41 protein-coding genes and 1 tRNA gene (1 of these 42 running past the window's edge) are annotated in these 57,671 nt (G+C 46.2%); 10 read left to right on the plus strand and 32 right to left on the minus strand.

The window, feature by feature from the left end; translation table 11 throughout:
• Positions 1–86 precede the first annotated feature (86 nt).
• The 3 genes from EAI83_RS12525 (at position 87) to EAI83_RS12535 (ending at position 3,192) form a co-directional block, all read left to right on the plus strand.
• A complete protein-coding gene (locus EAI83_RS12525) occupies positions 87–1,295 on the plus strand; it encodes a MalY/PatB family protein (protein ID WP_129975582.1) in 1,209 nt (402 codons plus the stop codon).
• A 104-nt stretch (positions 1,296–1,399) separates the two neighbouring features.
• Positions 1,400–2,758 (plus strand): M20 family metallopeptidase, encoded by a 1,359-nt coding sequence (locus EAI83_RS12530; RefSeq protein ID WP_129975584.1) that lies wholly within the window; start codon positions 1,400–1,402, stop codon positions 2,756–2,758.
• Between the two features lie 20 nt (positions 2,759–2,778).
• The gene (locus EAI83_RS12535) at positions 2,779–3,192 is read left to right on the plus strand and encodes a C-GCAxxG-C-C family protein (protein WP_129975586.1); all 414 of its coding nucleotides are present in this window, start codon (positions 2,779–2,781) and stop codon (positions 3,190–3,192) included.
• A gap of 256 nt (positions 3,193–3,448) precedes the next feature.
• Here EAI83_RS12535 and EAI83_RS12540 read toward each other — a convergent pair whose 3' ends face one another.
• Positions 3,449–5,566 (minus strand): glycoside hydrolase family 36 protein, encoded by a 2,118-nt coding sequence (locus EAI83_RS12540; protein WP_129975588.1) that lies wholly within the window; start codon positions 5,564–5,566, stop codon positions 3,449–3,451.
• Between the two features lie 260 nt (positions 5,567–5,826).
• Here EAI83_RS12540 and EAI83_RS12545 point away from each other — a divergent pair, with 260 nt between their 5' ends.
• Positions 5,827–6,774 (plus strand): AraC family transcriptional regulator, encoded by a 948-nt coding sequence (locus EAI83_RS12545; protein WP_129975590.1) that lies wholly within the window; start codon positions 5,827–5,829, stop codon positions 6,772–6,774.
• Between the two features lie 180 nt (positions 6,775–6,954).
• On the opposite strand, the gene EAI83_RS12550 is transcribed toward EAI83_RS12545, so the two are convergent.
• From EAI83_RS12550 to EAI83_RS12560, 3 genes are all read right to left on the minus strand, one after another.
• A complete protein-coding gene (locus EAI83_RS12550) occupies positions 6,955–9,030 on the minus strand; it encodes a heavy metal translocating P-type ATPase (RefSeq protein WP_129975592.1) in 2,076 nt (691 codons plus the stop codon).
• A 14-nt stretch (positions 9,031–9,044) separates the two neighbouring features.
• On the minus strand, positions 9,045–9,365 hold the full coding sequence (locus EAI83_RS12555) for a DUF6110 family protein (RefSeq protein ID WP_129975594.1): 321 nt from the start codon (positions 9,363–9,365) through the stop codon (positions 9,045–9,047).
• Positions 9,366–9,624: 259 nt separating this feature from the next.
• Positions 9,625–10,083, minus strand: a complete 459-nt coding sequence (locus EAI83_RS12560; protein ID WP_021651932.1) for a transcriptional repressor — start codon at positions 10,081–10,083, stop codon at positions 9,625–9,627.
• Positions 10,084–10,415: 332 nt separating this feature from the next.
• On the opposite strand from EAI83_RS12560, the gene EAI83_RS12565 reads away from it, so the two are divergent.
• Together EAI83_RS12565 and EAI83_RS12570 are read left to right on the plus strand one after the other, a co-directional pair.
• Positions 10,416–11,531 (plus strand): ABC transporter ATP-binding protein, encoded by a 1,116-nt coding sequence (locus EAI83_RS12565; RefSeq protein WP_129975596.1) that lies wholly within the window; start codon positions 10,416–10,418, stop codon positions 11,529–11,531.
• A 104-nt stretch (positions 11,532–11,635) separates the two neighbouring features.
• Complete coding sequence (locus tag EAI83_RS12570) at positions 11,636–12,724, plus strand: PucR family transcriptional regulator (protein ID WP_129975599.1); 1,089 nt, start codon at positions 11,636–11,638, stop codon at positions 12,722–12,724.
• An 84-nt stretch (positions 12,725–12,808) separates the two neighbouring features.
• Here the strand turns inward: EAI83_RS12570 and EAI83_RS12575 are convergent, their stop codons facing one another.
• The 3 genes from EAI83_RS12575 to modA all read right to left on the minus strand — a co-directional run bounded on the left by EAI83_RS12575 (position 12,809) and on the right by modA (position 15,523).
• The gene (locus tag EAI83_RS12575) at positions 12,809–13,858 is read right to left on the minus strand and encodes a sulfate/molybdate ABC transporter ATP-binding protein (RefSeq protein WP_129975601.1); all 1,050 of its coding nucleotides are present in this window, start codon (positions 13,856–13,858) and stop codon (positions 12,809–12,811) included.
• The gene (gene modB / locus EAI83_RS12580) at positions 13,858–14,553 is read right to left on the minus strand and encodes a molybdate ABC transporter permease subunit (RefSeq protein WP_021651929.1); all 696 of its coding nucleotides are present in this window, start codon (positions 14,551–14,553) and stop codon (positions 13,858–13,860) included. The genes EAI83_RS12575 and modB overlap by 1 nt, the downstream gene beginning before the upstream one ends.
• A 67-nt stretch (positions 14,554–14,620) precedes the next feature.
• The gene (modA, locus tag EAI83_RS12585) at positions 14,621–15,523 is read right to left on the minus strand and encodes a molybdate ABC transporter substrate-binding protein (RefSeq protein ID WP_129975603.1); all 903 of its coding nucleotides are present in this window, start codon (positions 15,521–15,523) and stop codon (positions 14,621–14,623) included.
• Positions 15,524–15,830: 307 nt separating this feature from the next.
• Between modA and EAI83_RS12590 the strand changes: the two genes are divergently transcribed.
• Both EAI83_RS12590 and EAI83_RS12595 read left to right on the plus strand, forming a co-directional pair.
• Positions 15,831–16,043 carry a TOBE domain-containing protein gene (locus EAI83_RS12590; RefSeq protein ID WP_015527392.1) on the plus strand — a complete coding sequence of 71 codons (213 nt, stop codon included), beginning with the start codon at positions 15,831–15,833 and terminating at the stop codon, positions 16,041–16,043.
• Complete coding sequence (locus EAI83_RS12595) at positions 16,036–16,956, plus strand: substrate-binding domain-containing protein (protein ID WP_118608662.1); 921 nt, start codon at positions 16,036–16,038, stop codon at positions 16,954–16,956. Before EAI83_RS12590 ends, EAI83_RS12595 begins: the two co-directional genes overlap by 8 nt.
• A 139-nt stretch (positions 16,957–17,095) precedes the next feature.
• Here EAI83_RS12595 and EAI83_RS12600 read toward each other — a convergent pair whose 3' ends face one another.
• From EAI83_RS12600 to EAI83_RS12640, 9 genes are all read right to left on the minus strand, one after another.
• A complete protein-coding gene (locus EAI83_RS12600; RefSeq protein WP_129975605.1) occupies positions 17,096–18,670 on the minus strand; it encodes a serine hydrolase in 1,575 nt (524 codons plus the stop codon).
• Between the two features lie 52 nt (positions 18,671–18,722).
• Positions 18,723–19,799, minus strand: a complete 1,077-nt coding sequence (locus EAI83_RS12605) for an acyltransferase family protein (RefSeq protein WP_059086127.1) — start codon at positions 19,797–19,799, stop codon at positions 18,723–18,725.
• Between the two features lie 15 nt (positions 19,800–19,814).
• A complete protein-coding gene (locus EAI83_RS12610) occupies positions 19,815–22,583 on the minus strand; it encodes a CDP-glycerol glycerophosphotransferase family protein (RefSeq protein ID WP_129975607.1) in 2,769 nt (922 codons plus the stop codon).
• A 23-nt stretch (positions 22,584–22,606) separates the two neighbouring features.
• Positions 22,607–24,271, minus strand: coding sequence for a CDP-glycerol glycerophosphotransferase family protein (locus EAI83_RS12615; RefSeq protein WP_129975609.1), 1,665 nt, complete (start codon positions 24,269–24,271; stop codon positions 22,607–22,609).
• A 14-nt stretch (positions 24,272–24,285) separates the two neighbouring features.
• Positions 24,286–25,482, minus strand: coding sequence for a CDP-glycerol glycerophosphotransferase family protein (locus EAI83_RS12620; RefSeq protein ID WP_129975611.1), 1,197 nt, complete (start codon positions 25,480–25,482; stop codon positions 24,286–24,288).
• A gap of 27 nt (positions 25,483–25,509) precedes the next feature.
• A complete protein-coding gene (locus EAI83_RS12625) occupies positions 25,510–26,433 on the minus strand; it encodes a hypothetical protein (RefSeq protein ID WP_129975613.1) in 924 nt (307 codons plus the stop codon).
• 24 nt (positions 26,434–26,457) lie between these two features.
• The gene (locus EAI83_RS12630) at positions 26,458–27,360 is read right to left on the minus strand and encodes an undecaprenyl-diphosphate phosphatase (RefSeq protein ID WP_015527398.1); all 903 of its coding nucleotides are present in this window, start codon (positions 27,358–27,360) and stop codon (positions 26,458–26,460) included.
• A 130-nt stretch (positions 27,361–27,490) separates the two neighbouring features.
• Complete coding sequence (gene carB / locus EAI83_RS12635; protein WP_129975615.1) at positions 27,491–30,706, minus strand: carbamoyl-phosphate synthase large subunit; 3,216 nt, start codon at positions 30,704–30,706, stop codon at positions 27,491–27,493.
• A complete protein-coding gene (locus EAI83_RS12640) occupies positions 30,706–31,782 on the minus strand; it encodes a carbamoyl phosphate synthase small subunit (RefSeq protein ID WP_015527400.1) in 1,077 nt (358 codons plus the stop codon). The genes carB and EAI83_RS12640 overlap by 1 nt, the downstream gene beginning before the upstream one ends.
• A gap of 237 nt (positions 31,783–32,019) precedes the next feature.
• Between EAI83_RS12640 and EAI83_RS12645 the strand changes: the two genes are divergently transcribed.
• Positions 32,020–32,103, plus strand: a tRNA-Leu gene (locus tag EAI83_RS12645).
• A 67-nt stretch (positions 32,104–32,170) separates the two neighbouring features.
• On the opposite strand, the gene EAI83_RS12650 is transcribed toward EAI83_RS12645, so the two are convergent.
• The 9 genes from EAI83_RS12650 to EAI83_RS12690 all read right to left on the minus strand — a co-directional run bounded on the left by EAI83_RS12650 (position 32,171) and on the right by EAI83_RS12690 (position 43,361).
• The gene (locus EAI83_RS12650; protein WP_129975617.1) at positions 32,171–32,638 is read right to left on the minus strand and encodes a signal peptidase II; all 468 of its coding nucleotides are present in this window, start codon (positions 32,636–32,638) and stop codon (positions 32,171–32,173) included.
• Positions 32,639–32,719: 81 nt separating this feature from the next.
• Positions 32,720–33,376: a zinc ribbon domain-containing protein gene (locus EAI83_RS12655; protein ID WP_129975619.1), complete on the minus strand. Its 657-nt coding sequence runs from the start codon at positions 33,374–33,376 to the stop codon at positions 32,720–32,722.
• 42 nt (positions 33,377–33,418) lie between these two features.
• Positions 33,419–34,804, minus strand: coding sequence for an ATP-dependent Clp protease ATP-binding subunit ClpX (gene clpX, locus EAI83_RS12660; protein ID WP_022426973.1), 1,386 nt, complete (start codon positions 34,802–34,804; stop codon positions 33,419–33,421).
• 136 nt (positions 34,805–34,940) lie between these two features.
• A complete protein-coding gene (locus EAI83_RS12665) occupies positions 34,941–36,506 on the minus strand; it encodes a S1C family serine protease (protein ID WP_129975621.1) in 1,566 nt (521 codons plus the stop codon).
• 150 nt (positions 36,507–36,656) lie between these two features.
• On the minus strand, positions 36,657–37,586 hold the full coding sequence (locus EAI83_RS12670; protein ID WP_129975623.1) for a glycosyltransferase family 2 protein: 930 nt from the start codon (positions 37,584–37,586) through the stop codon (positions 36,657–36,659).
• Positions 37,587–37,657: 71 nt separating this feature from the next.
• Positions 37,658–39,010 carry an LCP family protein gene (locus tag EAI83_RS12675; RefSeq protein ID WP_092072540.1) on the minus strand — a complete coding sequence of 451 codons (1,353 nt, stop codon included), beginning with the start codon at positions 39,008–39,010 and terminating at the stop codon, positions 37,658–37,660.
• A gap of 18 nt (positions 39,011–39,028) precedes the next feature.
• Entirely contained in the window at positions 39,029–40,432 is a 1,404-nt protein-coding gene (locus EAI83_RS12680) for an undecaprenyl-phosphate glucose phosphotransferase (RefSeq protein WP_022426969.1), read from the minus strand.
• A 108-nt stretch (positions 40,433–40,540) separates the two neighbouring features.
• Positions 40,541–41,497 carry a glycosyltransferase family 2 protein gene (locus tag EAI83_RS12685; protein WP_092072543.1) on the minus strand — a complete coding sequence of 319 codons (957 nt, stop codon included), beginning with the start codon at positions 41,495–41,497 and terminating at the stop codon, positions 40,541–40,543.
• Between the two features lie 4 nt (positions 41,498–41,501).
• Positions 41,502–43,361, minus strand: a complete 1,860-nt coding sequence (locus EAI83_RS12690) for a glycosyltransferase family 2 protein (RefSeq protein WP_118368919.1) — start codon at positions 43,359–43,361, stop codon at positions 41,502–41,504.
• Positions 43,362–43,542: 181 nt separating this feature from the next.
• On the opposite strand from EAI83_RS12690, the gene EAI83_RS12695 reads away from it, so the two are divergent.
• Positions 43,543–44,790 (plus strand): D-alanyl-D-alanine carboxypeptidase family protein, encoded by a 1,248-nt coding sequence (locus tag EAI83_RS12695; protein ID WP_059086138.1) that lies wholly within the window; start codon positions 43,543–43,545, stop codon positions 44,788–44,790.
• Positions 44,791–44,899: 109 nt separating this feature from the next.
• Here EAI83_RS12695 and EAI83_RS12700 read toward each other — a convergent pair whose 3' ends face one another.
• The 7 genes from EAI83_RS12700 to EAI83_RS12730 form a co-directional block, all read right to left on the minus strand.
• Entirely contained in the window at positions 44,900–46,339 is a 1,440-nt protein-coding gene (locus EAI83_RS12700; RefSeq protein ID WP_022426967.1) for an ArnT family glycosyltransferase, read from the minus strand.
• Positions 46,340–46,350: 11 nt separating this feature from the next.
• Positions 46,351–48,798: a glycosyltransferase family 2 protein gene (locus tag EAI83_RS12705; protein ID WP_118368917.1), complete on the minus strand. Its 2,448-nt coding sequence runs from the start codon at positions 48,796–48,798 to the stop codon at positions 46,351–46,353.
• Entirely contained in the window at positions 48,774–54,413 is a 5,640-nt protein-coding gene (locus EAI83_RS12710) for a glycosyltransferase (protein ID WP_129975625.1), read from the minus strand. Before EAI83_RS12710 ends, EAI83_RS12705 begins: the two co-directional genes overlap by 25 nt.
• 14 nt (positions 54,414–54,427) lie before the next feature.
• The gene (locus EAI83_RS12715) at positions 54,428–55,750 is read right to left on the minus strand and encodes an ABC transporter ATP-binding protein (protein WP_118625862.1); all 1,323 of its coding nucleotides are present in this window, start codon (positions 55,748–55,750) and stop codon (positions 54,428–54,430) included.
• A 132-nt stretch (positions 55,751–55,882) separates the two neighbouring features.
• Positions 55,883–56,689, minus strand: coding sequence for an ABC transporter permease (locus EAI83_RS12720; RefSeq protein ID WP_015527413.1), 807 nt, complete (start codon positions 56,687–56,689; stop codon positions 55,883–55,885).
• 11 nt (positions 56,690–56,700) lie between these two features.
• Positions 56,701–57,258 (minus strand): dTDP-4-dehydrorhamnose 3,5-epimerase, encoded by a 558-nt coding sequence (rfbC, locus tag EAI83_RS12725; RefSeq protein WP_015527414.1) that lies wholly within the window; start codon positions 57,256–57,258, stop codon positions 56,701–56,703.
• 27 nt (positions 57,259–57,285) lie between these two features.
• Positions 57,286–57,671, minus strand: the end of a protein-coding gene (locus tag EAI83_RS12730) for a D-alanyl-D-alanine carboxypeptidase family protein (protein WP_129975627.1). Its footprint extends 931 nt past the window's final position; 386 of the gene's 1,317 nt are visible here — the last part of the coding sequence; its start codon lies beyond the right edge, outside the window; it ends in the stop codon at positions 57,286–57,288.

The following is a 57,671-nucleotide window of genomic DNA, read 5'->3' on the forward strand; positions in this document are numbered from 1 at the left end:
ATATCATCAAAAGCATACTCGTTGAAGTAGGAATGAAACATAGAAGTTTATAACTTTTTATAAGTTTTCAGTAACGGAGCATTCATATGAAATACGACTTCACTTCCATCATTGACCGACATGGCAGAGATTCCATCGCAGTAGACGGCCTGAAGGGCGATGGTTTCTCTCCTGCCCCGCCGAAGGAGGGATTCGATGCCATCCCGATGTGGGTAGCAGACATGAACTTTCCTACTGTACCTACCATACAGCAGGCGATCATCGAACGGGCCAGTCACCCGGCCTTCGGTTACTTCGAAGCCCCGCCGGAATATTATAAGGCCATCATCCACTGGCAGGAAACACGCCACGGTATCACCGGTCTGAAGCCCAGACACATTGGCTACGAAAATGGCGTTCTGGGCGGAGTTATCAGTGCACTGAACTGCGTCTGCTCCCGCGGTGATAACGTCCTGGTTCACAGTCCGACATACATAGGCTTCACCAAAAGTCTGAAAAACAACGGCTACGAGGCCGTACACTCTCCTCTGACAAAGGATGAAAACGGCATATGGAGAATGGATTATGCAGACATGGAAAAACAACTCCGTGAAAAAAAGATCCACGCTGCCATTCTCTGCAATCCACACAATCCCTGTGGACGCGTGTGGGAACGCCGGGAGCTGGAAAAAGCCATGGAGCTGTACCGAAAATATGATGTCTATGTCATCTCAGACGAGATCTGGTCTGACCTCATCCTGAATGGCCATAAGCATATCCCCAGCCAGTCCATCAGCGAAGATGCCCGCCAGCGTACAGCGGCCTTCTACGCTCCATCCAAAACCTTTAATCTGGCAGGACTTGTTGGCAGCTATCACATTGTATACAACAGCTGGTGGCGGGATCGTATTTTGAAGGAGTCCAGTCTGAGCCATTATAATATGATGAATGTTCTGTCCATGCACGCTCTGCTTGGCGCTTATCAGCCTGAAGGCTATGAATGGACCGATGAACTATGCGAAGTACTAAGCGGAAATGTAAGCTTTGCCTGTGATTACATTGACCGGCACTTTAAGGGTGTCAACGTTTCCAGACCGGAAGGCACCTACATGCTCTTTGCCGACTGCACCGACTGGTGTACTGCCCATGGCAAAACAATCGAAGATGTGGAAAAAGCCTGCTGGGATGTCGGCGTTGCCGTCCAGGACGGCAGGATGTTTTTCGGTCCCTGTCACCTAAGAATGAATCTGGCCTCACCCCGTTCCCGCATAGAAGAAGCCTTCCGCCGAATGGATCGGTACGTCTTCAACAGGTAAAAATCCACTCTGCCATTCATTACAATCTATGCTATAATAGAGCTCATAACATCAGCGTTCCATCCTGTCACTTTCCGGAACGCTGTAAACAGGAGGAAATCAATATGGATATTAAAGAGGAAATCCACGCATTATCAGAAGAAATGCTCACAAATCTTGGCAGACTGGTTGCCATTGACTCCCAGCTCGGTACCCCTTCCGAGGGAAAGCCATTTGGTGAGGGTCCTGCAAAAGCCCTGGAAGAGGGACTGAAGATTGCCGAAGAGCTTGGCTTTAAAACCGTAAACCTGGATAACTACTGCGGTTATGCCGAAATGGGTGAGGGCGATGAGATCGTCGGCATCGCCGGTCATCTGGATATCGTTCCTGTAGGCGGAGACTGGACCTACGATCCGTTCCGCCTTACCCGTGAAGACGATCATGTATACGGCCGCGGGACCACTGATGACAAAGGCCCTATCCTGGAAGCGCTCTATGCCATGAAGCTTCTCCGCGACCACGGCGTGAAGCTGAACAAAAGAGTCCGCCTGATCATGGGCTGCAACGAGGAAACAGGTTCCAGATGTATGGATCACTACAATCAGGTAGCAGAAGAGCTTTCCTGCGGTTTCACACCGGATGCCAGCTTCCCGTGTATCCACGGTGAAAAAGGTCAGCTTGCCATGATCGCCTGCTCAAAAAACACCCGGATCATCTCCATGAACGGCGGTTTTGTATCCAATGCAATGTGTGACACCTGTACAACCGTTGTTCCCGATGAGGACGGTCTGAAGGAAAAGCTGGAATCCGCACTTTCCCGGACGAAGCTCCAGGAATATAAGGTAACCGAAGAAAATGGTGAGCTCACCATCTACGCCAAAGGTATTCCGGCTCATGCCAGCACTCCCCATCTCGGTGTCAATGCTGCAGGAGTAACTTTTGAATGTCTGGCAAAAGCAGGCTTTGAAGATGACTTTGTGGAATTCTATAACTCCCATATCGGCACTGCATGTGACGGCTCCGGCATTGGTCTGAAATTTGCAGATGAATACGGCGATCTGACGTTATGCAACGGAATCGTAAAAACAGAAAACGGTGTCATTTCCTGTACCATCGATATCCGTGTTCCGGTAACTCTTAATGAGACCGATATCCGCAAAATGTGCCAGGACAGACTGGAAGATAAAAACGGTCGTATTGAGATCATAAAGGTTGTTGCTCCGTTATTCTTCCCAAGAGAATCTCCGCTGGTAAATGCTCTTTACAAAGCTTACACAGATGTGACCGGCGATACCGAACACAAACCAATGGTCATCGGAGGCGGCACTTACGCAAAATCCCTCAAAAACATCATAGCCTTCGGACCTGAAAAAGAGGGAATTGACTACCGTATCCACGGAGCCGATGAATTTATCCTGGTCTCTGGTATGGAAGAAGCGGTACTGATCTATATGGAAGCAATCAAAAATATGCTTGCGATCTGAAATCAGGAGGATAAGAAATCATGAGTACAAAAGCCGAATACGCTACAAAATTACACGAGAATGGCTGTAACTGTGCACAGGCAGTTGCCTGTTCTTTCTGCCGGGAATTTGGCATCGATGAAAACGAGATGTTCCGTATTGCCGAGGGCTTCGGCCTTGGAATGAGTGTTATGGAAATGTGCGGTGCTCTTTCCGGTATGGCTATGATCATCGGACTTTCCAACAGCCGCGGAAATACCGAAGAAGGTTCCGGCTCCAAAGGTGACACTTACAAAAAGCTCCGCACCTATATCCAGAAATTCAAAGAAAAAAACGGTTCCTGTATCTGCCGTGAATTAAAAGGTGTAGAAACAGGCAAGGTTCTCTGCAGCTGCCCGCAGTGTATCACCGATGCGGTTGCTCTTACAGAAGAATATCTTGCGGAAAACAGATAATCTCATAAAATAAAACAGCAGAATTGTATATTCCCTGTAATCCCGGGACATACAGCTCTGCTGTTTTCTGTTTCTATTCGCTTTTCACTGTCAGATCCTTCACCCATCTGTATTTCTTATAATTCAGGTACACAGCCGGGATCTTTACAACTTCATCCAGACTGATGAGCTTTCTGGTAAAAATGCCGGCGCTCTTTTATTTTCCATTTATTTTTGCCCACGCCTCTTCGTCAAACTTACGGTCTTTCCTGATTTTCTATTTCATCTCGATCTTAAACAGTCTGGCCGCTTTTTCCTGTGGCATCTTCACTACAAGATTTCCATTTTCGATCTTATATCCGCACATCTCTTCCTTCGGATAGATCACGGATACTCTGCGGACCTGCTCTGCATTTTCCAGCGGGATCACTGCTTCTGTTGTTCCCGGTGTCCATACCGAAAGATAGGTATTCTTCTCTGCTTTCACTCCGTAAGCAAGAACTTCAGATTTCAGAGTTCCAAAACCAAGCGGGAAGAACGGCACGCCGTCACGGACTTCCTCACGGATCTCCTTATACAGGGAGATTCCCTCCTTCATACGGTTCATGGAATTTTCGCCCAGCTTCCATACCATACCGCTGATATATGGGCGGAGAAGCATACCATTTACTACATTGTAGATCACATGCTCTTCTTCATCCTCATACGGATATACCCACATACCACCCTGCTCCGGAGTTACCGCACTGGCTACATTGGCAGCGATATTGGCATTGTAGAGATAATCTGTCTGATCACTGGTAGACTGCAGGCTTAAGATCTTCAGCATACCATAATCCATACGCTGTCCGCCGGAACCGCAGTTCTCCACAACAAGCTCCGGATGATCCCGGAAGATTTCCTCATACCACTGGTGAAGACATTCATAATGCTCACGGATGGCATCTGCACAGCTGTCACTGTTCAGATCACTTCCATATCCCATGGTTACGTTATAGTCCACTTTAAAGTACTCTACACCGTAATCATTGATCAGCCTGTCTACTACATCACGGCAATATTTCCGTACCTCCGGATTGCGGAAATCCAGCATATAGCGTTTATTGTCAATGTGGCGTTTTCCATGACGGCAGACAAACCAGTCATCCGGAAGCTTGTTTGCCAGTTCGCAGGCAACTCCCATAACCTCGATTTCCAGCCAGAGTCCCATTTTCAGGCCTTTACTGTGTGCATGATCGCAGACTTCTTTCAAACCATTGGGAAATCTTCCGGATGCTTCTTTCCATTCCCCGACACGGTCCCACCAGAATCCGTCGTCATACCAGCCTGCATCCAGGCAGTAATATTCGCATCCGAGCTCTACTGCCTTGTCAATGATGGAAAGCTCCCGCTCCGTTGTAGGGTCTCCCATCAGGCAATTCATGTAATCATTAAATACCACGTTCAGCTTCTCATCGTCCGTATTCGGTCTGCGTACTTTTCTCCGATATCTGGTCAGTGCCGCTGCTGCCGGATTCAGGCCACCTTTTACAACCGCTGCCCCTGCCGGAACGGTTGTAAAGCTTTCTCCCGGTTTCAGATTCTTATACCAGCCATGCTCCTGCTCTGTGGCGCCGCTTAAGGCAAGATACAAATTTCCGCCCTGTGCAGAGCCATATTCTGCCAGCCACTGTCCGGAGCTTTCAATCTGGAAAATATACGTCTCCCCTGTTTCTCTGTCCTCGGCAATTCCCATGGGAAGATACTCACAGGTAGACCAGGTGCCCTTTCCACTGTAACAATAACGGTTCAGGCCATATCCCTGATGATTGAAGCCATCTACGACCATTCCGTTTAAATTCAGCGTTTCTGCATCGTATTTCTGCCACTGTGCCTCACAGCACCAGCTGTTAAACGGCACATAGATATCTGTTTTTTTATAATAAGGCTTCTCGCCGCCTCTGGAAATTCCCTGATACATAAAAGAAGAAACATAGGTCAGCCCCTGATCCTCGCTTCCCTCGTTGATGATCTCTGTCCAAGTCTGTACTGCCGGCACTCCATCAAACAGGCGCATATGATATACTGCCTTCAGCTTTTCCGGGGAAATCATTACGATCTCTAGCTCTTTTCCGCCGGCCTGTGCCTTCAGCTCATGGTTCTCATAAACAAAATCCACAGAGGACTGATTGATGTTGTTTTTGTAGGCATGCATGTTTAAGCTTCCTGTGCCGCTTCTGTGGATCTCAACAGCCGGATAACAGATATCATCCTTCGGCTCCATGACTGCTTTTTTTACTTCCTGTGAAGAAAAATCTGCCAGCTCTACCACGCCGTTTTCCCGGATACGAAACTGGATATCCAGGCCATTCTCATGTAATTCGATCATTTTCATGTTTTCATTTTTATAGCTCATAGAAAATACCCTCCGTTTTTCTGATTCTGATCACAGTATAATATCTGTTTTTTTATAAGGTGACAGGTATCATCCCCTGAATGTAAAAATGCAATATATTGTCGTATTTATTTTTGCGTGATATACTGTTTGCTGACAGTAAAGAGTACAGTCAGTCAGACATGTAGGGCGATTTAATCGAATATCTGCATCTGTCCGACTCGCAATTTACAGCTGAAATATTTACATTCCGCTTCGCAGCATACTCAGGAGGTTTTTTCATGCCAGATATTTTCCAGGACTCTTCCCGATATTTCCATATTTCTGCTTTTTATGCTCTCTCCCTGCCTTATTATCATATGGAGCATCACACACATTCCAGCTATGAGATCATGTATATCACCTCCGGTTCCTGCCGGGTTTTCTGCCTGGATGGCACACAGGACACGGAATTCCCACTGAAATCCGGGCAATTTATCTTTATCCGGCCGGATGTACCTCACAGGCTGGAGATTCCGGATGGTTTTCCCTGCTCGATCCTGAATCTGGAATTTTCCCTTACTCCCGAAAAAAGTCCGGTTGCTCTGGAGCTTCTCCTGAAAAAGGATCCCGGATTTTCCCAGTTCTGGAATTTTATGGAAGCCTCCCAGGGCTTCTGCTCCGGCGCGGATTCCCGCAGCTTCGGATACAGCCTGAAGGATCTGCTCACCTTTTTACAACAAAATTCCGGTCAGATACAAAAGGAAGAATTTCTCTTCTTTCTTCTTTTCAGCCGTATGCTTACAGAGCTTGCATTCTGCGCCCGCTCCAGCCGGAGCACCCAGGGAATCGTCTATCTGAAAAAAGCGCTCCGCTATATTGACGAGCATTATCTGGAAGACATTGATATTCCTGCCATCTCCGCATATGCAGGGATCAACAAATCCTACCTGCAGGCGCTCTTTACAGAAAAAAACGGCTGCACCATCAATACCTATATCAACCGCAAGCGTATGGAACAGGCCTCCTTTCTTCTGTGCAACAGTACTCTGCACATTACGGATATTGCCTTTTCTTCCGGATACAACAGCCGGCAGCATTTTGCACATACCTTCGAAAAATTTTATCATATGAGCCCCTCCAGGTACCGAAGCCTTCATACCCGGCCTCTCCGTTCGGATACCCAAAAGAAACGCTATCATATGACTGACGGACTGATGTTGGAAAGCGAACCCTTTCCTCAGGAATAAAACTTACTTCATACACCTACACCTTCAGGCTGATACCTGCGATCCACGTCTGAGCAGCCAAAAAAAACGGCCAGGTACGAAGCTCTTATCTCTTCGATAACCTGGCCGGCTTTTTATATTTATTGTCAAGCGGATATTCGCAATCCTGCAGAGGACTCACTTGATTCGGTTAAAAATTTTCTATGGAAGCAGATTCTGCATACTCTTCAGGCTGATCGCCAGTGTGGAGGTATTATGCAGAAGTGCGGATGAAGTCGGCTGCAGGATACCTGCAACGCCACAGGCGATAAGACCTGCGTTAAAGGTAATAATAAAACGGTAATTGCGTCTGATACGCTTCATCAGTGCATTGCTGATCTCTTTCAGAACAACAAGCTCCTGAAGATCATCTGCACCTACAGTAATATCTGCGATCTCCCGGGCAATTTCAGCACCATCACTGATGGCGATACCGACATTGGCTGCGGAAAGTGCCGGAGAATCATTGATTCCGTCACCTACCATGATAACCTTTCTTCCGGCTGCCTTTTCTTTTTCGATGAAGTTGGCCTTATCCTCCGGAAGTACCTCGGAATAATATTCGTCCACTCCCACACGTCTGGCAATGGCTGCTGCTGTACGCTCACTGTCCCCTGTCATCATAACGATCTTGGAAATCCCTGCCCCGCGCAGTGCTTCTACAGAAGCTTTCGCCTCCTCACGAAGAGGATCTTCAATACAGATCACGGCTGCAAGGCGTCCGTCAATGGCAAGATACAGGTGGGAATACTCTTCCGGAATATTGTCGAATTTCTCCTTGCCATCCTCCGGGATCAGACATTTCTCATCTTCAAATACAAAGTGATAGCTTCCGATCACGGCCTTATGGTCTTCGATCGTAGTGGAAATTCCATGCGCTACTACATATTCAACCTTTGAATGCATCTCCTCATGGGCCAGATGCTTCTTCCTGGCAGCACTGACAACAGCCTTGGCCATGGAGTGTGGGAAATGCTCTTCCATACATGCGGCGATACGCAGCATCTCCTCCGGATCATTGTTGTCAAAAGGAACCACATCCACAACGGTTGGCTTCGCCTTTGTCAGAGTTCCTGTCTTATCAAATACGATGGTATCTGCCTCAGCCATTGCTTCCAGATATTTACCGCCCTTAACTGTAGCCTTATGGGTACCGGCCTCACGGATTGCAGACAATACAGAGATCGGCATTGCAAGCTTAAGCGCGCAGGAGAAATCCACCATCAGGATCGCAAGGGCCTTGGTGGCATTTCTGGTAAGGAGATATGTAAGTGCTGTTCCTCCAAGAGTATAGGGAACCAGCTTATCTGCCAGATGCTCTGCCTTTCCCTCCAAAGAAGATTTCAGCTTCTCAGACTCCTCGATCATGGTAACGATCTTGTCATAGCGGCTGGAACCACCTACCGTCTTTACGCGGATGGTGATCTCACCTTCCTCCACAACAGTGCCTGCATAGGCAACGCTACCCTCTTTCTTGCATACAGGTACAGACTCACCGGTAAGAGAAGCCTGGTTGACCATAGCCTCTCCATCTGTAACACTTCCGTCAAAAGGAATTACGGTACCCATACGTACAACAACCTCATCTCCCGGCTGGACCTCTCCGGACTCTACCAAGATCTCCTGATCCTCTCTCTTCAGCCATACCCTGCCAACATTCAGGGACATGGTTCTTGCAAGATCACCTACGGATTTCTTATGCGTCCACTCTTCCAAGATCTCTCCGATTCCAAGCAGGAACATGATGGAGCCTGCAGTACCAAAGTCCTGACGTAATACAGACACTCCAATTGCAGTGGCATCCAGGACCGGCACCTCGATCTTACGGTGAAGAAGTGTATCGATTCCCTTCCAGATATATTTCAGGGAAGTAGCTGTTGTATAAATGGCATTCAGCGGATATGGCAGAAAAAGCCTTCTTCCGTAATGGCAGATCACCTTGGAGATCAGCTTCTCCTGATATTCTGCATTCAGTGCTCTCCCTGAGCTCTGCAGCACCTGCGAAGGAACCTCTACATCCTGATAATGAAATTCGCTGATACCACGGATAACCGCAGCTCTGCTGCCCCGATAATTTACAACTGCGTCACAGGTTCTCTCGTATACCTTGGCAGAAGCCACTTCATCAAGATTCTCGAGATAATACAACAGCGTATCTGCCTGCCCGTAGCTCATCCTCTTCTGAGCAAGATGGATACGAAGCCGGCCTCTTGTCTCATGTTTGATATAAAATTTCACGGAAAATCGCCTCTTTACTCAGCTGTCTCTTCTGCTGTTTCTTTGAATGCATCCTCATCTGCAGTTTCCTCTGCTTCTGTCTCAACATCCTCTACAGCCTCTTCAGCTGCTGCTCTTTCCTCATTGATCTCCTTAGCTTCAGCATAAATATCTTCAGCATTCTCCTGAAGATTCGTAGCTATTTTCATGATGCAGTCCTTAGCTCTTAAAACGGCTGCTGTGCATCCTGTGTAAAGCTTCTTCGCATCCTTGCTTGTGAGGATCTTGATTCCTGCTGTACCGAAAAGAACGCCTGCTGCAAAAAGTCCTGATTTCTTGAATTTAAAGTCTGCCATAATAATTTCCTCCTGATATATGATTTTTATTTTTTTCTGATTCCCGGTGAGGATTTTTCATGTCCGCCCCGATATTTTCATTATTATAAAATGTCTGTAAAAAAAAGTCCAGTGTTTTTTGTGTGAATTCAACACAATTCGTTAAATTTTCAGTTATTTTTGCCTAACAGTTAATTTTTACTAATAGTTTAATCTATCTAATTCTTAGTCTGTACAAACCTCTTCTTTCCTATTATATTGTGCCATAGCTTTTCCATACTCACCCGACCTCATGAACAGGCAGCAGCGCCAGGGTACGGATATTCTGTTCACTGATCTCCCCGCAGGCCCGAAGTCCTGCAAGGATCACTTCATTAAGCTTCTGTCCGGACAGATGGCATATCGTATCATCATCCAGTTCTACTGTGCAGACGCCTTTTGTGCTGCATGCCACGCGATACATATTCTTTCGACTGATAGCACCGATGGATTCCAGCGTATTGACCATACGGTATACTGTAGCTACACCGATCTTCGGATCCAGTGCGGAAGCCCTGTAATAGATTTCCTTACAACAGGAGCACTCTCCCTCCAGGATAATGTCCAGAAGAATCTTTCTCTGTCTGGTGATGCGGAGCCCCTTCTCCTTCAGTTTCTCTATAATAAGATCCCTCTGCATCTCTGTATGTCGGTAGCATCCTGTTTTTTTCTCTTCTGTTTCGGCTTCTGCAATATGCATTCTGATCCCTCCTTTATTGAGAAAACTTTTCTTTTATCTAATAAGTTAGTATACTCCAACTTAGGTTAGTTGTAAATAACTCCTTTGAACTTTTTTTTACATATTGAGGATTCTGCCTGAATACCGTATAATGTCTCGTGAACCTGTACATAGGAAACCGTCGTTTTGACAAAATGACGAAAAATCCCCTTTCGTTTTTTCGTCAGAATGACAAGAAACTGCCGGAAACTTTGTAAGATTCAGCTCTAGCCCTTTTCTCTCATTTTCGATATACTGTTAACCAGCAAAGGAAATTACGTAAAACAATATATTAATTTTGGAGGGAAACAACAATGGCAAGTTTATCATTATCTCACATTAATAAAACTTATCCGAACGGCTTCCAGGCAGTTAAAGATTTCAACCTGGAGATCGAAGACAAAGAATTCATCATCTTCGTAGGACCATCCGGATGTGGAAAATCTACAACACTTCGTATGATCGCAGGTCTTGAGGAGATCAGCGGTGGTACACTTAAGATCGGTGACAAAGTCATGAACGATGTTGAGCCTAAGGACCGTGATATCGCAATGGTATTCCAGAACTACGCTCTGTATCCTCATATGACAGTTTATGATAACATGGCATTCGGACTTAAGCTTCGTAAAGTTCCGAAGGACCAGATCGACAAGGCTGTTCGTGAAGCAGCAAGAATCCTTGACCTTGACAAGCTTCTTGATCGTAAACCGAAGGCTCTTTCCGGTGGTCAGAGACAGCGAGTTGCTATGGGACGTGCTATCGTTCGTAATCCTAAGGTATTCCTTATGGATGAGCCTCTTTCCAACCTGGATGCTAAGCTTCGTGTACAGATGCGTATCGAGATCTCCAAGATCCATCAGAGACTTGGTGCTACCATCATCTATGTAACACATGACCAGACAGAGGCTATGACACTTGGTACCAGAATCGTTGTTATGAAAGACGGTGTTGTTCAGCAGGTTGATACACCACAGAACCTGTATCAGAAACCAGGCAACCTCTTCGTTGCAGGATTCATGGGATCTCCGCAGATGAACTTCCTTGATGCTGTTATCTCCGAGAAAGGCGGCAATATAATTGCTACAATCGGTGGTGAGCATGAGGTTATCGTTCCGGCAGCTAAGGCTAAAGTCCTGAAAGACAAAGGCTATGTTGGAAAGAAAGTTGTTCTTGGTATCCGTCCTGAGGATATTCATGATTCTCAGATGTTCCTTGAGACATCTCCAAGCAAACCAATGAACTCCGTAGTTAAAGTTTACGAGCTTCTTGGTGCTGAAGTATTCCTGTACTTCGATGTTGACGGAACTCAGGTTACAGCACGAGTTGATCCTCGTACAACAGCTAAGACCGGTGATCCGATCAGATTTGCATTCGATATGGAGAAAGCTCACTTCTTCGACAAAGAGACAGAGCTTACTATCACAAACTAATTCTCGTCGAATCATAAAAACAGAATGTAACCCCGGGGGATATGATTTCCCGGGGTTTCTTTTTATTTCACTAGTTTTATTTCACATCAGAAAGGACGCTTTTTATGAAAATACAGCAAACAATTCAAAAATGTCTGGATGACTGGACCCGGATCAGCGGTCTTGATTTCTGTATTCTGGATGAAAATGACCAGATATACATTTCCACAGGGGACCGCCGACTTCCTTCTTCTGAAAAGCTTGCTCAGTTCCGGGAGGATCCTGCCTTATGCATCTCCAACCGCAGCTGCAGTCTGTACAAGCTGAACAACACACCTCAGAGCAATATGCTTCTGATCGTATGGGGCTCCGGAGAGCAGGCTTCTACCATCGGAGAGCTTGCTGTCTGCCAGGTAGAAAGTCTCCTCACCGCCTATACGGAAAAAACAGACAAGAACTCCTTTATGCAGAATCTTCTCCTGGACCGCTATTCCCAGGTAGAAGCTTTTAACAAGGCTGCCCGTCTTCATATCACACCTTCTGCCCGCCGTGCGGTATTTCTTGTGGAAACCAAGCAGCACAAGGACGAAAATGCCCTGGCTACCATCCGCAACATCTTTTCTGCCCGTACACGAGATTTTATCACTGCACTGGATGATTCCGGCATCATCGTAGTACGTGAGCTTCAGAGCACCGAAAGCTACGAAGAGCTGGAGGGTATCGCCTGCATGCTGGTGGATATGCTCAATACAGAGGCCATGACCTCTGCCTGGGTTTCCTACAGCAATGTTGCAGATGATATCATGGAGCTTTCCGATGCCTACAAGGAAGCCCGCACTGCTCTGGAGGTCGGCAAGATCTTTTATGCTGACAAAAACGTTTTCGGTTACAACCGTCTGGGCATCGGACGTCTGATCTATCAGCTTCCCACTCAGGTCTGCAACATGTTTGTAGGCGAGATCTTCGGAGAAGAATCCCTGGAATCTATTGACGACGAAACCCTCAATATCATCCGGACCTTCTTTGAAAATAACCTGAACCTTTCTGAAACCTCCAGACAGCTCTATGTGCACCGGAATACTCTGGTGTACCGTTTTGAAAAGCTACAGAAGCGTTTTGGCCTGGATATCCGTACCTTTGAGGATGCACTGGCCTTCAAGCTTGCCATGATGGTGTCCGATTACATTACCTATTCCGGAAATCATGGAAAATAGATTCTGCTCGTAAAAATCCATCAAAAATGCAGGAACACAAAAAATCCCCGGAAACAGCAGATAATGTCTGTTTCTGGGGGTTCTTTATTTCAGCAGCATCAGATGCTCCGGTGGAAGATACAGATATTCCGGAAGATCTTTATCCGGATCCTCCGTAAAGCTGTTTTTGGGACGCATCCACCATAATCCGGCAGCATTCTCTTCCGCTTTGTTTCGGATCATATACTGATGTTCAAATGTAGTTTCTATGTATTGGTCTACCTGCACTGCCATACAGTTCTCACCCGGCTCTGATTCCGGGCGGATCCAGTGGCCGCGGATCCCTACATGGGTAATATCCATATCTACGTTTTCTTCGGTATGGAGCTTCATTTTCCAGTCCGCCGCATAGATCTCGTGAGGTCCCAGCCTCTCCGCTCTGGAAAAATTCTTACAGCCGGTAAGCTTTGCTGCCTCCAGAAGTCCCGGTCTCTCAAACAGCTGCTTTGTCTCCCCGGTCACAAGGATCCTGCCTTCATGTACAATGGAAAGCTCCCTGCAGAATTTATAAGCCTCATCTCTGCTGTGTGTCACAAGGATCATATCTCCCGGATAGTCCTTGAGGAAATCCTGCATCTCCCGCTGGAGCACATCCTTCAGGTAACCGTCCAGTGCGGAAAACGGCTCATCCAGAAGAATAGCTTCCGGCTCTCCGATCATCATTCTGGCCAGTGCCACTCTCTGCTGCTGTCCGCCGGAAAGCTGTGAGGGCAGGCGCTTCTCCAGCCCCTCCAGATGATATCGCCGGATCAGATCTGCCACTTTTTCTCTGGCGGAGGATTTTTCCCCACGATAACCGCAGCGGATGTTCTGTTCCACTGTCATGGTTGGGAACAGCGCATAATTCTGAAACAGATATCCGATCCGTCGCTTCTGCGGTTTCAAATTGATCCCTTTTTCAGAATCAAACACTGTTTTTCCATTGATGACGATCCTTCCTTTATCCGGTGTTTCGATCCCTGCAATACAGCGTAAGGTCATGCTTTTTCCGCTGCCGGAAGCACCAAGAAGCCCAATGGCTGCCGAACTGCCTTCAAAATCTACCTTCAGGGAAAAATCACGGAAGTTTTTTTCGATATTTACTTTGACTGCCATCAGATCCACCTTCTTGTTTTCATTCCTCTTCCGGATACGATATTGATCAGCGCTACGATCACAAAGGAGATCAGCACGATCACAACGACCCAGAATCCTGCAGTTCCGTAATTTCCGGCTGCTGTCTCTGATGCAATGGCAACAGAAACTGTTCTGGTTTTTCCAAGGATATTTCCGGCAAGCATGGAGGTTGCGCCATATTCTCCGATCGCACGTGCAAATGCCAGCACTGTTCCGGATGCGATCCCCGGTCCTGCCGCCGGCATGACTACCCGCCAGAATATCCGGCTGTCGCTCATCCCCAGAGTCTGACCTGCATGGATAAGATTTATATCCACCTGTTCAAAAGCAGCCCGTGCATTGCGGTACATCAGCGGAAATGCGATCACTGCCGCTGCGACCACACAGCCCTTCCAGGTCTGCACGATCTTAATATCAAAATTATCCAAAAGAAAGCTTCCGAAGGGCCTTTTCAGGCTGAAGATCAGTAGCAGAAAAAATCCAGCCACTGTAGGAGGAAGTACTAGCGGAAGAGTAAGGATCCCGTCCAGTACTGCTCTGGCTCCCGGCTTCAGCTTCATGATCTTCCGGGCGCAAAATATTCCCAGAAAAAAAGCGATCACTGTGGCTGCCAGACCTGTTTTTAAGGAAATCCACAGAGGACTCCAGTTTATTTCTCTCAAAAATTCTGTCATATTTCATTCCTGTGCCGGCATTTACTGTGTTTCAGTATTTACTGCCTGCCGGTTTTCTACATCATACTCATTTGGATGTGCTGTCTGCGGAAGCTGTGCTGTCCTCAGCCTCCGTGTTGTCTGCAGAAGCTTCTGTGGCATCCTTGGAATCCTCAGCCTCATATGCTGTAAATCCATAGTCCTCAAATACCTTGATCGCTGCGTCAGACTCTACATAATCAAGAAAAGCCTCTGCAGCCCTGATATCGTCTTCCGATGCTTCCTTGTCCTCGATAAGTCCCACAGGATAAAGAACCGGCGTCTTAAGGCTGTCTGCCGGCGCCTCTGCGATGATATCTACTTTATCAGTAACAGACGCAGCATCTGTCGCATATACAACACCAACCTCATTACTTCCTTCACTGACTGCTGCAAGTACATCCGTTACATTCTTGCACTCGTTGATCTCCATTTTGTTTACATCGTCCATGATCCCAAGATTGCTAAAGATCTCACGGGAGTACTGTCCCACCGGAACATCCTCTCCTGCAAGCGCCATATTTTCAGCGTCTGTGATATTCTCGAATCCTGTTACCTTTGTCTCTCCGTCCTTTGGTCTGATCAGAACGACTTTGTTCTCAAGAAGATCCTTAACGGTGTCTTCCTTTGTCAGTTTTTCCTCTGTGAGGGCATCCATCTGTTTATCTGCTGCTGAAAAGAAAAGATCACAGCGTGCACCTTCCTCGATCTGTGTCTGCAGTGTACCTGAGCTGTCTGCACTGTAATAGATCGTTACATTCGGATAAAGCTCATTGAAATCCTTCTGGATCTCCTCCATGGAATTGCTGAGGCTGGCAGCAATAAATGCATAAACCTCTCCCTTCAGGTTCTCATCACCTTTCACTTCTGTGTCCGCCGCAAAAACAGTTCCGGTCATAAGGCCTGTTGTTAAAATTCCCGCGGTAAGGGCTGCTAAGATTTTTTTCTTCATCTTTTGTTTCTCTCCTTTTCCGTTTCGTTCAGTTTTGTTTAGTTTTGAATGGTTTTGTTTAATTTTACCGAAAGGAAAGTTTCTTGTCAAGCTATAAGGCATTGCTGTTTTTCTCTGCAAGTGCTATCATAAATACATAGTTGACAAGCCAGGCGGATGTTCACGATCCGCTTCGTTTCTTATCATGAGTGGCTTACAGCACTCCTGATACAGACAAATCCCACACAAGGTTCATTGCTCTGCACAACGGAAGCAGAGAACTTGCCTGATCCGGTTCATTCAATATTCAAAAAAAGGAGACTTACTTATGAAACTCAGTGCACGTAATCAGTTAAAAGGAAAAATCATCAACATCAACCAGGGAGCTGTAAATTCCATCGTTTCCATCGATATCGGTGGTGGAAATATCATCACTGCTACCATCTCCTGTGCGGCGGTGGAAGAACTTGGACTGAAAGTAGGCTCTGATGCTTACGCAGTTATTAAGGCAACCAATGTTATGGTAGGTATCGATGAATAAAGTCTACACAGCACAGGAAGTTGCAGATAAACTAAAGATCAAAAAATCCACAGTATATGACCTGATCAAACGCGGAGAGCTTTCCTCCTCCAAAGTCGGCAAACAGCTGCGGGTCAGCGAGGAACAGCTGTCTCAGTATCTTAAGGGTTCGGAATGTTCTGCGTCTTCTGCTCAGTCTTATGATCACCAGCCGGAGAGCTCTCTTTTGAAAAGGGATTATCTTCTGCATTCCAGTGGACTGATCATCAGCGGACAGTGTTCTCCGGCTCTGGATCTTCTCCTGAATCAGCTTCCCACACACCCGGACAATCTGCCGGTTCTGCAGTCTCACATGAACACCTACAACGGACTGTATTCTCTCTATTTTGAAAAAGTCCACATTGCCTGTGCATCCGCCTCACCGGAAGATATCCATAGCCTTATACCCGGTATCCCACTGACTGTGATCTCTCTGTGTCAATATCCTGTCGGCTTCTATGTAAAAAAAGAAAATCCCAAGAATATCCGGGGATTTTCTGATCTTACACGGGCAGATATTATTTTTGTGAACCGCGAAAAAGGAAGCAGCCGTCGTATCCTTCTTGACCGTACACTTCTGTCTTCCGAAATTTCACCGGATTCCATATCCGGATATCGAAATGAGCTTGTTACCGATCACTCCACGGCTGCTGCAGTGGCTGGCGGACAGGCAGACATAGCTCTTGGCGAGGCCTGTGTAGCGAGAAGCTTTCCGGAGCTGGATTTTCTTCCTGTTTGCCAGGAATCACTCTTCCTGGTTATGCAGACCAAAAATCTGAGCACCCCCGGCTTTCAGGCCGTAGCGGAAACCATTGCATCCGAACCTTTCCGCCGGTTTTTAGCTCTTCAAACCGGATACGATACTACTGACACCGGAAATATCCGGCATATTTAGGGCTAAGAAAAACGCTTATGTAAAAAATTCTTCCGCAACCATTTCTTTGATAATACAAAATCAGCCAGCACGTCAATGATCACTCCTTATTTTTGCCCAATTAAGGAAGTTTCTTGATCCTATGACTGCTGACTGATCTTTATTTATTCAAATATTGATATACTCTTGAAGAAATCGAACGGATTCCGTACAGTAAATGATCTTCGGAAGCGCCTTCTGAAAATATACATAATACATAATTTGTTTTCTTTCCATAGACGATTGCCATATCATGCTGAACTGAGCTTGTCTCACCAGTTTTGTTCGCGCATACTATACCTGTCGGAAGACCTGATGGAATTTTGTATCGTTTCGTCTGATGCAGTAAAAGATTTAGCATTTCTCTGGAATACTGTTGAGAAACACACTGACCTCGATAGATTTTTTCTAAGAGTCTCCCACAATCTTTTGCAGATGCCGTGTTACGCCAGCCATCACTGCTCCAGGCAGAAGAAGATGGATGCAGGGAACTGTGACAACCGGTATTTTTGTAACCGTTCTTTCGAAGATACTGGTTCACTACAGCCGTTCCTCCTACAAAGCTTCCGCCTCCCTGACGCCTTACCAGTTCATTATAACATTCATTATCACTGACGGTGATCATATCCCACAGCAAGCTGTACACACCGGAGCTGTATTGCATTTTTCCCTGACGGATCTGATCATAGACCGACGCCATCACAAATGCCTTGATCGTACTTGCCGGATACATTTCCCGATCATTTATGTTTACAACATTTCCTGTTTTCAGATCTTTTATATAAACAGACCAGTTTCCACCGTAGGCAGAAACAAAGCTCTCCAATTCCGATTTAAATGCACTTAGAGCATACTCTGATCTTGTACTTTTTCTTCCCTGCCAGTCCACATACTGACCATCCGGTGTTTTCATATTTTTCGCAATGGTTCCGTTCGATTTCAGGTAATAACCATCTTTCCACCGGTTCACCAGCATTTTTCCATTTTGGTCTACATAATATTGCTGGCCCTCACAGGTTACCCACCCTGCCTTCTGTACCATTCTCCCATTATCATTGCCAAAATAATAGATTCCGTTAAACTTTTTTCCCTGAACTGTTTTGTTCACTTTATGAAAAGACGGACGCATGCAGATTCTTCCGGTTCCATAGAAATAATAATAACCACTTTTAAAATTACGCCCACCGAATCTTCTCTGTCTTATATAGCGTACTGTTCCACGATCAGCCAGTTTTCCGTACGCTTCCACATAATAAATGCCTGCGATAATTTTTTTGCCCCGTACCTTCTGTTCAGCTATGTTTACAAAGCCACGCTCTCCCTTTGAAATTCTTCCATTGGAGTCTGTGATGTGGTATTTATCAAAGCGGACACCGGAAACTGTCTTTTTATCGAAATAATAAACGGATTGCTTTCTCAAAAGTTTTCCGTTTTTATCAAACATATAAAATCCTGTTTTTAAAAACTCTGTCTTTGGGATTGACAAATAACGTAATCCGGTAAGTTTTCGCTTATTAGAATCTTTCAAATACCAGTTCCCGCCAGATTTCTGAAGATAATTTCCACTGTTATCCCAAAATCGTACCGTTCTTTCAGCAGCCTCAACCTTTATCTCTGTACTTCTGGCACCAATAATACATCCAAAAACCACTACTAATATCAACCAATATATACAAACTGTTTTTTTTGCTTTCATACTTTAACAAGACCTGCCACAGACGATGGCAGGTCTTTCTCCTTTATCTTTATTATCCTATTTTCACACAGATGTTCTGGATCAGGCGGTTGTATCCGCTTACCTTTTTCAGCCATTCCAGCGCTATGGACACTGCCAGTGAAGCCAGCAGAAGCGTCAGTGTATTGGTCAGAAAATATCCACTCACATACACAAAAGAAGATTTTCTTATAAATGTATGTATCAGAAATATATTCATGGAATGTTTTCCGAGGAACAATAAAATCTGTCGCACTCCCGGAATGACATTAATAAATTCGCAGCAAAATGCCATAAATACAATTGGATACACACCCCAGTGGATCTCACTGTATACCGTCAGCGGCAAAGTTCTGTACGCTTTATACAAAATAAACACCGCAAGAAGCTCCAGAAGAAATTTGAAAACATGCTTCATTCCAGCATTCCATATCTTAAACCATCGGTTAAACAGATCATACTTGGCTACACACATTCCCATGAGAAATACCGGTAAAAATGCATAAATACCCGTAATTCCCATAACCTCCAGGGAAATTATCCGTGGAAATGCCGCAACAGCCACAAGAATAAATACCAGATATTCTTCCTTTATCATAAACAGTGGCACACAGATGATAAAAATGATCGCCGCACTCATATACCACCAGGTTCCGTTCAGAGTCGAAGTTCCGAAAAGTTTCGCCAGACCAAAAAAATCCAGCACCATTGCGCTAACACCTTTGGCAATATTTCCGTTTCCGAAATATCTGGCCACGGCATAGCCGTTATAAAGCTGTGAGCTCACAACAGAAAGCCCCCATATAATCCAGAACCCTCCCATTGTTTTTATCAGTCTTTTGGCTGTCCACTTGCCAGGTGTAGAATTATTTTTTCTGTAACTGAGATACAGTCCGTATCCGGAAATAAATGCATAGATCGGTACACAGATCTTAAATGTTCTGCACAGATACATGATCCGATCTGCTGAAAACGGAGTGAAAACAACATTCAGCCCCTCAAATCTGTCTTGACTCAGATACATATGATGGAACAGCATTATAACAATGGCAATGCCCTTCATCGCCTGAGAATTATATTTATCAAACTTTATTGCCTGCTTTCCTTCCAAAATCCAACCTCCATATTACCGATTCTCGATGATCCTCTCATAAACTCGTTTGGAACAGTTACGGTCATTAAATGCAAAGGTCTCATCCATTCGTTTCCGATATTCCTCTTTCATCTGACAGCCGTCTGCCATATATTCGATGATCCGGTCCACAGTTCCGTCCAGTGTATGCTCCACCTCTCCGAAGCCATCTCTCTCATAGTCAAAGTATCCCTCTGTGTAGGAATGCGCGCCACTGAAAAAGCTGTCTCTGTCAAACTGGGAGTATACGATGGGTTTTCTCAAATATGCAAAATCAAAGGCAACCGAAGAATAGTCCGTGATCATCAGATCGGTCTGGGCAAAAATGTCCTTGTAGGAATAAGACGAATCCATAAATTTTACCCGTGGATTATGACGGAACATATGCAGACCGTCAATGGTATTTGGGTGAGGCATGAAGCAGATGGTATATCCGTACTTCTCTGCCGCTCCCAGAAGTCTTTCGTTGTTGAGAAGATCATCATAAAAATGGAAATATTCGCTTTCCTGAAATTCTTTTCCAAGCTGCCATACCCCTCTGGCATCGGTTCCTGAGGAAAGGCTTTTGCGCCAGGTAGGCATCACCGTCACATACTTACGCTCATCATGGACCAGACGGTCATAACGCGGCATTCCCGTAAGCCAGATATTTTTTTCCGGATAAAAATAGTCATAGGTAAAGGCAGAATCATATTCCGGCTTTGTGCTGACGATAAATCCGAAAAGATTACGGTTGTATTTATTCAGCCACTTGGACTGGTTGTCTTTGGTCACACCATGCTGTAAAAATACCAGCTTTTTGTCATAGATGATATCGCGGTACAGATACTCCAGCTTTCCAAAAGGATTGATCACCGGTTTGTTAGCCTGGGAGGACAGTGAAAATTCATTCAGCAGGAACAGAAGCTTATGCTTCCAGGAGAAAGGCTCCACAACCTTTCCAAGCTTCTTCATTTCCACATAATCCTGTGTATCCTTGTTGACTACAAAGTACGGCTCCACCGTAGGGTCCGGATTGGCGCAGAGATAGCGGAACATCACTTCGCCGTTATCATCTCCGCGTGTTGTACGATCGGAGATCAGCCAGATCTGCTTTTTCTGCTTCGCCTTCTGCATCTCGTAGAGCTTACGCACGAGAACTGCCTTTTTTCCGGCCTTTCCCTGAGAAAATATTGCTTTGGTGCGTTTTTTCTTCAGCTGTTTCTCCCTGCTCTGACTGTATGGCTCTACCATTACTTCATACTGATGGCCCAGAACCTTTGCATCTTCCTGATCCTCTCCACGGATCATCCGTACTTTTTCGTTAAGATACAGAAGCTTATCCTCTATATGCAGGAAAAGCGGCAGCTTCTTTGTAAATGGCACATATTTTCCGTAGGAAATATTGTACATTTTGTTTACATTTCCATCTGTGCCTGTGCCCCAGCTGATAAACTCCCGGATCTCGGAAAGCGGAATGTCCACGATATACAGCTTCTCAACGGCACTTTCTTCTCTGCACCAGCCGGTTCTTTCCAGTGTATATTTCCATCTGGCTTCATAGGTGTTGCCACCAGTCATCATATATGCACGGTTTGTCCTGCTCACAGGCTCCACAATGGAAAATTCACAGTGCAGCTGGTCTTTTTCCGGCTGGAATATCTTGACACGGAGATTGTCATATATGGGATTCAGGATCGTGTCTGCCTGATCCGGAATTTTTTTGCATATATCCGGATAATATTTCCGGAGAAGATATACTTTGTTTGCCCTGCTGATATGCTGATTGGACATCACGATCTCCGGAAACTCCATCTGCTTCAGGAAGCTTTCGATGCCTTCCTCATATCTGCACTTTTTCTCTTCATCAAGCTTCTCGTTATCAAATATGATATCAGCTATTTTTGCGCTGTAATACAGCAGCACATAATCTGCATTTTTTTCATGAACAGGATTTTCTTTTATTCTGCAGTCTGCGATCTTTCGGAAAAATTCCTGATAAAATACCTCCAGCTGGTCCGGATCCTGCAGCATATTCTTCCAATCCTCCACCATGAGATGGTCCGCAAGGATCTGCACATAGATATCTTCCCCTGAAGCCACTCCCAGACTCCGGCAGCTTACAACGGACTGATATACCATGGTCATCACATCCAGATACCAGATCTCCGGACGGATCTCGGATACCCATTTCACCTGATCTGCGGCAAATGTGTAAGCGGTATACAGCTGATGCAGAAGATATACATTGTTATCCAGCGTTGTTTTTTCTGTGAAACGGTCACAGTAATTATTATGCTCCCGCACATGGATATTTTCTTTTCCACGGATCTTTGTTAGGACAACATCTCTGTTTTCTTCCTCAAAGCAGCGTCTGATCTCTGCACTGGATTTTGGGGAAAAACGGATTCCGGCTTTTGCAAAAACAACATAGCTTCCGGCTATCTTATCCTTCAGCTCCGCCACAAGATCCCCGCATTCCAGTCCGTCAATATATAAAAGATCCCGGTCATCCAGCATCTCCCGGAAACGAGGATCCTCCGGATTGAACTCTCCGTAGATCTTATCCAGCTCTTCGTCCTTGAGCTCTTTCTCCTTTTCTCCGGCTTCCTCCAGCTCCCGCATGTCCCGTTCATCAGGAATATCCATATCTCCTGCAATGCATACTGCAAGGATCTGTACCGTTCCTTCCGGTGTGACCTCACGTACATTTTTAAAGGTTCTGTAAAGCTTTGCGGTATCTTTTGCAAAAACAACTACTGAAAATTCATACTCCCTGTTCATATTGCTCCTTTTGTATCCTTACATTAAAATTTTTTCTCTTTCAGCCTTCTTTTCAGTTTGTCCGGTATTTGAGCATTGGCTATATATTCATAAATTCGTTTGCTGTTGTCATTGTCCCTGTAGGGAAGAAGCTCATCTCTTCTTCCTGAAAATTCCGGTTTTTCACGGAATCCGTTCCTCGCATATTCTCCGATAAGGTCTACCAGCTGGTTCTGATCCCATGCCAGATCTCCGAAAACATCTTTTTTGTAGTCCATATAGCTTCCCTGGACTTTCTCATAGGTTTCCAGATCAAAGGGATAAAATACCACCGGTTTTTCCTGATAGTAGACATCCCAGGAAACAGAAGAATAATCGGTGATCAGCATATGACAGCTCATCAGAAGCTGATTCAGCGGCATAGTCCCAAATGGGATCAGACGGATATGCCTGTCTTCCACCTGAAAGCTCCGGATATGTTCCCGGAATTTCGGATGGATATAAAAATTCAGCGTGATATTTTCCTTTTCCAGAAGAGTCTTAAGCCTCTCATCCTGCAAAAATGCTTTATAACGCTGATAGTATTCACTTTTTTTAAACTGCTCCTCGCTGATATCCTCCAGCCAGCTTCTCCATGTAGGCATCAGCAGGATCTCTTTATGAGCCGGATCCGACTTGTCCTCCAGCACATCCCATCTGGCCAGTCCGGTGATGATGATCTCTTCATTATCGTATCCGAAATAATCATGGATGATCTTCTGTTCATAACCCGAAGACACCACAAACAGTGCCATCTGATTGCCTCCACCTTTGTGGAAGGTCCTGTGGCATTGCTTGAAGCCCATCACTCCATGCTGGAGAAATACGATGTTCTTCCGTGCCTGATACAGAACCTTGTAGATGCTGTTGGGCGAATCCCAGATATAAAAATGCCGGATCGCATCGGTGGATATCAGATACCGTGCAGCGCTGAGATAGATCATGTACTTAAATGACATGAACTGGATCACATTGGCATCATACTCTTTTACAGCCTGATAATCCGGACATTTTTTATCTATTACATAAAAAATCCGACTTCTGTCCTTCTCCGGTGCATGCTCCATACAGTACCGGAAAAAATAGAGGCCGTTGTCCTGTGCCATTGTACAGTATTTCTCGCAGATCAGCCATAATTTCTTATGATCCCAGTAAGGCTTCAGGATAAAATAACAGAATAATGCGAGAAATTCTTTTGATATAAATGCATAGCTGTCATATTTCGGATCATATTTCCGGTATTGAATGGTAAACTGCCTTGCTCCGTTGACAAAGGGATAAACCATATGCCCATCCCCGGTTCTGGTCCATCTTGGAAAAAGGATCAGCTTAAGTTTAAGTTTTGAACTTAGGCCTCCCAGGATCGCATCCTCATAATTTCCTTTTCCTTCTTTATCCACAGATGCCACCACATCCCAGAATGCGGTTTCCATCGGATACTGATCTACATTGATCTGTGCATGATACACGATCGTATTTCCTTTTTTTGCTGTCTGCATTTCAAAAGGAAAGCTTGTATCCAGCACTGCATTTCGCTGTTTCAGCTTCAGGGAACGGATCCTTCCTCTGGATCCTTCCAGCTCAAAACTGATCTTTATGGTTCCTTTTGTCAGCGAAAATTTCCTGGTTTTTACCTTGATCTCCGCCGGAGCCTCCATTAACTGCTGCAATTTTTCACCACCTGTTACATTTCTTTGATCGCTTTGTAATTTCTTTCACAGTTCTTTGTATCCCACAGATCAAAATATTTTCCGTGTCTTTCCAGATAGATCTCTTCATTGGCAAATCCCTGCTTATGCAGGCAGATCAGCCAGTCCGTTACTTCCTGTTCCGTTACACATACCGGACCGAAGCCATCTTTCCGGAAATCAAAATACCCGATCTGATGATGACTTTGCCGGAATTTTTCATTGTCAAACTGGTAGTAGACCAGTGGCTTTTTCATGTAGGCAAAGTCCATGGCCACACTGGAAAAATCAGTCACCAGCACTGCGGACTCTTTAAGGAGTGTCTGCACATCGTACTCAGGCCAGGACGCCACTGTGATCTTCGGATGATCCACATGAAAATATTTCAGGAACCGATGCATTTCCCTGTGCGGATAAAAGATGATCTGAAGATCGTTCTCCTCAATATAGCGGATCAGTCTCTCATCCTTGAGAAGTGCATCCCAGTACCGGTAATAATCGGTTTCCATGAATTTCTGTGCTTCCAGCTCGTGATCAGAGGCTGAGATCTCATTGCGGATATACATACGCCAGGTCGGCATGATCAGAATCTGGTTCTTTTTTACCTTCATATCATGAAGCTGGTCAAAACGACACAGTCCCAGCTCCTGCACATAGCCTTCCGGATATCCGTACCGGTCATTGACATATTTCCACTCATCATAGGTACTGGTAACAAAAAGGCTCATTTTTGTATGGGGATAATACAGAAAACTAAGATCTGCCGTAATGATCCCATGCTGCAGGAACGCCCGCTTGTTCCGTAGGATTCCGTAAACCTCCAGCACATAGCAGATGGCTGCGTTTGGTTTTCCCATTTTCTGGGAGCTGATATTTTTTGATGCAGCCAGATAGTAGATCCAGTGGCGGAAGCTTCCATACTGGATCACAGGTCCCAGATTTTTTACCCGGGCATAATCCGGAGATTTTCTATTGATGGCGTACACTGCATCCTCACTGGTATTTTCTCTCAGATATTTGTACAGCCAGAATCCGTTATCCCGGCATTCATTCTCTGTATCACAGAGAAGCCAGAGATCCCTGCGAAAAAGTCTGTAGACCATCGCAATGGGAAATGCCAGGATAAACTTGATGATGTGAAGCAGATCCCCAGGTTTTACTCGTTTCAGTTTTTCAAGAAATGTCTGTTCCATGTTTCCCTCTGTTTACAGGATCCCGGTTTATTCCTCTGACCAGTCTCCGTTATCATCCCAGACAATCTCTCCGTCTCCGCTGTCATCTGTATCTGTACTGTTGTCAAGAGAATCGTCACCGCTTCCGCTGTTGCTGCTGTCATCTACATAGTCGCCGCTATCATCACTGCTGTCATAGTTTCCATCATCACTGCTGTTGTCGTAGCTTCCGTCATCGCTGCCGTCGTAGCTTCCGTCATTACTGCTGTCATAGCTTCCGTCATCACTGTTATCATAGCTTCCATCATCACTGTTGTCATAGCTTCCATCGCTGCTGTCGGAAGAAGTATCCGTGATACCGGAAGAACTGTCTGTCAGATCTGAAGCATCTGTGCTGTCTGCGGAATCACTGCTGTCCGCCTCACTGTTATCCGTTTCCACATTGCCAATAGTGCTCTTCTCACTCTTGTCACTGAGGCTTGTATAGGTCAGGTATGCTTCTCCGTTATCGATCATCAGTTTTGCCTTTTCCATATCGCTCAGCTGTACACTGTAGATCTCATAGGCATTTCCGTCTCCGTCTACGAGCTTCATATCATAGATGGCATCTCTTGCAGAATCCGGGGTGTAATACATCTGCACCTGCTCCGCATCTTTGATGGTAGCTTCTGCAGGAACAAGACTTTTGCCCCATTCTTCCCCTCCTGCCGCGCGGAGATAGATCTCACGGATCTCTCCCTTCGTGCTGTTGGTAAGATAAACAAATTTTGCAGTACTGGTCTTTACACCGATCAGCTTCGGTGCAGGTGTAGATGTAGGAAGCGGTGTGGATGTAGCCGGTGCAGCCGTAGGTGCGGCTGTAGGAACCGGTGTTGGTGTCACCTCTGCTGTTTCCTTTGATGATTTTCCACAGCCGGCAATACCAAGCGCCGTCACTGCTGTCAGTACGATCAAAAGCTTCTTATATTTCATAATGATTACCTCCAGATTGCAGTTTTATGCTAAAAATGTTTTTCCAACGAAGTATCCGAGCACCAGGATACCAAGGATGATCCTGTACCAGCCGAATACTTTAAAATCGTGTTTCTTGATATATCCCATCAGGAATTTGATGGCAAGAATAGATACCACAAAGGATACCACAACACCTACGATCAGGATGATCAGCTCTGTAGAGCTGAAGGCAAAACCGAATTTGACCAGTTTCAGAAGACTTGCTCCGAACATAACCGGAATTGCCAGGAAAAAGGTAAATTCTGCTGCAACTGTACGGGATGTTCCTGCAAGGATTCCTCCGATAATGGTAGATCCGGAACGGGATGTTCCCGGAATCACGGAAAGCACCTGGAAGCAGCCGATGATCAGCGCTGTCTTAAAGGAAAGCTCATCCAGTCTGGTGCAGGTTGGTCTGCGGCGTTTGTTGTAGTTCTCGATAACGATAAAAAGCACACCATAAACGATCAGCATGATGGCAACGACCACATAGTTGTAAAATTTCTTTTCAATAATGTCATTAAAAGGAAGAGCGATGATGATCGTCGGCAGACATGCTACCAGGATCTTAAACCAGAGGATCCACTTATCCTTATCACAGTATTTTTCTACAAAAGTAAGGACAGTTCTGGGTACTGCCGGCTGTTTACGCAGTGCCATCTGTGTTTTCTTCGGGATTTTTCTTATGTAAAAAGGCCACAGCTTGTTCCAGTACAGTACAACAACTGCCAGGATCGCGCCAAGCTGGATCACCACCAGGAAAAATTCCATAAATGCCTCGGATACATTCAGCTTGATGAACTCATCCACAAGGATCATATGTCCGGTACTGCTGATCGGAAGCCACTCGGTGATTCCCTCCACAATACCGAGAAGGATAACCTTCAGTAATTCTATAAAAATCATGTTAACTCCTTTCCAAAAGCAAGATAAGGACAGGGCCGGTATGTGAACGACGGCCCCGTCCTTATCAGTATATTACATATTTGACAATTCGTAAACTTTTAATTTTTTATTTCACAAAATTTACAATTTTTTATCGATTGTCGATGGTGGCGATATCTACCAGAGTCAGGTTGTTCAGGTCTGTATTCTCAAGACTTGTAACCAGAGCCTCTGCAGTATCAAGGCTTGTAAGTACGTTAACACCTGTCTCAATGGCATTACGACGGATCACGAAACCATCTTTCTGATGCTCAACACCCTGTGGCGGTGTGTCGATAACAACATCGATCTTGTGGCCAAGGATCAGGTCCATCAGGTTCGGAGACGGCTGCTCCAGTTTATTGGTGCGTGTTACCTTGATTCCGTTCTCAGTCAGGACATTTGCTGTACCTCTTGTTGCGAAGATACGGTATCCCTGAGCCTCGAAGCGTTTTGCGATCGGGATGATGTCCTTCTTATCCTCATCCTTAACAGTGATGATCATCTGTTTGTGTTTCGGAAGACGGATTCCTGCCCCGATGAATGCTTTGTAAAGAGCCTCGTTGAAGGTCTTAGCAATACCAAGGCACTCACCTGTGGATTTCATCTCCGGTCCAAGGCTGATATCTGCGCCTCTGATCTTCTCGAAGGAGAATACCGGCATCTTGATTGCGAAGTACTCTGCTTCTTTCTGAAGTCCCGGTGTGTAACCAAGCTCTTTGATCTTATGTCCAAGGATAACTCTTGTTGCAAGCGGAACGATCGGGATTCCTGTTACCTTGCTGATGTACGGTACTGTACGGCTGGAACGCGGGTTAACCTCGATGACATATACATCCTCGCCTACAACGATGAACTGAATATTGATCATACCGATTACATGAAGTGCCTGTGCAAGACGGCGTGTGTACTCGGCGATGGTATCTTTTGCTTTCTGGCTGATGGTCTGTGCCGGATATACGGAAATACTGTCTCCGGAATGGATACCTGCACGCTCGATGTGCTCCATGATTCCAGGGATCAAGATGTCCTCACCGTCGCATACCGCATCGACCTCGATTTCTTTACCCATGAGGTATTTATCAACAAGGATCGGATGCTCCTGTGCGATCTGGTTGATGATTCCGATATACTCTTCCACATCCTCATCGCTGACAGCGATACGCATTCCCTGTCCTCCAAGTACATAGGACGGGCGGACAAGTACCGGATATCCCAGCTCGTTGGCAGCTTTTTTCGCCTCTTCTGCTGTGAATACAGTGTGTCCCTTCGGTCTCGGGATCTGGCATTTCTCAAGAATGGCATCAAAGAGCTCTCTGTCCTCTGCTGCATCTACGTTCTCAGCAGATGTTCCAAGGATCTTAACGCCCATCTTGATCAGTGCCTCTGTAAGCTTGATGGCTGTCTGTCCACCGAACTGAACAACAGCTCCGTCCGGTTTCTCGATATTTACAACATTCTCAACATCTTCCGGTGTCAGCGGCTCAAAATACAGCTTATCTGCAATATCAAAGTCTGTACTTACTGTCTCCGGGTTGTTGTTGATGATGATGGTCTCATATCCCTCTTTCGCAAATGCCCATGTACAATGTACAGAGCAGAAGTCGAACTCGATACCCTGTCCGATACGGATCGGGCCGGAACCAAGTACCAGGATCTTTTTCTTATCTTTTGTCTCGATTGCTTCGTTCTCTGTCTGGTCATCGCCGTATACAGAATAGTAATATGGTGTCGCTGCCGCAAACTCTGCTGCACAGGTATCAACCATCTTGTATGCTGCACGGATGCCGTACTCTTTACGCAGGTCTTTGATCTCAGCTTCTGTCTTTCCTGTCAGGTCTGCGATGATGTAGTCCGGGAACTCCAGACGTTTTGCTTCCAGAAGAAGGTCTTTGTCCAGCTTCTGAGTTTTCAGAGCCTGCTCCATCTCAACAAGGATAGCCAGCTTATCGATGAACCAGATGTCGATCTTTGTGATATCATGAAGCTTCTCCTGGGAAACATTTCGTCTCAGGGCTTCTGCGATCTTCCAGATACGGCGGTCATCCACAATGTTCAGCTCGTCCATCAGTTCTTCATCAGAAAGATGTGAGAAATCATAGGACATCAGACTGTCTACATGCTGCTCCAGGGAACGGATAGCCTTCATTAAAGCGCCCTCGAAGTTATGGCAGATACTCATAACCTCACCGGTAGCCTTCATCTGTGTAGTCAGTGTACGTTTTGCTGTGATGAATTTGTCAAATGGCAGACGCGGGATCTTAACAACACAGTAATCCAGCATCGGCTCGAAGCTTGCGTATGTTTTGCCTGTGATGGCGTTCGGGATCTCATCCAGTGTGTAGCCCAGTGCGATCTTGGCTGCAACCTTGGCGATCGGATAACCGGTAGCCTTACTTGCAAGTGCGGAGGAACGGCTTACACGAGGGTTAACCTCGATAACGCAGTACTCAAAGCTCTCCGGATGAAGAGCGTACTGTACGTTACATCCACCTGTGATGCCAAGCTCTGTAATAATGTTAAGAGCAGATGTACGGAGCATCTGGTACTCTTTATCTCCTAAGGTCTGGGAAGGAGCAACTACGATGGAGTCACCGGTATGGACACCAACCGGGTCAATGTTCTCCATGTTGCAGACTGTGATGCAGTTTCCTGCGCTGTCTCGCATTACCTCGTACTCGATCTCTTTCCATCCGGCGATACATCTCTCTACAAGAACCTCGCCTACACGGGAAAGACGGAGACCATTCTCAAGGATCTCACGAAGCTCCGGCTCATTATGCGCGATACCGCCGCCGCTTCCGCCAAGTGTATATGCAGGACGGAGAACAACCGGATAACCGATAGTCTGAGTAAACGCAACACCGTCTTCTACAGTTGTTACGACCTTGGATGCTGCAACCGGCTCGCCGATCTTTTCCATTGTATCCTTAAATTCCTGACGGTCCTCAGCTTTACGGATCGTAGCTGCTGTGGTACCGATGAGACGTACATTGTGCTCTTTCAGGAAGCCCTTTTCCTCAAGCTCCATGGCAAGGTTCAGACCTGCCTGTCCGCCCAGTGTAGGAAGTACACTGTCCGGTTTCTCTTTGAGGATCAGCTGCTCTACGACTTCAACAGTCAGAGGCTCGATGTAAACTCTGTCTGCGATGTCTTTATCTGTCATGATGGTAGCAGGATTGGAGTTTAAAAGTACAACCTCCATGCCCTCTTCCTTCAGGGAGCGGCATGCCTGGGTTCCTGCATAGTCAAACTCTGCTGCCTGGCCGATTATGATCGGGCCTGAGCCGATTACAAGTACTTTTTTTATGTCCTTATTCCTTGGCATTATTTCTCTCCTCCCATCATCTTCATGAATCTGTCAAAAAGGTAACTGGAATCCTGTGGTCCAGGGCATGCTTCCGGATGGAACTGTACAGTAAAGATGTTCTTTCCGTTATATGCCATACCCTCGTTTGTTCCGTCGTTGACGTTTACAAATGCAGGATGTGCGATATTTTTCTCCTCAAGTCCCTCTGCGTCTACAACGTAGCCATGGTTCTGGGAGGAAATATATACTCTTCCTGTCTCAAGGTCTTTAACCGGATGATTTCCGCCTCTGTGACCGTATTTCATCTTATGGGTGTCTCCGCCTGTTGCAAGAGCCATAAGCTGATGTCCAAGACAGATGGCAAAGATCGGTACATCAGAGTCGTAAAGTTTTTTGATCTCTTTAATAATAGAAGTACATTCCTTCGGATCTCCAGGTCCGTTGCTGAGCATGATGCCGTCCGGATTGTCTCCAAGGATCTCTTCTGCAGATGTCAGAGCCGGGTAAATAGTAACCTGGCATCCTCTCTCATTCAGTGAGCGTGCAATGTTTTTCTTGGCGCCCAGATCAAGAAGGGCAACCTTCGGTCCGTTCCCCTTAAGCACTTCCTTTTCGCGGCAGGAAACCTTCTCTACCACTTTTCCTGTTGTATATGCTTTTAATCTGGGGATGATTGTATCCAGGTCATAGTTCTCGTCAACTGTGATCATTCCGTTCATAGTTCCCTTCTCACGAAGGATCTTAGTCAGTGCTCTGGTATCAATTCCTGCGATTCCCGGAATGTCGTTTTTGCTCAGAAAATGCTGAATGGTGTCTACGCTTCTGAAGTTGCTGGGAACTCGTGATAATTCGCGTACAATAAATCCGTCAATCCACGGCTTCCTTGATTCCTGGTCATCATAACAGATTCCGTAGTTTCCGATCAGCGGATATGTCATACACACCGCCTGTCCTGCGTAAGAAGGATCTGTCATTACTTCCAGATAACCGGTCATGGAAGTGTTAAAGACAATTTCACTGATGACTTCCCTTGCAGAACCAATGCTAGTTCCTGTAAATACATGGCCATCTTCCAATATCAGAAATGCTTTCATACAATCTCCCTTTCTTTGTTCTCTTATTTTATCCTAAATCTTCAAGATTGTATCACAGGAATCGTCATTTTTCAACACCATATGCAAAAAAAATGTATAAAACTAACTTAAAATATTTTTTTTGAATTTTTTTAATTTTTTTGAATTTTTCTATTGACATTATCCAATTCCTGAGTTATTATAAGTGAGCAGTCGACGAGCGGAGCAAACAAAGCGAAGTAAGCCGGTTGACAAAATGCAGGAATGGCGGAATTGGCAGACGCGCAGGCTTCAGGTGCCTGTGGTCGCAAGATCGTGTGGGTTCAAGTCCCATTTCCTGCATTCTTTTTTATTTTATCCAAAATCAAAAAAACAGAAGCGCCCAACACCGGCACTTCTGTTTTTTTATTTATTTTTCTTTTTCAGAAAAGATCTCTCTCCCGCCCCAGAGAAGCGCACCTGTAAATATGAAAAGATCCGAAATATTAAATACGACCTTCTTAAGCTTCGGATTTTCCACATTCAGGCTCACATAATCCGTGACGTATCCCTTTCTGCGACGTTCCGTATAATTATTCAGACCGCCGCCCAGGATCATGGAAAGCCCAAGCTTGGATATGCGTGTGCCTTTTTCTCCGGAAGTACGTATATACTCCCAGATTGCACCGCCCAGCACCATAGATGCAAGATCTCTCAGGAATTCTTTATCTTTGTTTTTTAATATTCCAAGCATCATCCCATGATTATGGCAATTTCTTACGATCAGTCTGCCTCCCAGGCACTTTTCCTTCAGATCTTTCTTTTCCGATGTGTTGATTTTCTTCTTTATATAATAGTCTGTACCAAAGATTCCCGCCGTCAGTAAATTCCACAACATTATTCCCTCTCCTTATTTCTGTGGTCTACATAATACTCAGGCAGGCTCCCACTGGGGAAAGCCTGCCTTATATGCTTATGGTTATTCTGTTTTTTCTTCTATTGTTTCTGTATTTTCCGGATCAGCCGCAGGCCCCTCTGTTTCTGCAGATCCCACTTCCGTTCTTTCCTCTTCCAATTCCGGATCTGATCCTGATGTTTCTGTTTCTGACGCTTCTACTGTCTCTTCCGGATCTGCTACCACTTCTGTAGCTTCTGCGTTTTCTTCCGCTTCTGTCTCCGGTACTTCTGTCACCTCTGCCTCAGCAGCCTCTTCAAGCTCCTCATCTGCCTGCTCGATCACATCGGCAGCTTTCTCTTCCAGCTCCGCTGTAGGACACGCCGCTCCGCAATACGGACAGAAGCTGGCCTCCCGCATCACCGCCTTATGGCAGGCCGGGCAGAACTTCTCCCCTTTACTGGCAGCGATCGCATCTCTGTAGTGATCCGCCTCCAGCATGTGCTGGCTGATTTCCTCGCAGATAGCTCCCGTCTCACCGTCAACGGCTTCTCCCTGCTCATAACGTGTATAGATCATCTTTCCGATATCCATCATCAGCTTTTCGGTCATACGCTCCTGTGCAGAGAGCTTGTTACGGATCTTCTGGATCTCATAGAGATTCTCTGCTCTGGAACTTAAGCCCTTTGCCTTTCTTGTCAGTGTGTTTCCCAGATCATCCCAAAAACTGCTTTTTGCCATATCTGTCACGCTCCTTTATATATTAAAGAATCTTCTTGTTTCTTATCCTTCCAGTGCCGGGATCTCCTGTCCACGCATAAGGATCTTCGGACCTCCGTTGCCCTGAATGTATCCCTCTGTGATCACAACCTCTCCGATATTGTCGTCCTTCGGGATCTCATACATGATATCCAGCATATATTCCTCCAGGATAGCCCGGAGAGCTCTGGCTCCTGTATGGCGTTCCAATGCCTTACGGGCAATGGCATGTAAGGCACCGTCCTCAAACTCCAGTTTTACTTCATCCAGTGCCAGAAGCTTCTTGTACTGTTTCAGAATAGCATTCTTCGGCTCCTTGAGGATCTTCACAAGCATATCTTCCGTCAGCCCGTTCAGGGTAAAGATGATCGGAAGACGACCGATAAATTCCGGAATCATTCCAAATGCACGGAGATCATCTACCGTTACTTTCTCCAGCACATGCGGATCATCATCATATTTGTCCTTCAGATCTGCATAAAATCCGATAGACGCCTGTTTATTCAGTCTTTCTTTGATGATATTCTCAAGATCCGGGAACGCACCGCCACAGATAAACAGAATGTTCCTTGTATTTACAGTCACCATAGGTACCATGGCATTCTTGCTGGTAGCACCTACCGGAACTTCCACTTCACTTCCCTCCAGAAGTTTCAGAAGTCCCTGCTGGACAGCCTCTCCGCTGACATCTCTCTGGTTGGTATTCTTCTTCTTTGCGATCTTATCAATCTCATCGATGAAAATGATCCCGTGCTCTGCCTTCTCCACATCATTATCTGCAGCTGCAAGCAGCTTGGATACTACGCTCTCGATATCATCACCGATATAACCGGCCTCTGTAAGAGATGTGGCATCTGCAATAGCAAGCGGTACCTGAAGAAGTCTGGCAAGCATCTTCACCAGATAAGTCTTACCGCAGCCTGTAGGTCCGATCATCAGCATATTGGATTTCTCGATCTCAATATCATCCATGGTATCTGTGGCAACTCTTTTATAATGGTTGTATACACCTACAGACATTACCTTCTTGGCATATTCCTGTCCGATCACATATTCATCCAGAGTTGCTTTGATCTTATGTGGTGCAGGAATATCTTTGAGATCGATCACCGGCTTCGGAGTTTCTGATTTTTTCTTGATCTTCTTCGCCTGGTTTCCGGGATTCTGGAAACTGCTGAGATCGATCATGCTCACATTCGGCATGTTAAAAAGATCGGAATAATTTCCATTGTTCATCTGGGTGTTCATAGTATCAAAGCTTTTCTGCATGCAATCCGCACAGATATGTATATGATTAGGAAGGTCGATCATCTTCCCTGCCTGACTCTCCGGTCTGCGGCATAAAAAACAGAATTTCTCATATTTCTGCTCCTGGTCATTGTCTTTATTATTATCAAACTGATCTGCCATAACATTTCCTTTCTGGTTTTTATTATGCATATTATAGCACATAATCCCGCTGTATCAAATTAAGTTTTTATAAACCGGGGAGCTGCATGTTCTTATGCAGCTCCCCGGTTTATAAATGGTTATCCTGTATTTTCTTTTATTTGTCAGAAGAGGGTTTGCTTCCGAGGGTCACTTCAACCGTCTGTTCCTTGTACTCTCCACTGTTCGCTCTGGAGATCACCACTTCGATGGTTTCTCCTGCCTCATAATACTGCAGCTTATCAACAAGGTCATCCTTGCCGCTTACCTTCTGTCCATCCAGCTTCACAATGATATCGCCTTTTTTGATCCCTGCATTATCTGCTGCGCCGCCTTCCGTTACCTCAGTAATAAAAGCACCTGCCGGCATATTATACATCTGGATGGCTTCTGTTGTAAGATCGGCAGCCTTGACTCCCATATATCCTACCTTGGAAGAATCTTCCACCTTATCTCTGGTTTCGCGGTTCATCAGTTCTTCCAGGATCGGCTCTGCCTTGGAGATCGGAATGGCATATCCCATGCCTTCCACCTGACTGTCTGCATACTTGGCCGCATTGATACCGATCACTTCACCGTTCATGTTCAGAAGTGCACCGCCACTGTTTCCGGGATTGATCGCTGCATCAGTCTGGATCAGTCCGCTGGCTTCTCCGTCCTCTGTACTGATGCTTCTGTTAAGGGCACTTATCCATCCGGAGGTAACTGACTGTCCATAGCCCAGTGCATTGCCAATGGCAACCACCTGCTCACCGACTACAAGATCGTCCGAGCTTCCCATCTGTGCGATCTTGATCTCATCCATGGTCTCATCCGGAATATCGGATTTCTCCACTGCCACCACTGCCAGATCATTCTCTTCATCGGTGCCTTTGATCTTGGCAGAAACTGCGTTATCCACATCCGCATCTCCATCGGAGCTGCTTGCCATAGCCTGGGTTTCTTCTTCCGCTCCTACCACATCACTGCCTGCAAAGCACACAGTAAGTGTAGTCGCTCCAGATACCACATGGTTGTTAGTCGCAATGAGAAGCTCGCTGTCATTTTCTCCTACAATAATACCGGAACCACTTCCTGCACTCTGATACTGCCTCGTTCCATATCCGAAAAAGCTTGGGATCTCCTGCACACTGACAGATGTAATGGCAACGATAGAAGACATGGTTGCCTGGGCTACACCGGCCACTGTACCACTCTCTGCCACAATATCCTTCACAGCAGAATCCGCAGAGCTACTGTCAGTACTGTCCTCTGTTCCGGTAACTGTTTCTGTCTTTCCGATCGTTGTACTGCTGTCATTTCCTCTGTATTTATCTGCTGCAATATTCACACCCTGAAAAACTACTCCGGCTACCAGCCCAAAGATCACAGCCAGTGCCACCGCAGTGGCTGCTTTCTTTCCAAAGCTGTTGTTGCCTGAAAAATCTCTCTTTTTCCGCGGCTTTTTGGGCGGTATATTTCCACCGGCATAATTACCGGCCTGAGGCTGATGCACCTCATAATGTCCGTATTGGGGTTTCTCCTGCGAAGCGCCTTCACTCTGTCCGGCACCTGCATAATTGTCCTGTCCGCTCTCCTGCATCCTGCGTCCCTCAGAATAAGGATGCGTCAGCGGTTTCTGTTCTGCCGAAGCATTCTTATCCTCATCCGGCAAGTCTGTCCCCCATTTATTCTCTTCACTCATACCTCTGGTGCTCCCTTCTATGTTATCTGATGCATGTATCTGTTACTGCTCACTCCGTTCTCAGTAACATTTATTTTTCTTATAAAAGACAGTTTAACAGGGAATTGTGTTTAAACTGTGATATCTCTTTTAAAAAACCGTGACCTGCTCTTATTTGTTCTTTTTCCAGTATTCCGGATTCATGGTGCAGGATCGGATCATTTTTTCAGGGAGCTTTTTGTATCGTTTTCCGAGAAAATATCCGGCGTATTTGGAAGCGCTCTGCAAAAACAGTCCGGGGATCAGCCATATGTGGCCTGTTTTCAGAAGATATGCCATGCTTTTTTTAACCAACCGGATGCCCTCACCTTCGGAAGGCACTCCTTCAAAAACCTCCGGATGCTCCGCCTGGGAAACTCCCAGATCAAAATTCCTGTGGAACTGCTGCATACAGGTGTAATTGTGAGAATGATATACACGCGCTTCTGATACATAGGCAACTCCATAGCCTTTTTTTACCATCCAGCCTGCATAGATCATATCTTCATTAAAAATAGCATGCTCCGGAAATCCACCAATCTCATCATAAATCCTGTGATCATAAGCAGCACAGACGTTGGAGCAGAAATATGTTTTGATCCCGTAGGTCTGTACATCTTTTTCCGTTTTCAGACAGGACTGTTCCGGATAATTAAAGGAACGGGTATATTTTTCCAGAAATCTGCAGTCCTTTTTGGGAAGCTGACACGCATAAGCGGCTCCTGCCTGTGGATTCTCTGCAAGAGCTCCTACCAGTGCTCCGATCAGTTCCCTGTCTGCCGGCATTGCATCCTGTGTCATAAATACAAGGATCTCCGCATCCGAAAGCTCTGCCGCCTGCCTTCTGGTACCGCCATGGTCAAATTCTTCTTTTGTAAGATGCCGGACTTCCACAAGCGGATATTCCTGTTCCCAGGTCTCTTTCCAAAATTTCTTTTCTGTATTCATGACAAGAATCTTATTGATAGGATATTTCTGTGCGCTGAGTCTTTCCAGCAGTTTTTCAAATTCTTCTCCCGGACGGTATGCCGGGATGATCACGTCTGTTTTTAATGTTTTCATATTTGTCTCCTGTCCAGAAAGGACCACCCGTTACTGGATGGTCCCTTCTGCTGGTTGCTTATTTTGATGTTTTATTCATTCTCCGAATAATCTTCTCCGTCGGTATAATCGTTATAATCCGTATCGGAATCGCCTCCGGAATAGTCCGTATCTGTGCTGTAATCGTCTCCGGAATAATCCGTATCTGTGCTGTAATCGTCTCCGGAGTAATCCGAATCATAATCTGTGTCTGTGCTGTAATCAGCATCATCACTTGTGTCCGTACTGCTGTAATCTGTGGATGTATCTCCCTGCCACGTGTACGAATCATCCGTTGCGTCATTCGGTGTATCTGTCACCGCAGGTGCAGTGTCCTGCACGTCGCCTCCGCCTGCGATATTTGTAATCTGGGCACTTCTGTTGAGTACATCCTGCGTCGGAGTGTAACTGGTGTCTCCATACAGAAACTGATGCATCTTCAGAACATTGGATTCCAGTGTAGTAGGTACGATAACGCTGCCCTTTACCTGAGCAAATTTATAATCGTTGGGGAAGCCTGTAGTTTCATCAATACTGTAGCCGATCATAGCCGGGATCATCTTCAGGATCTCTGTTTTGGAAACAGAAGTTTTGACCATCGGGAATACCTGATCCATAATATCAAAGATAGTGGAAAGTCCTGCCTTTTTCGCCTTATCTACGATCATCTGGATCACTCGTCTCTGTCTCTCGGTACGTCCCATATCAAGACTTGCAGTATAACGGATACGGCAGTAGGAGGTAGCCTGTACACCATTAAGATGATAGGTATCTACGATCGCTTCCTCATCCTCCGGCTTCGGATCCGGCAGTTCGATCGGTGTGTAGCTCTTTCCGGTTTCCTCTGATGTCTCCACACAGTAATTGTTCATATGAACGATCTCCGCATAGGAAAGAGGGATGTCCAATCCTCCGAGGCAGTCTACCACAGTTACCAGCGCATTAAAATCAATGGCAACATAATCTGTGATATTCAGATCCAGATTCGTATTCAGCATGGAAACCGCGTTGGTCGGTCCGCCAAATGCATATGCCGAATTGGCTTTGGAATAGGTATCATCCTTTACATTGAGAAGGGTATCTCTATAGACAGACACAAGTTTGACTGCCTTCGTATCATTGTTGATACTCGCAATGATGATGGTATCACTGTTCTCTGTATTCAGCTTCTCATTCTTGCTTCTGTGGTCCAGTCCGAACAGTGCATAGGTGGTATATCCCGTCATCTGCGGTGCCTGATCATTAGTTACAATATCCTGGTCTGCAAGATCTGTTTCCTGGATGTCGATCTTATCCAGTTTGGCTGAGATCTGACCATAAACGAACAGACCTCCGATAAACAGGAGCAGTACGACGATCTCCAGGATAAATAAAATCTTCTTGCTTTTTTTCCGAGGTTTTGACATCTTTTCCTTTTCCCCTTTTTAGTATGCGTTCTTATTAATAAATCCTTTGAATATGGTAAGAAACATGATCTTTATATCAAATCCCACAGACCAGTTTTCGATATAATACAGATCACACTCTATCCTTTTTCTGATAGAAGTATCTCCACGATAGCCATTTACCTGTGCCCACCCGGTAAGACCCGGCCGCACCTGATGCTTGACCATATAACGTGGTATCTCCTCCCTAAACTTTTCTACAAAAAACGGCCGCTCCGGTCTTGGTCCCACAAGACTCATCTCACCCTTCAGAATGTTAAAAAGCTGTGGAAGCTCATCCAGACTGGTATGACGCATAAATTTACCGATTCCGGTAACTCTTGGATCGTTCTTTACTGTCCACGCCTTTTTTTCTTCTGATTCTTTCTGGATCTCCATGGAACGGAATTTATACATCCGGAAAGTCTGATTATGAAGCCCGACACGTTCCTGCTTATAGATCAGCGGTCCCGGCGAAGTCAGCTTGATCAACATACACAACACCAGCATCACTGGTGAGGACACAATGATCGCAACGATCGCGCCTGCAATATCCATAGATCTCTTGATCAGTGCATTAAACGTGTTGCTCAGGGGCACATACCGGATATTGATCACCGGAAGCCCGAGAATATCTTCTGTATATGGTTTGGTCGGAATAATATTATTATAATCCGGAATAAATTTTGTGTGCACGCCGGATTTTTCACAGAGTGCAACGATCTCTTCCAGACGATAATACTCACTTAAGCCCAGGGTAATGGCTATCTCATCCAGACGACTGGATGGAAGGATGATCATCAGATTGGCGATTCGACCGATCACCTTAACGCCCTTATAAGTAGTGCCTGCCGGCACATTGTCATCCAGTATGCCCCTGATCACGTATCCCCATTGCGGATTCTGCAGGATCCTGTCTACATATTCCTCGGCAGCACGGCTGTATCCTACCAGCAGCACCTGTTTCTGGTTCATTCCTTTTTTGCGCATATCCCGGAGAATGTAAAATATGACCATACGCACAAACCATTCCAGGACGATATTGATCACACAGAAAGAAACCAGAGTAAGACGGGAATAGTCCAGCTCTTTAAAATTGTAAAGTGCAAACATGATGATAAGGAGCCCTAACGCATTTGCCTTCACAATTCCGGCAAGTACGAGACGACGCCCCTGCATTCGCATCGGTGTATAAAGATCAAAGGCCTGATAAAGAAGTAAATATCCCGGAATAATGAATATCAGCATAAACATATATTCCTGGACGGTCTTGGACTGGACCGCCGAATGTTCAAAAATTCCCTGAAAACGGATCAACCAGGCCAGGGCATAGGAGGCCGCGATCACAAATACATCGATCAGCATATGGAGACGACTGAAATTTTTCTGGTTGTCTTTAATCAATTTCCGCCACCTCATTTAAGTTCATTGCTTTTATCTTATAATAGATGAAACTCAAAAGCAATAAAATCTTCCCTCCGAAATATAAAAATTCTGTGAAAATATGATGTCTTAACCGGCAAAACGCCTAAAAATGTTGATCCAGAGTTCAAACTGGAGCTGTATATAACGCGGAAGATTCCTCATGGAAAATCTGACTTTTTTGTTTTTGCGGCTGATCTGAAAGCCGTTTTTGATGCCTGCAAGGTACTCACGTCCGAATCCCTTGGACGCAAAAAACAGGATCTTCGCACCGAATCCCACCAGAAAAAACGGAAGGTTCAGCACGATCTGGAGAAACGGCATATTCTTATAGATAAGATAAATATTGTTTCTGGAAGAATACCGGATCTTAAACTGATTATATCTGGAGCCGCTGGTGCCGCTTCCTACATGATAAACCTTCGCTTTTGGAGCATACCAGTTCTGATAACCGCAGATCCTGGCACGATAGCCGATATCCAGATCCTCCAGATAAGCAAAATGCTCCTCATCAAAATCTCCGATCCTGTCAATAAATTTCTTCCGGTAGATCGCAGCTCCCGCACAGGTGGAAAAAATCTTCTGCTCTCGGTCATAATGGCTGATATCCTTGCCTTTTCCCCTGGCAAAAGCCCAGCCAAGGGCACAGTAATAATTTCCGGCATCATCCATCTTGTCCCTGTCATGAAGCTGGATCATCCTTGCCTGACAGGAAAATGCCTTCTTATGTCTGCGCAGGGCAGCAACCATCTCCTCCAGGAAATCCGGTTCCGCTTCCGTATCATTGTTCAGAAGTAGCACATATGGGGAACGTGCCGCATGGATCCCTTCATTGACGGCTCTGCTGAAGCCGTAATTCTCCTGAAGCTGTATCATGTGTACCCATGGATATTCCGCCGAAACAAACGCACAGCTGCCATCAGTGGAACCATTATCCACTAGTATAACCTCAAAATTACGGATAGTCTGTCTTTCAAGACTGGAAAGAACACCATCCAGATATGCCATTCCGTTAAAGTTTGGTATGACTACTGATACTTCCTGCATTGCTTTATCCCTTCTTCTTTCCCATTCCCGGAAGGGGCTTCAGGGAATAATTCCATTTGGTTAAAGAAAGATTTTTGTTATAGTATGGATCTCCTTTTTTCAGGATATCCAGCCAGTGACAGCGCATGTATTCGATCTCCGTCTGGAAACGGCGGACCTTTTCCTCGCTGTCCTCAGTGCCTCTTGACTTGGATTCGTAATGATAGAGCTTCACATACGGATCATAGACGATCAGATGGCCGTGGCTTCGCACCTTCAGACAGAGATCCACATCATTAAACGCAACTGCAAGCTCTTCCGTAAAGCCTCCTGCCTCCAGAAAAACTTCCTTCTTCATCATCATACATGCTGCAGTCACACAGCTCATATCCTGCAAAAGAGAGGCCTTATGGAGATATCCAGTACGCTCTGCCGGCATATTCACAAACATGTTCCCGGCAATTCCGCCCATTCCCACCACGCAGCCTGCATGCTGAATGGTGTTATCCGGATAGATCAGCTTGACGCCAACTGCACCTGTTTCCTTACGCTGGCACACGCTCAGCATCTCTGACATCCAGTCCGGATCGATGACCTTTACGTCATTATTCAGAAAAAGCAGGTAATCTCCTTTGGCATGGCGCACCCCGAAATTGTTGATGGCAGAATAGTTGAAGCCTTTTTTCCAGCGGATCAGATGGACCCTGGGATCCTCCGAAAGCTTTCTGTAATACCGGAAGATCTCTTCGGAGCTGCTGTTATTCTCCACAACGATGATCTCGTAATTTTTGTAGGCAGTTTTTTCAAAAATGGATTCCACGCAAGCCTGAAGCGTTTCTTTCTCCTCACGGTTTGGAATGATAACAGAAACCAGAGGTTCTCCCTGCACCGGATACTTCACACGGTAAAATCCAAAATCCGGAGTATGCTCCACGGTTCCCGGAGTTCCGGTCCGTTTGAGATTCCCCTCAATGGCACGTCTGCCGGCTTCAAAAGCATACATCTTGCTTGCCGGATTATCTGCTGTGGAGGATTTGTGGGTCCTCCAGTGATAAAGGATCTCCGGTACATGGACCACTTCCCTGGCCTGCTCCACACAGCGGAAAATGAAATCATAATCCTGGGCGCCGTCAAATTCCCGGCGGAATCCGCCCACTGTCTGCACTACGGAACGTCTTACCACCAGAAAATGGCAGATATAATTATTGGATCTTAAAAGATCCAGGTTAAAGTCCGGTTTCAGATGGGGCTGAAAATGTTCAGAAAGATCTGTCGTGACCTTATCCTCATCTGTATAGATCACATCCGCCTCTGGATGCTCCTCCAGTGCCGCCGCGATCTCATACAATGCATTAGGTGCCAGCAGATCATCATGATCCAGAAGTGCGATAAAATCACCCTCTGCCATGGCAAAAGCCGCGTTTGTATTTTCTGCAATGCCAAGATTCTCTTTCAGATCCTGATAGCGGATCCTCCTGTCCATCTCTGCATAGGATCTCAGCACAGTCTGCATGTCTGGATCCTCCGGACTTCCGTTTGCCAGACACAGCTCCCAGTTCTCATATGTCTGTGCAAGGAGAGAGTCCAGCATCTGTCTTAAAAAACGCTCCGGTGTCAGATATGCAGGTACCACAATGCTGATCAACGGCCCATCCGGAAATTTGCGTTTCCGCTGCTTCTCCAGTGTTTCCTCGTCAGGTCTGTATGCCTCATACCATGGTCCGTAAGGAACCTCTTCCGGTTCAAAACGTTCATGAAGCCGGATCCAGAACTCTTTCAGACCATAATGCTTCAGGTATCTTAGGCCCTTCTGTACTGTATAGGGGGAAAGCTTCTTTATAAGTCTGTCCCATTGGATCTTTCCTGTAGAATCATCTTTACTCATATATTATCTCCGTATTACTCAGTTTGATGTTACTGTTCACTCTGTTCTCAGTAACAGTTTGATGAACATATTTTACCATTCCATCATTTTTTTTGCAAGGAAGAGAGGAAATGTGTTATACTGAGCTTACGTATGTATTGCTTACATAAGAATTATTTTTTATACAGGAGTACCATTTATCATGAAAAAATCAAGAATAACCACAGCGCTTCTGGCTATTGGGATCTCCGCTTCCATGGTGTTCCAGACTCCAGTTTTCGCCACAGAAGAAACCGCTGTTGCTGTATCCTCCGGTATTACCACCAATGGGATCAGCGGATGGCCTCAGGGGCCTGAGATCACTTCCGCATCTGCCGTGATCATGGAAGATACTTCCGATACGATCCTCTATGCCAAGGATATGGACACCACGCTTTCTCCGGCCGGCGCAGTTAAGATCATGACCTGTCTTCTGGCACTGGAGAACAGCCAGCTTGACGATCAGGTTACCATGACAGAAACCGGCGTATCCGGTGTTACAGACGGAGGCGCTCATATTTCCTCACAGCTCGGAGAGGTATTTACCATGGAGCAGTGCCTTTACGCTCTGATGCTGGCCTCTGCCAATGACATTGCACTCCAGGTTGCAGAACAGATCGGTGGATCTGTAGATGCCTTTGTCCAGAAAATGAACGACCGTGCCAAGGAGCTAGGATGTACCAATACGGTATTCACCAATCCTACCGGTCTCCCGGATGACAACCAGCATACCACAGCACATGATCTGGCTCTGATCATGCAGGCGGCTATCCGTAATGACAGCTTCCGCACCATCTCCGGAGCCACCTCCTATACGATCCCAGCTACCAATGTTTCCGGCGGTACCCGTAACCTGACAAGCTCTTTTACCATGACAGATCCTGCATCCGCTTCCTATTATGAAGGATGTATCGGCGGTCGTGAAAGTACCACCACTGCTTCCGGAAGCGTTCTTGTCACATCTGCACAGCGAAACGGTACTACTCTGATCGCAGTAGTCATGAACGGAGCGACCGGTCAGACAGCCAACGAAGCGATCTCACTTCTGGATTACGGTTTTTCCAATTTCCAGCTTCTGGATCTCAGCGAGGATGATTTTCACATCCTGTCCGGCGGCACTGTAATGGTTCCATCCGGCGCGACCGCAGACGACCTGACTACGGAAGATACGGAATCTGATGGTCAGATCTTACGCACCTATTCCTTTGGCGGAACTCAGGTGGGAACTGCAGTTGTCGAGGATCCCTCCCAGGAAAGCTCCTCCGATGTACTGGAAAATGATGAAAACATGGATTCTGCAAAAGCTTATTCCGAATCCAGATCCCAGATCCCGTATTTTGCCATTGGCGGTGTGGGCATCCTGCTCCTGATCCTTCTGCTGTGGCGCATGATCCGGATCATCCGTTCCTGATCTTGGTCCCCAGGCGGATATACTTCAGAATTAAAAAATCCCTCCTATGTACCGGTCATATCCGGATACATAGAAGGGATTTTTTTCTGCCATCTCACCCATCGGGGTGTCAGCCATAAAACGGAACTACCAGGAAGATATAGCATAAAAACGGCGAAGCAGCCAGAAGTGCTGTCAGGACCCGGTATATCCACATTCTGATATTTTCCTTTTTTACAAAACGCTCAAGCAGACGATTCCAGCCGGCTGTCACAAAATACATGGCCGGATACAGTGCCGGCATGATATAACGTCCCTGTGCCTGGTTGTCACTATAATATACATAATACATAAACAGACCCACAGGGATCAGGATCAGAAGGATCAGCAGCAGATGAAAGATCCCTTTTCTGTCCCATTTATCGTACACGGTTATTGTTTTTATCTTCAGCTTTTCACTTCCTGCTGCTTTTCGTTCTTTTACCACAGTACGTTTCTTCGGATAAAATATTCCCAGCATGGTCAAAATACCGATCCCACCCATTCCAAAGAACAGGAAATATGCCTTGCTCACACTATAAGGCATATAGATCTGCATCAGGCCAAAGGTTCCGATAAAGCTTACCAGAACTGTCAGCAGCCAGTTATGCTGCCAGCCCGGGTCCTGATACAGAAGGATATCCTTCCATGACCAGTTCAGCTTCTCCGGTGTAGGGTATCTGGACGGTCTGTAATCAACAGCCGCATATTTTTCCGCACACTGTGCACAGGCTTTTCTTCCGATAAGATCTCCGTCATAGAGAACGGCATTTCGTATAAACCACCAGCCGCATAAGGCAAGGGTTACTGCCGCGATCACGATCCCTCTCCGGAGCAGAAATGCAACTCTCTGTTTTACCGGCTCTTCCCTGCACAGAAGGACTGTCAGGCAGAAAAACAGGAAGCTGCATAAGATCCATCCGTAGGCATTATAGTAGGACAGTGCACAGACTGCCATTCCAACAGCCAGAAGGATCGAATTTCTGAAGCTCCAGTCTCTCGCTTCCAGATAACAGGACCAGGAATACAGGATCATCGCCATGGATAAAAGCGCCAGGGAATCCGTGTTTACATAAGTTCCCAGAAACAATGCCTGCGGCATAAAGCCTGCCAGTGCGGCAAACAGCCATCTTCCCTCTTTCGGAAAAAGCTTTCCGGATGCTTTCACCACAAAATATACCGCTCCAGTCACAAAGAGCACATCTGCCATCCTCGCCGCATGGAGTAATCCGTCTGCAGATGCATGGAACAAACCTGCGATCCCCATAAAGACAGCAGATACCATATAGGAAAGGATCGGATAATAGGCATAGGAAATCCCCCATGTCGCATCACGGATGGTTGGCTCATCTCCAAGAGGCAGCTTTCCCGGATGCTCATGAAGATACTGTGCCACCATGTAGCGCATTTTTTCATCGGGGCCTGCCCCCAGGGGCTGCATAAACGCCCATGCAGTCAGGAGCAGAAATGCTGCCAGGACAAGAACCCCTGCCTGAACTCTCTCATCCTTCCAGATTTTTTTCTTTTCCAAAATATAACCTCCTATATCCGCTTCAGAGAGAAATCCTGGCTCTCCAGTGTAAGGTTCGGATTATAGTAAGGATCTCCGTCACGGAGGATCTCCGGCCAGTGCTTCTCAAAGGAAGCGATCTCGCGGTTAAATCTTGCCACCTTCTCCGGTGTATCCTCAAGACCTCTGGATTTGGATTCATAGTGATAAAGCTCCGCATAAGGATTGTATACAACCAGATATCCGGCTTTTCCCAGACGAAGGCAGAAATCTATGTCATTAAAGGCAACCTGAAATTCCTCACTTAATCCGTGAACCTTATCAAAGGCCTCACGCTTCACCATCATGCAGGCTGCGGTTACAGCGCTGTAATCCTGGGCACAGATGATCCTGTGGCAGTATCCGGTAGCGTCTCTCTTCTGCTGCACAAAGCAGTGTCCCGCAATACCGCCGAAGCCAACGACTACTCCTGCATGCTGCACGGTATCATCCTCATAATAGAGCCGCGCTCCTACAGCTCCCACATCCGGTCTCATACAGTATCCCAAAAGCTGCTCCAGACAGTCCGGACTGATGATCTCCGTATCATTGTTGAGAAGAAGCAGATAGTCACCCTTAGCATGAGCAGCTCCGAAATTATTGATGGCAGAATAGTTGAAAATACCATCCCAGTACACCACATGGGCTTTCGGATTGGATGCTTCCAGCTCTTTATAGTAAGCAAAGGTCTCATCCTCCGTACTGTTATTCTCCACGATCACATACTCATAATTGCGGTAAGTTGCCTTTTCTTCGATGGAATCAATACATCTCTTCAGATCATCGATGTGATCCTTGTTTGGGATGATAATGGAAATCAGCGGTTTTTCCTCCCAGAGGAATTTTGTACGGTAAAGTCCAAGATATTCACCCTTTTCGATTTCCACCGGAACTCCGATCCTGTCATAATGAGCCTTGATGGCACGTGCTCCTGCATCAAAGGCATACATTTTGCTTTCCGGATTCTCTGCTGTGGAATCCTCATGGCATCTCCAGTGATAAAGGATCCTGGGGATATGATGGATCTGCTCTCTTCCCGCAGCTTCCACACAGCGGAACACAAAATCATAATCCTGTGCACCGTCAAATTCCTTTTTCAGCATTCCGATCTGATCCACGATTTCTTTTTTTACGACAAAAAGATGACAGATGTAGTTTACTGTACACAAAAGATCAATATTGAAGTCCGGTTTGAAATGCGGCTGAAAGAATTTGTGCCCGTCCATGGACATCTTATCTTCATCGGAATACAGAACCTTAAGCTCCGGATCCTCATTCAGCGCTTTCACACACCGGAACAAGGCGTCCGGCGTCAGCTCATCATCATGATCTGCAAACACGATAAAATCTCCTGTTGCCGCTTTCATGGCCGCATTGGTATTCTCTGCGATCTGAAGTGCCTGGTCGTTGCGGATCACACGGATCCTGTCATCACTTTTTTCCAGCCTGTTCAGATAATCGGTAAGAGGAGAATCTACTCCGCTTCCGTCGGAAAGACAGAGCTCCCAGTTCCCGTAGGTCTGGGCTTCTATGGAATCTACCAGCTGCTGGAGATATTTTTCCGGTGTTTTGTAAAGCGGGATCACAATACTGAATTTTGGATTCCTGGAAAATTTCGTTTTTCTTTCTTCTGCAAGCTCTGCCTTGTCCGGCAGATGCTTCACAATCCATTTGGAATAATCCACCGGACGGTTTTTACGGTCCAGCACCTTTCCAAATACCTTTCCGGTAAGGGCTGCTGCCCCGTGAAGCTTCATGTAACGGCTTCCCTTACGGAAATATACCGCAACTTTCTCCGCAAGGCGCTTCTGTGGCTGCAGATGTACCAGACGAAGCGTCCGCACATTGCCTGCCTCAAATACAATGTAGAATTCCTTCACACTGTCATAATGGAATTCAAAGAAAAAACCGCTCTTCTCATCGATCTCTGTTTCCTGGTACTGATTCTGTACATCCACACGTTTCAGTCTGGTGATCTCGCAGGGGATTTCCTTCCGGCTGCGATCCTCCAGGCGTATGGTCAGGGGGCTGTTAAAGGCTGCCCAGCCACGGACACGGCAGATCTTTTCCCCGGCTTCCACCTCGATGCTCTCAATAAAGTACTGCGGTTTTCCCTGTTTCCTGTAAAGCTGTGCTGCAGGAACAGAAAACCACCGGACACGTTTTTCACCCTTTACCGCATAAACAACAAGCTTCTTTTTGCCCTCCAGATCCGGCAGGCAGATTTCCATCTGCACACGTTCTCCGTTTACCAGATCCAGATCCTTAAAGCGCTCCAGGGCGCTGACACGCTCCTGGGCACTGATGGCTGCCGGAAGCTTTTCCCCGTCAAGAACGGCTTCCGGCTTATGATCCTTCGGCCAGGTTCCCTGAAGGTGATACAGAGAACTGTCCTTCAGGTCAAACCTGTCCTTTTCTACTTCGTATAGCTCTCGCTGCATAACAATTCCTCCATTGCATCCTTTCCGGTATTTACTGTAAGGTAATGTTCCATAACCTTCTGATGTGCAGCCTCACCCATGGCTTTTCTGGCCTTCTCATCAGTAACCAGAGCTTCCAAGGCATTGACCCACTCTTCTTTTGTGGTGCACATCCAGCCATCTTTTCCGTTTTCGACCACGTATTCCATCTCACAGTTACGGCTCATGACACTCGGAACCTTTACAAGGGCAGCCTCTGTCCACTTATTCTCGGATTTGCACCAGTGGAACAGGCTGTTCTCCAGTGGCATCAGATTGATATCAAGTCCTGCGATCACGGCAGGCAGCTGTCTCCAGTCCATAAACGGAAGCTTCTCGATGCGGTTCTGCACCGGCTCCATTCCGGATTCATCCAATACACCCACCAGCTTCAGGTAAACCTCCGGGTGGCGCTCCATCACCTCCAGAAGTGCTGCCTCCACCTGGGCAAAATCCTGATCATGCGTTTTGGAACCACTTAAATATCCGATATAGATCCGGTCTTTAGCCTTGTCTGTCTGCTCCACAGCCTCGTGAGACAGGATCTCCATCTCCATACTCATACAGTTTCGGTTGATCACCACCGGTTTTTCCGGAAATTCTTCCCGGATCTCTCCTGCCAGTGTCTCCGTAGATGTAAAATATCCGTCGCAGAATCCCATACATCCGCGGATACGGTCTGTAGTTGTGCGGAAGTCACTGTACTCGCTTCCCTTCAGGAAATGCAGCCCGGAAATTTTTTCGTAATTAAATACCAGGTCATCCACATCATAGTAAACAGGGATTCCGGCTGCTTTCGCCCGGTTGGCAAGCAGTTCTGCTTCCATCAGCTTGCTGCAGCGGTACATCACGATCGCTGTATATTCCTCGATCTTTTCCTGCTCTGCCTGGTCTATCTGGATAAACTTCGATGCATAGCCTTTAAGGATCAGCTGCTCCCGGAAATGCTCCACACGATATCTGGAAGCAAAGGAAATCTCCTCTCCTACGAAAAGAAGCCTGCGTTTTTCCACAGGGAGCTCACTTTCGCCGAGAGTTTTCCACAGAGAAATCATCTCTTCCACAATATTCTCCGGCTTCTCATCTTTCAGGACAAGGCCCTTGGCATAGCGTTTCACACGTTCTACAGGTGCACCTACCGGAAGTACCGCTACCGGAAATCCCATGGAAATGATCTCCGAGGTTGTGTAGGAGAAGGTCTCCGGCCATACGGACGGGATCAGGAACATATCAATATCCTGCTCCAGGGTAAGTCTTGGAATCTCCTCTCTTGTATATCTTCCTGTCTGGGAAAATACCGGACTTTCGATCTCTTCGTCGGAAGTACCGATCAGTCTCAGACGGATATTCAGTTCATTCTCTTCGATATATCCTGCAAGCGCCTTCACAACCTCCAGGCCTTTTTTGTAGCAGAGTACGCCGATAAGACCAATGTTAAAGGTCTCTGTGGTTTTTTTATTTTTTTTCACTGCCGGAAGGTAATGGGGTGCATGCGGGATCACATGGAGATTGTATACATCCGGATAAGCACGCTTGAACAGCCTTGCCGTATCATCGGAAAATGCACGGATCTCATCACAGTTTGACAGAAATTCCCGGAATTTTGTACGCCAGAGCGTTCCGGTTCCGTATTCTGTGCAGGCATTGCTGCGGTTATCCGGAATACATTTATCGCAGACCTCACAGGATGGAACACCACAGTATTTTCCTTCTGCATCGATCAGATTCACTGCCGGGCAAAGGGCAAAGAAATCATGAAGAAGCATAAGGAGCTTCGCACCCTGCTCTCTCTTAAGACGCAGGATACGTTCCAGGGTTCCGTAAATATTCTGATAGGTCACAAGCTCGTTGATCCAGATCTCATCCACACGCATCAGCTCACCAAGGGCAGTTTCCAGATCATTTGCAAAAAATTCCATCTCATACTGCTTATACTGATACGTAAAGTAAAAACGATTGCTTACGATATTATAGCGGATGGTCACAAAACGGTATCCTTCCCGCAGAGCCAGACGTCTTTTCTCCACAAGATAAGCCGTTGCACCGCCGCCAAGATCATGGTCAAAGGCCACAATGGTAGGCACATCCAGCTTCCTGTTGAGAAGCTTCATTTCCACGTAGAGTCTTACCGGACGAAGCGGGTCTCTTCTGCAGTAATCCGCAGTATCCTTGTTGTAATCCGGATGCTTGCGGAGCAGCGCCTCACTGTGCTCTTTCAGAAGTCTCTGCTTTTCCTCAGACGGGAAGCTTCCACCATGCTTGTGATATACAAACAGGTTATCCACATGCACGTTCTCATAGCCTGCAGCTATGGCACGCTGGCACCAGTCATTCTCCTCACCGTAGCCTTTTCCGAAATTCTCCTCATCCAGAAGGCCAACCTCCTGGATCGCTTTCAGGTTCATACCCATGCAGAAGCCCACACCGGTAGGCATAGCCGGATACTGCGGACGGATCATGCGGAATTCATCATCGATCTCCCACAGCGGCATTCCCTCAAACAGTTTGTTATCCCGGCAGAAATCCGGGAAGCTGCAGATGGTTCCGCAGGTGGTAAACGGTGTAGTAGTTGCAATATTTTCCTTTGCAAAGATCGGAAGCATCAGGCGCTCCAGCCACTCTTCCGGAACCTCCACATCTGTATTTACAAGAGCCACATGATTTTCCGCCATCTTTAATCCACGGTTTACAGACGGAAGAAAGCCCATATTGGTCTCATTATTCAGAAGTACCACATTGTCATGCTCTGCGGCATATTTTTCCAGATAGTTTCCTACCTCAGGATCCGGACTCTTGTCATTTACGATGATCAGACGATAAGGAACCTTCGTTTTTTCAATTCCGGAAAACAGGGCATCAAAATACTCCAGTCCGTTGTAAACCGGCACGATCACATCCACCTTCTGCTGATAGACTGCCTGTGGATATGCCTTTCTCGTGCTGCGTACATGACGCTGTTTGAAATGGCGGAGATTTCCGATACTCTTCGGATCTTCGATCGCGTATACCAGAAGCTCTTTCTGATCCCTGGTTCCCGGGATCTTTCCGATAAGGAATCTTCCGGTATCCGCTGCGGTTCCGTATTCCAGGAAAACAGAAGTCTCTGCCGGCGCAAGAACCGTTGCCAGGAAAGAAAACCCGGCACTTTCCGCATCCGGATTTCCAATGGCATTAGCCACATCCGTACGGTAGATCGTAGTACAGGAAGCCTCCTGAAGCTTCTGTGTTCCCTGATAAAATGCGATCCTTGGCTGTCCCATAGACGCAAACGTCGGATCAAAGGCCCAGCCAATGGCATTTAAGGTGCCATTCTCATAATGGAAGAAATCAACACTGCCCATACAGGTAGGAGTTGTCTCCACTCCCATCACTGCCGCCGGCTCTGTATGATAGCGAAGAACCTTTTTGACCAGTCTCTTTACCTGCGCTTTTTTGCCTGGATGACGAAGGGCCTCTTCCTGCGCACGTGCTGCTTCCTCTGCAGCTTGCTTTGCGGCACGTTCAGCCTCTTTTCTGATACGCTCCTGTTCTCTTCGTACTTCACGCTCTTTTTCAAAGGCCAGAAGCTTTTCCACATCCGGAAGCTCAAGGCAGTCAAGTTTTCCCTCTATTACAATCCTGTCCACATTTTCCGGGTGTGTAACATCGATAAGATAAAAGCCATCGGTGGTAAAAAACGCAGTGGTACTGTTATCCACTTTCATATGGACACCCTGAGGCACAAGCTCCGCGCTGCATCCACAATCCAGACGCTCTATCCTCACTTTCAGGAAATGACCGTTTGCGGGATTCCAGCGGAGATTTCGTATTCCTTTGATACCGGAAAGCGCAAACTCTACCCGGAAACGGTTTCCGGAAAGTTTTCCCTCTGCATAAAGTGTATGCTCTTCACAGAATCCCTCACCAAGATCATAGTATATCTTGCTGTGCATCTGATGCTTTTCTCTTTCTCTGTTCACCAGCTCTGTTACGGAAACCGGCACTTTTTTCTGTTCAAACGGGATCAGAGAACCACAGCCCACATACTCATAGACGAAATGCATGGTCCAATCCATAAATATCTCATAGTCTGTATAGCTGATGTCAAACTCCGCCATCATCTCATCCTCATGACATAACCGCGGCAGCTCAGAAACATGTGTATACAGTTCATGGATCAGGCGCCACATGATAAAATTCACAGGCACAGGGAAATCAAACATCCACTCATAATCTATGATCTGATTTTCCTTTTCTCCCATAAAGATGTTGCTGCAGATCAGGTCCACATTGGCCGGGCAGACACATTCGTAATCCTCTCTTCCCGGATGATCACCAAATACCTCGCGGAACTCTCCGGTCCTGTAATCCACAACCTGACGAGCCCCGAAAAATTCCTGATAGAATTTTTTAAGAAGGGCCTTGATCTCTTCAAGATCTTCTTTATAGGCAAGCTCTGCGATTTCCTGGTGAAGAGTTTTTCCAGTAAGGAGCGGATAAGAGATCTTTCCGTTTTCTGCCCTGCAGGGAAGATTCTTGTATTTATCGGATCCAGTACTCTCTGTTCCGGTTTTTTCCAGTTTTTCCACAAATTCCTCAGCCTGGGGCACCATAGCCTCTTTTTCCGCACGGACCTCTCCGTTCTCCCGGACGATCCTGGTCAGAAGACGGAACTTTTCTTTTCGCTCCTGGTTCAGCTTCACATAAAGGATTTCCTCCGGGTCCCGGTTTTCGGTACGTCCTGCCTCCACAAGAAAAGAATTCACAAAGCTGTCCAGGATCTTCTCTTTTTCGAAGGCCTTTACGCCTTCACTTTCTGCAAAAAGATCTGCTGTCTTATCTGTGTATACAGGATAGCTTCTTCCGTAGGAATTGGTATAAAGGCTCTCATCTGTAAAAATCTCTGTCGGAAATTTGTAATCCGGATACGGGTAGTAAAAGCGCAGAAAAGGAAAGCCGCTGTTTTCCAGCAGCTCTCCCAGTTCATTCTTGGAAAAGGTGCGCACAGACTGATTTCCCGGATATCCATTGATTCCGAAAAAGTGAAGATCTGTGTGATCCTCCGGTGCTCCGGCAAAGTACTTCAATCCCAGTCTGTTCTCAATGGCGATCAGAAGTCTTCCCTCCGGCTTCAGATAAGCGCCCATACGCTGAAGAAATGTCTCGTAAGGAGTTTTTCCCTCGGTAAAGCTCATGGCATACTCCAGCACACCGTTTACTACCACATAGTCGAATTTTTCCGGAAAAGTCATGTCATTCAGGTTTCCAACCATGATCGTCAGATTTTCCTTATCCCTGTTTCTCGCATAATTGATATCTGCCCGACGTTTGGAAAGCTCCACGGAAGTCACATGACCGGCCTTGCGGCAAAGCATTCCGGTAATGGCTCCGCATCCGGCTCCGATCTCCAGAACGGAATCCGCCTTTTTCAGAGGATACCAGCTTAAGATATTCTCCCGCAGCCCTGAAAAATGGTAGACCATTGGAAAACTCACCTCTTCCTCCGGCAAGTCTTCAAAAGATTTGCCTTCCTGTGCCATTTTCAGAAGTGTTTCCTCGATATCCCCATCGGAATAATGATCCTTCGCCGTATAATAATCTAAATTCAACTCCGCCATAGTCGTTCCTCCACTTATTTCACAGATACTTTGGAAAACAGATCAAAATATCCCACTGCTTTCTTATCTGTGATCACGGTCAGGTTACACACATCGTAAAGACGATGAAATACGGTAAAATCGCCGTCTTTATATCCGGTGCAGCCCAGACACAGCATATATTCCCCTGCCTCCAGAGGCATCACCTGTTTGAAGGTGATCTCACGGACATCGCCTGCCTTCTGCGGTTTCAGAGGCGTATGTTCATACATGGTATTGGTTCCTGTGATCTCGGTGCCTTTCAGATCTTTCAGGGTAAATGCAAAGATCGGATCGCTGACATCTGCCTGGAACTTCACTTTCATCTGAACGGAAAATTCCTTGCCTTTTTCGATCACATTGGTGATCATACCTGTATCATCCCGGATGGCAAAATCCACGATCTCGCCAAGCTTACTGCCGTATTCCAGGACCTTGGGATTCAGGTTCAGGCTGTCCTTCATAGCTTTACCGCTTCCGGTATGTGCTTTCAGTGAAACGTCTGCTCCGGCTGCCTGGTTCTCCGTCGCCTGTCCCTCTTCTGCATCGTCTGTGTTTTCTTCCAGATCTGCATCGTCATACTGATTGACCAGCACACGACGGTAAAGATTGACCATCTCCTTGGCACCACCCTCTGCAAGCTTCTCACCTTTGTTTAGAAGCACAACACGGTCACAGTATTTTCCGATGCTGCTCAGGTCATGGCTTACAAACAGAATGGTCTTCCCCATTTCCTTGAACTCTTCGAACTTCCGGTAACATTTTGCCTGGAAAAATACATCTCCCACGGAAAGAGCCTCATCAACGATCAGAATCTCCGGATCGATATTGATAGCTACCGCAAAAGCCAGACGCACGAACATACCACTGGAGTATGTTTTTACCGGCTGATAGATAAAATCACCGATATCTGCAAAATCCAGAATAGACTGCAGCTTGGCATCGATCTCTTCCCTGGAAAAACCGATCATGCTTCCGTTGAGATATACATTTTCAAGTCCGGAATATTCTCCGTTAAATCCGGCTCCCAGCTCCAGAAGCGCTGAGATTCTTCCGTTTACGGCTATTTCCCCGGCCGTGGGCGAAAGTACGCCGGTGATGATCTTCAGGATCGTGGATTTACCAGAACCATTTGTTCCGATAATTCCCACTGTTTCTCCCTTATGCACCTGAAAGGATACATGGTTGAGCGCATAATGCTCTTTATATTTCTTTTTTCTGGATAATCCCAGGGACTCCTTAAGACGATCCATAGGATTATCGTAAAGCTTGTACATCTTACTGACATCATTTACTGAAATCGCAATATCTTCTGCCATTTTCAACCTCACTTTTGTGTAAATCGTTCACTCTCACAATCTGCCGCCGTTCTGCTTTTTATCCTTACAGAGCAAATCCCCCATGGGAACTGTCAGATCCGGATCAGGCGGATATCCGCCATCCGCATTCAATTAAAGCACATCTGCAAAATGCGGCTTCAGACGTTTGAATATCACAGATCCCAGTCCGAAAAGCAGGATCGTAACTACCCAGAAATAGATCGTCCATGAAGCATGGTTCCAGATCCCGATATGACCAAGCATGGAATCGCGGTAACCCGTAACTACATAGTACATCGGATTCAGCTTAAACAGCTTGATCAGCCATGGATGTGAAGAAAGCATATTGATATCCCACATGATCGGTGTAAGCCATACACCCACCTGAAGAAAAATACTGATGATCTGGGTCAGATCACGGAAAAAAATGACGATCGCACTTGTAGCATACACGAGTCCCAGTACAAAAAGGAAGGTGCAGACAGAGTAATAAATGATCTGCAATGTATAAAGGCTTGGTGTATATCCGTAGCATGCACATAAGATCAGCGCAAAGGCCACAAAGAAAACATGCACGAAAAGTGCGGAGATGATCTTTACGATGGGAAGGATGCTGATCTTGAATACAACCTTCTTCACAAGATAATTGTATTCGATCAGGGCATTGGTTCCACCGTTTAATGCATCCTGGAAGAAAAACCACGGCACGATACCGGATACCAGATAGAGTACAAAAGGGTAATCCGATACCGTTCCGGCCTTCAGTCCTACGGAAAATACAAACCAGTAGACCAGGATCGTTACGATAGGCTGGATAAATGCCCAGACAATACCAAGATAGGATCCTGCATATTTTGTTTTGAAATCATTTTTTGCAAGGCTTAAAACCAGCTTTCGATTCTGGTACAGCTCCGCCGGCAAAGCTAATATTTTCTTCATTCTGCAATTCCTTATCGATTCTTATATTCCTCGAAGCTTCCCCACTTCTGGTCCTTGTCGGAGAAAATAAGCTCCATACCTTCCGGGATCGGCCACTCAACGTTAATGTCCTTGTCATTCCAGATCAGTCCGCCCTCATCGTTTGGATGATAGAAATCAGAGCACTTGTAAGTGAACTCTGCATTCTCGGAAAGTACCAGGAAGCCATGAGCAAATCCCTTAGGAATAAAGAACTGTTTCTTGTTTTCTGCGGAAAGGACTACACCATACCATTTTCCAAAGGTCTTGGAGCCTTCACGAAGGTCAACCGCAACATCAAACACTTCTCCGTTTACCACACGTACCAGCTTGTCCTGGGGATAGCTGATCTGGAAATGAAGTCCGCGGAGAACACCATAACGGGAGCTGGACTGATTGTCCTGAACGAATTCCACATCAATGCCTGCTTCCTTGAAATCGTTATAATTGTATGTTTCCATGAAATATCCTCTGGAATCACCAAATACAGTTGGCTCGATCACTTTCAGTCCTTCAATATCTCCGCACTGTGTTACTTTTATTTTTCCCATTTTTTCTTTCTCCTTTTCTGTTTTGATTTATTTGTGATGTTTCTTTTCTTTTATTCTGAGAGCCGCAAGAAGGGCGATCAGGATCAGGATCATCGCTGCCATGATCATAAGAAGGATCTTACGCAGGGCAGGAATGCTCTTTTTTTCGCTGGTACTCTCTCCGGCTGTACTCTTCTCTGTTGTTTTGCTGTTATCTTCCTCTGCTGCTTCTGTGGAATCTTCCGCTTCGGAACTGTCCGCTTCCTGGCTGTCCTCTGTTGCAGCGGTCGGTTCCGGTACCGGTGTATCAGTTGCCTGTGCAACACTTGCGGTACCGATCAGATAATCTCCGAAATAGTAACCGGTTTCTGTTTTCCCATTGGTATTCTCTGACTTCTCGGTAAGGGAATTCAGCTCCACCCCTTTTGGAAGGA

Origin of the sequence: Blautia sp. aa_0143, from assembly GCF_004167315.1 — a bacterium.
Lineage (GTDB): Bacteria > Bacillota > Clostridia > Lachnospirales > Lachnospiraceae > Blautia_A > Blautia_A fusiformis.

Bases quoted from the DNA above. Each gene is read 5' to 3' on its own strand.
- EAI83_RS12525 (WP_129975582.1), top strand. From the start codon at position 87: ATGAAATACGACTTCACTTCCATCATTGACCGACATGGCAGAGATTCC.
- EAI83_RS12555 (WP_129975594.1), bottom strand. From the start codon at position 9,365: ATGGCAGACTTTAAATTCAAGAAATCAGGACTTTTTGCAGCAGGCGTT.
- EAI83_RS12675 (WP_092072540.1), bottom strand. From the start codon at position 39,010: ATGTCAAAACCTCGGAAAAAAAGCAAGAAGATTTTATTTATCCTGGAG.
- modB (WP_021651929.1), bottom strand. From the start codon at position 14,553: ATGACAGAATTTTTGAGAGAAATAAACTGGAGTCCTCTGTGGATTTCC.
- EAI83_RS12535 (WP_129975586.1), top strand. From the start codon at position 2,779: ATGAGTACAAAAGCCGAATACGCTACAAAATTACACGAGAATGGCTGT.
- EAI83_RS12710 (WP_129975625.1), bottom strand. From the start codon at position 54,413: ATGGCGGAGTTGAATTTAGATTATTATACGGCGAAGGATCATTATTCC.
- modA (WP_129975603.1), bottom strand. From the start codon at position 15,523: ATGAAGAAAAAAATCTTAGCAGCCCTTACCGCGGGAATTTTAACAACA.
- EAI83_RS12530 (WP_129975584.1), top strand. From the start codon at position 1,400: ATGGATATTAAAGAGGAAATCCACGCATTATCAGAAGAAATGCTCACA.
- EAI83_RS12610 (WP_129975607.1), bottom strand. From the start codon at position 22,583: ATGAACAGGGAGTATGAATTTTCAGTAGTTGTTTTTGCAAAAGATACC.
- EAI83_RS12540 (WP_129975588.1), bottom strand. From the start codon at position 5,566: ATGAGCTATAAAAATGAAAACATGAAAATGATCGAATTACATGAGAAT.
- EAI83_RS12630 (WP_015527398.1), bottom strand. From the start codon at position 27,360: ATGATTTTTATAGAATTACTGAAGGTTATCCTTCTCGGTATTGTGGAG.
- clpX (WP_022426973.1), bottom strand. From the start codon at position 34,804: ATGGCAGATCAGTTTGATAATAATAAAGACAATGACCAGGAGCAGAAA.
- EAI83_RS12690 (WP_118368919.1), bottom strand. From the start codon at position 43,361: ATGAGTAAAGATGATTCTACAGGAAAGATCCAATGGGACAGACTTATA.
- EAI83_RS12560 (WP_021651932.1), bottom strand. From the start codon at position 10,083: ATGCATATTGCAGAAGCCGAAACAGAAGAGAAAAAAACAGGATGCTAC.
- EAI83_RS12545 (WP_129975590.1), top strand. From the start codon at position 5,827: ATGCCAGATATTTTCCAGGACTCTTCCCGATATTTCCATATTTCTGCT.
- EAI83_RS12590 (WP_015527392.1), top strand. From the start codon at position 15,831: ATGAAACTCAGTGCACGTAATCAGTTAAAAGGAAAAATCATCAACATC.
- EAI83_RS12715 (WP_118625862.1), bottom strand. From the start codon at position 55,750: ATGGCAGAAGATATTGCGATTTCAGTAAATGATGTCAGTAAGATGTAC.
- EAI83_RS12570 (WP_129975599.1), top strand. From the start codon at position 11,636: ATGAAAATACAGCAAACAATTCAAAAATGTCTGGATGACTGGACCCGG.
- EAI83_RS12595 (WP_118608662.1), top strand. From the start codon at position 16,036: ATGAATAAAGTCTACACAGCACAGGAAGTTGCAGATAAACTAAAGATC.
- EAI83_RS12650 (WP_129975617.1), bottom strand. From the start codon at position 32,638: ATGTTGTGGAATTTACTGACGGCGGGAATCTTTGGTACAGACTATTAT.
- rfbC (WP_015527414.1), bottom strand. From the start codon at position 57,258: ATGGGAAAAATAAAAGTAACACAGTGCGGAGATATTGAAGGACTGAAA.
- EAI83_RS12695 (WP_059086138.1), top strand. From the start codon at position 43,543: ATGAAAAAATCAAGAATAACCACAGCGCTTCTGGCTATTGGGATCTCC.
- carB (WP_129975615.1), bottom strand. From the start codon at position 30,706: ATGCCAAGGAATAAGGACATAAAAAAAGTACTTGTAATCGGCTCAGGC.
- EAI83_RS12620 (WP_129975611.1), bottom strand. From the start codon at position 25,482: ATGGAACAGACATTTCTTGAAAAACTGAAACGAGTAAAACCTGGGGAT.
- EAI83_RS12720 (WP_015527413.1), bottom strand. From the start codon at position 56,689: ATGAAGAAAATATTAGCTTTGCCGGCGGAGCTGTACCAGAATCGAAAG.
- EAI83_RS12640 (WP_015527400.1), bottom strand. From the start codon at position 31,782: ATGAAAGCATTTCTGATATTGGAAGATGGCCATGTATTTACAGGAACT.
- EAI83_RS12600 (WP_129975605.1), bottom strand. From the start codon at position 18,670: ATGAAAGCAAAAAAAACAGTTTGTATATATTGGTTGATATTAGTAGTG.
- EAI83_RS12565 (WP_129975596.1), top strand. From the start codon at position 10,416: ATGGCAAGTTTATCATTATCTCACATTAATAAAACTTATCCGAACGGC.
- EAI83_RS12705 (WP_118368917.1), bottom strand. From the start codon at position 48,798: ATGCAGCGAGAGCTATACGAAGTAGAAAAGGACAGGTTTGACCTGAAG.
- EAI83_RS12665 (WP_129975621.1), bottom strand. From the start codon at position 36,506: ATGAGTGAAGAGAATAAATGGGGGACAGACTTGCCGGATGAGGATAAG.
- EAI83_RS12655 (WP_129975619.1), bottom strand. From the start codon at position 33,376: ATGGCAAAAAGCAGTTTTTGGGATGATCTGGGAAACACACTGACAAGA.
- EAI83_RS12670 (WP_129975623.1), bottom strand. From the start codon at position 37,586: ATGAAAACATTAAAAACAGACGTGATCATCCCGGCATACCGTCCGGGA.
- EAI83_RS12625 (WP_129975613.1), bottom strand. From the start codon at position 26,433: ATGAAATATAAGAAGCTTTTGATCGTACTGACAGCAGTGACGGCGCTT.
- EAI83_RS12685 (WP_092072543.1), bottom strand. From the start codon at position 41,497: ATGCAGGAAGTATCAGTAGTCATACCAAACTTTAACGGAATGGCATAT.
- EAI83_RS12575 (WP_129975601.1), bottom strand. From the start codon at position 13,858: ATGGCAGTCAAAGTAAATATCGAAAAAAACTTCCGTGATTTTTCCCTG.